General features: G+C 58.4%; 35 protein-coding genes and 1 tRNA gene (1 of these 36 running past the window's edge). 24 read left to right on the top strand and 12 right to left on the bottom strand.

Annotated features, from left to right (window positions below; all coding sequences use genetic code 11):
* Positions 1–290: hypothetical protein (locus ACED88_RS04280; RefSeq protein ID WP_449108823.1), on the bottom strand; the 290-nt coding region annotated here is incomplete at its 3' end.
* Positions 291–714: 424 nt separating this feature from the next.
* Between ACED88_RS04280 and ACED88_RS04275 the strand changes: the two genes are divergently transcribed.
* Positions 715–2,502 (top strand): ATP-binding protein, encoded by a 1,788-nt coding sequence (locus ACED88_RS04275; RefSeq protein WP_449106971.1) that lies wholly within the window; start codon positions 715–717, stop codon positions 2,500–2,502.
* On the opposite strand, the gene ACED88_RS04270 is transcribed toward ACED88_RS04275, so the two are convergent.
* From ACED88_RS04270 to ACED88_RS04250, 5 genes are all read right to left on the bottom strand, one after another.
* Complete coding sequence (locus tag ACED88_RS04270; RefSeq protein WP_449106970.1) at positions 2,499–5,648, bottom strand: type I restriction endonuclease subunit R; 3,150 nt, start codon at positions 5,646–5,648, stop codon at positions 2,499–2,501. The genes ACED88_RS04275 and ACED88_RS04270 overlap by 4 nt on opposite strands.
* A 277-nt stretch (positions 5,649–5,925) precedes the next feature.
* Positions 5,926–7,239, bottom strand: a complete 1,314-nt coding sequence (locus ACED88_RS04265; protein WP_449106969.1) for a hypothetical protein — start codon at positions 7,237–7,239, stop codon at positions 5,926–5,928.
* Between the two features lie 100 nt (positions 7,240–7,339).
* Positions 7,340–8,260, bottom strand: coding sequence for a hypothetical protein (locus ACED88_RS04260; RefSeq protein ID WP_431464285.1), 921 nt, complete (start codon positions 8,258–8,260; stop codon positions 7,340–7,342).
* Between the two features lie 5 nt (positions 8,261–8,265).
* Positions 8,266–9,477 carry a restriction endonuclease subunit S gene (locus tag ACED88_RS04255; RefSeq protein WP_431464286.1) on the bottom strand — a complete coding sequence of 404 codons (1,212 nt, stop codon included), beginning with the start codon at positions 9,475–9,477 and terminating at the stop codon, positions 8,266–8,268.
* Positions 9,477–11,468, bottom strand: a complete 1,992-nt coding sequence (locus tag ACED88_RS04250) for a type I restriction-modification system subunit M (protein ID WP_449106967.1) — start codon at positions 11,466–11,468, stop codon at positions 9,477–9,479. Before ACED88_RS04250 ends, ACED88_RS04255 begins: the two co-directional genes overlap by 1 nt.
* Positions 11,469–11,690: 222 nt before the next feature.
* Here ACED88_RS04250 and ACED88_RS04245 point away from each other — a divergent pair, with 222 nt between their 5' ends.
* Both ACED88_RS04245 and ACED88_RS04240 read left to right on the top strand, forming a co-directional pair.
* Positions 11,691–12,548, top strand: a complete 858-nt coding sequence (locus ACED88_RS04245) for a PhzF family phenazine biosynthesis protein (protein ID WP_449106966.1) — start codon at positions 11,691–11,693, stop codon at positions 12,546–12,548.
* Between the two features lie 321 nt (positions 12,549–12,869).
* Positions 12,870–13,361 (top strand): DUF2087 domain-containing protein, encoded by a 492-nt coding sequence (locus ACED88_RS04240; RefSeq protein ID WP_449106965.1) that lies wholly within the window; start codon positions 12,870–12,872, stop codon positions 13,359–13,361.
* Between the two features lie 110 nt (positions 13,362–13,471).
* Here the strand turns inward: ACED88_RS04240 and ACED88_RS04235 are convergent, their stop codons facing one another.
* On the bottom strand, positions 13,472–14,110 hold the full coding sequence (locus tag ACED88_RS04235; RefSeq protein ID WP_449106964.1) for a TIGR03085 family metal-binding protein: 639 nt from the start codon (positions 14,108–14,110) through the stop codon (positions 13,472–13,474).
* A gap of 129 nt (positions 14,111–14,239) precedes the next feature.
* Between ACED88_RS04235 and hisI the strand changes: the two genes are divergently transcribed.
* The 3 genes from hisI to ACED88_RS04220 are packed head-to-tail and all read left to right on the top strand — an operon-like array spanning position 14,240 to position 16,859.
* The gene (hisI, locus tag ACED88_RS04230) at positions 14,240–14,635 is read left to right on the top strand and encodes a phosphoribosyl-AMP cyclohydrolase (RefSeq protein WP_449106963.1); all 396 of its coding nucleotides are present in this window, start codon (positions 14,240–14,242) and stop codon (positions 14,633–14,635) included.
* A 31-nt stretch (positions 14,636–14,666) separates the two neighbouring features.
* Positions 14,667–16,235: an anthranilate synthase component I gene (locus tag ACED88_RS04225; RefSeq protein ID WP_449106962.1), complete on the top strand. Its 1,569-nt coding sequence runs from the start codon at positions 14,667–14,669 to the stop codon at positions 16,233–16,235.
* Positions 16,236–16,859, top strand: a complete 624-nt coding sequence (locus tag ACED88_RS04220) for a Trp biosynthesis-associated membrane protein (protein WP_449106961.1) — start codon at positions 16,236–16,238, stop codon at positions 16,857–16,859. It begins immediately after the preceding gene.
* Between the two features lie 72 nt (positions 16,860–16,931).
* Here the strand turns inward: ACED88_RS04220 and hutC are convergent, their stop codons facing one another.
* Positions 16,932–17,678 (bottom strand): histidine utilization repressor, encoded by a 747-nt coding sequence (gene hutC, locus ACED88_RS04215; protein WP_449106960.1) that lies wholly within the window; start codon positions 17,676–17,678, stop codon positions 16,932–16,934.
* Between the two features lie 147 nt (positions 17,679–17,825).
* On the opposite strand from hutC, the gene hutU reads away from it, so the two are divergent.
* The 12 genes from hutU to ACED88_RS04155 all read left to right on the top strand — a co-directional run bounded on the left by hutU (position 17,826) and on the right by ACED88_RS04155 (position 29,391).
* Positions 17,826–19,490: a urocanate hydratase gene (hutU, locus tag ACED88_RS04210; protein ID WP_449106959.1), complete on the top strand. Its 1,665-nt coding sequence runs from the start codon at positions 17,826–17,828 to the stop codon at positions 19,488–19,490.
* A gap of 2 nt (positions 19,491–19,492) precedes the next feature.
* On the top strand, positions 19,493–20,683 hold the full coding sequence (gene hutI / locus ACED88_RS04205) for an imidazolonepropionase (RefSeq protein WP_449106958.1): 1,191 nt from the start codon (positions 19,493–19,495) through the stop codon (positions 20,681–20,683).
* Entirely contained in the window at positions 20,683–21,690 is a 1,008-nt protein-coding gene (hutG, locus tag ACED88_RS04200; protein ID WP_449108822.1) for a formimidoylglutamase, read from the top strand. Before hutI ends, hutG begins: the two co-directional genes overlap by 1 nt.
* Positions 21,691–21,763: 73 nt before the next feature.
* Positions 21,764–23,305, top strand: coding sequence for a histidine ammonia-lyase (gene hutH / locus ACED88_RS04195; protein ID WP_449106956.1), 1,542 nt, complete (start codon positions 21,764–21,766; stop codon positions 23,303–23,305).
* 147 nt (positions 23,306–23,452) lie between these two features.
* Positions 23,453–23,701, top strand: a complete 249-nt coding sequence (locus ACED88_RS04190; protein ID WP_237185301.1) for an HGxxPAAW family protein — start codon at positions 23,453–23,455, stop codon at positions 23,699–23,701.
* A 188-nt stretch (positions 23,702–23,889) separates the two neighbouring features.
* Positions 23,890–24,717, top strand: a complete 828-nt coding sequence (gene trpC / locus ACED88_RS04185) for an indole-3-glycerol phosphate synthase TrpC (protein WP_449108821.1) — start codon at positions 23,890–23,892, stop codon at positions 24,715–24,717.
* Between the two features lie 95 nt (positions 24,718–24,812).
* Positions 24,813–26,165 carry a tryptophan synthase subunit beta gene (gene trpB, locus ACED88_RS04180; protein ID WP_449108820.1) on the top strand — a complete coding sequence of 451 codons (1,353 nt, stop codon included), beginning with the start codon at positions 24,813–24,815 and terminating at the stop codon, positions 26,163–26,165.
* The gene (gene trpA, locus ACED88_RS04175) at positions 26,165–27,013 is read left to right on the top strand and encodes a tryptophan synthase subunit alpha (protein WP_449108819.1); all 849 of its coding nucleotides are present in this window, start codon (positions 26,165–26,167) and stop codon (positions 27,011–27,013) included. The genes trpB and trpA overlap by 1 nt, the downstream gene beginning before the upstream one ends.
* A gap of 11 nt (positions 27,014–27,024) precedes the next feature.
* Positions 27,025–27,933 (top strand): prolipoprotein diacylglyceryl transferase, encoded by a 909-nt coding sequence (gene lgt, locus ACED88_RS04170; RefSeq protein WP_449108818.1) that lies wholly within the window; start codon positions 27,025–27,027, stop codon positions 27,931–27,933.
* Positions 27,934–28,100: 167 nt separating this feature from the next.
* Complete coding sequence (locus tag ACED88_RS04165) at positions 28,101–28,553, top strand: hypothetical protein (RefSeq protein ID WP_449108817.1); 453 nt, start codon at positions 28,101–28,103, stop codon at positions 28,551–28,553.
* A 276-nt stretch (positions 28,554–28,829) separates the two neighbouring features.
* Positions 28,830–28,958 carry a hypothetical protein gene (locus ACED88_RS04160; RefSeq protein ID WP_377126577.1) on the top strand — a complete coding sequence of 43 codons (129 nt, stop codon included), beginning with the start codon at positions 28,830–28,832 and terminating at the stop codon, positions 28,956–28,958.
* 16 nt (positions 28,959–28,974) lie between these two features.
* On the top strand, positions 28,975–29,391 hold the full coding sequence (locus ACED88_RS04155) for a hypothetical protein (protein ID WP_449108816.1): 417 nt from the start codon (positions 28,975–28,977) through the stop codon (positions 29,389–29,391).
* Between the two features lie 63 nt (positions 29,392–29,454).
* On the opposite strand, the gene ACED88_RS04150 is transcribed toward ACED88_RS04155, so the two are convergent.
* The gene (locus ACED88_RS04150; protein WP_449108815.1) at positions 29,455–30,492 is read right to left on the bottom strand and encodes a phosphotransferase; all 1,038 of its coding nucleotides are present in this window, start codon (positions 30,490–30,492) and stop codon (positions 29,455–29,457) included.
* A 182-nt stretch (positions 30,493–30,674) separates the two neighbouring features.
* On the opposite strand from ACED88_RS04150, the gene adhP reads away from it, so the two are divergent.
* The 3 genes from adhP (at position 30,675) to ACED88_RS04135 (ending at position 38,443) form a co-directional block, all read left to right on the top strand.
* Positions 30,675–31,718 carry an alcohol dehydrogenase AdhP gene (adhP, locus tag ACED88_RS04145; RefSeq protein ID WP_237185293.1) on the top strand — a complete coding sequence of 348 codons (1,044 nt, stop codon included), beginning with the start codon at positions 30,675–30,677 and terminating at the stop codon, positions 31,716–31,718.
* A gap of 568 nt (positions 31,719–32,286) precedes the next feature.
* Positions 32,287–36,987 carry a glutamate synthase large subunit gene (gene gltB, locus ACED88_RS04140; protein ID WP_449106950.1) on the top strand — a complete coding sequence of 1,567 codons (4,701 nt, stop codon included), beginning with the start codon at positions 32,287–32,289 and terminating at the stop codon, positions 36,985–36,987.
* On the top strand, positions 36,980–38,443 hold the full coding sequence (locus tag ACED88_RS04135; protein WP_449108814.1) for a glutamate synthase subunit beta: 1,464 nt from the start codon (positions 36,980–36,982) through the stop codon (positions 38,441–38,443). Before gltB ends, ACED88_RS04135 begins: the two co-directional genes overlap by 8 nt.
* A gap of 70 nt (positions 38,444–38,513) precedes the next feature.
* Here the strand turns inward: ACED88_RS04135 and ACED88_RS04130 are convergent, their stop codons facing one another.
* Both ACED88_RS04130 and ACED88_RS04125 read right to left on the bottom strand, forming a co-directional pair.
* Positions 38,514–39,071, bottom strand: a complete 558-nt coding sequence (locus tag ACED88_RS04130) for a flavodoxin domain-containing protein (protein WP_449108813.1) — start codon at positions 39,069–39,071, stop codon at positions 38,514–38,516.
* A 2-nt stretch (positions 39,072–39,073) separates the two neighbouring features.
* Positions 39,074–39,664 carry a flavodoxin domain-containing protein gene (locus ACED88_RS04125; protein WP_449108812.1) on the bottom strand — a complete coding sequence of 197 codons (591 nt, stop codon included), beginning with the start codon at positions 39,662–39,664 and terminating at the stop codon, positions 39,074–39,076.
* 330 nt (positions 39,665–39,994) lie between these two features.
* Here ACED88_RS04125 and pyk point away from each other — a divergent pair, with 330 nt between their 5' ends.
* Together pyk and ACED88_RS04115 are read left to right on the top strand one after the other, a co-directional pair.
* The gene (pyk, locus tag ACED88_RS04120; protein WP_449108811.1) at positions 39,995–41,464 is read left to right on the top strand and encodes a pyruvate kinase; all 1,470 of its coding nucleotides are present in this window, start codon (positions 39,995–39,997) and stop codon (positions 41,462–41,464) included.
* 89 nt (positions 41,465–41,553) lie between these two features.
* Entirely contained in the window at positions 41,554–42,009 is a 456-nt protein-coding gene (locus ACED88_RS04115) for an SRPBCC family protein (protein ID WP_449108810.1), read from the top strand.
* Between the two features lie 383 nt (positions 42,010–42,392).
* On the opposite strand, the gene ACED88_RS04110 is transcribed toward ACED88_RS04115, so the two are convergent.
* Positions 42,393–42,472 (bottom strand) — tRNA-Leu (locus ACED88_RS04110).
* A gap of 208 nt (positions 42,473–42,680) precedes the next feature.
* Here ACED88_RS04110 and ACED88_RS04105 point away from each other — a divergent pair.
* A protein-coding gene (locus tag ACED88_RS04105; RefSeq protein ID WP_135012073.1) for an ANTAR domain-containing response regulator crosses the window boundary here: on the top strand, positions 42,681–42,807 show its 5' portion. The gene runs 488 nt beyond the window's last position; 127 of the gene's 615 nt are visible here — the first part of the coding sequence; its start codon is at positions 42,681–42,683; its stop codon lies off the right edge, out of view.

Below are 42,807 nucleotides of genomic sequence, written 5' to 3'. Positions count from 1 at the left end.
GGGTTGTATGGGCGGGTGTTTGCGGTGGTGCGGGGGTTGGTGTTTTTGGCTGCGGGTGGGACTTTTGAATAAGCCTCTAAGCCTATGTTGAATTCTCGAGGTGAGTCTTCGAACTGGATATTGAAAACCAAAGCAGCAAGCTCTCCAGCCTGCTGTCTGAGTTGAGTTTCTTTTTCGTGCCTACGTTCTAGCCATCGACCTATAAACACTGCAATGACTGCGCCAATTAATCCAACTACTGAACCGGCAAATCCACTAAAGAGAATTTTTATCCACTCAGTCCAATACATTCATTTCTCCTCGTTCATTTATGTGTCGGGTAGGGCGGTTCCACTTTAGTAGGTGCACACTTTTCTAGCGTTTCTCTGAAGCTAGACGGCTAAATGTTTTTTCGAGGTCTTTGATGGGCAGGCTGTTGTGCAGAGACTTTGCCTGTAGAGCATAGATACTCCGTTCTGCGTCTGTTGGCCCATCTGTGCCACGCGTATGCTCGGTGCGTGAACGATAAGTTGTGGTTTTACTATTGGTCTTTAGTGCCTTTTTAGCTTTCCTGACTGCTCTATACATCGCAGAACTCACAGCGCTAATAGTCATTTCCTACCCTCCTATCCCTTGAAGATGACTACTGAGGTGAACTGCTTAATTCACCTAGTACTTTACCAACTTGTACATCGGATGTACAAAATTTTGTGCATTGAATGTACAATTTGACCTATGACGTTCTATCCCAGATTCCTTGAGCCCAAGATACTTGACCTGCTTGCTGTTGCGCCTGTCGTGATTATCGAAGGCGCTCGTGCAGTGGGGAAGACAAGCTTGGTGAACAAGCTGGCTCATGAGGGGTATCTTAAGGCAGTTTATTCGATGGCTGATACCGGCCTGCGAGCAGTGGTTGAGGCTGATACAGTGGGTTGGCTCCGTGGTCTAGAGTGGCCCTGCGCAATCGACGAAGCTCAGCTGGTTCCTGAGCTACCGGTTGCTGTGAAACAGGTTCTAGATGAGAACCAGGACTCAATTCGTCTAGTTCTTACCGGTTCTTCAAGCATCGGGCAAAGCGGCTTTGGCGGCACTGATCCTCTGGCACGCAGGGCTTTACGAGTATCATTAGAGCCTTTAAGCGAGGCAGAAATCAGCTCTCCCCATCAGCAGCCGTGGTCTGTGATAGATGCTCTATTTGATGCAAATCCGGTTACAGGGGAACAAACACAACCTCTGGATATTGAATCTGACGCGATTGTTTTAGGGGGTATGCCCCAGTATCGTCGGTTTGCTGGCAATTCAGTGACCTCAACGTTAGGCCTGGCTATTGACGAGGGGATAAGAAGCATCCTAACTCAGCGGGTAAAGCCAGGTGAGTCGTTTGATCAGGTACGTGCACACGAGATTTTGGCTTATGTTTTAAGGCACCCTGCTTCAGAGCTAAATATCTCTGAAATGGGCAGAGAACTCTCAATGGACCGCCGCACAGTTGATTCTTATCTCGACGCTCTCGAAAAACGTTTCTTGATATATGAGGTCCCCAACCTGCATCGGGCTTCAAAGAGGTCTTTGCGGTCTTCAGCAAAGTTTTTCCCCGCAGATGTGGCTTTATCCGCTCGGTCTTTGGTAAGTACGAGTGATGCACAGTTAGTTGATGCAGATGTACGAGGGCGTCTGATTGAGACGCTGGTGATGCAGCAGATACGTGCCCATGCTGGATGGGCTGAGCGTAGTGTGGATATATTCCATTGGCGACAGCGGATTAAGAATAAGGACGTTGAGGTCGATGTAGTCTTGCGTGATTCTGCGGGTTCTCTCATCGCACTGGAAGTGAAAGCTTCTGCGCGTGTAAAGCCTGAATTCTTGAAGGGGTTGAAGAGCTTTCAAGAATTGTATGGTGACAGGGTTACACGGGGCTTCGTCGTTTGTAACGTGGCTCGGCCTGTGCCTTTAGGCGAGAAAATTTGGGCTCTTCCCTTGGCCGCCTTGTGGGACGCTAGTTTGTGGCAGGGGTTGATGAACAGAGCGCGCGCAACTGCGATAGAGCCACGAGCAGAGCTTGAGCCCTCTAAGAAAACTGGCGATGTTGATGTGCGTGTCGTTGCTAGTTTCGCTGCGGCTGATGAGGGCTCTGCGTTAGCAGGGAATATTCGTGGCTTTGCTGAAGATGTTGCTGATGCTGTTGAGGGTCTGTCTGGTTTGAGCGTTGAGCTTGTTTTGGATGATGATCCGGCACATTTTACTCATACGCTGGGCGCGGACGCTGACGAGCAGGTACCCCTTGTTGGCTTGGCTTTGGTGACGCCTCGCTGGGTCAAGCAAATAGGTGACTTGTCTGTGTTAGACGGCAAGAATATTGTGCCGGTTCTGTGGATTGCTAACTCTAAGATTCCAGAGGAACAGAGTAGGGCTGTTCTTGATTTAACGGATGTGCGTCGTGCAGATCGTGATTCCGCACAGTACCGCCTGGGCGTGGAGCAGGTGGCGGAGAGCTTGCTCTCTAAGATGTCCCACAATATCTAGTGGCTCAGCTCCTCCACCTTCTCGCCGCGCAGCAGTTCGTACAGGCCCATGTCGAGCATGAACTCTACGAACTGCTCCGCGGGTAGCTTGCGCACGTGGTCAATCAGGTCAGCTGTATCTGAGCTGTAGTCCCAGAGCTTATTCGCCAGGCCAACGCGCACATTCTTCGAATGGTAGAAGTCCACCTTGGTGTTGGCCATGGCGCTTTGTTTGAGCCCGGCGTCCTTGGCCGCCTCAGCCACGAAGGTAGTAGCAAAGCCCACCTGGTGCTCGTCACTCAGGTCAAGGCCGTGGAAGTACTTATTAATCTTCTCAATCAGTTCAGAGCGGGCTTTGCGCTCGCGCTCCTGGATACTGGCGAGGCCGGCCTCCGTCATGCCCTGCAGCCCAGCCGCCTGGGAGGACGCGAGCTTCAAGTCTTCCTCTTCGCGCAGCTTTTCGAGGCGGTAGTGGGTGAGGACGATGTCGTCCACGTTCACGACCTCCGGGGATACTTCATCGAGGGTAAAGCGGCGTAGCTTGCGCGAGAGCAGGTCGGCAAAGGCTGAGAGCTTCTCGTAGTAGGGGTCACCGAAGTTGAAGATTTGTGAGAAGAAGGCGTAGGACTTCACATATTGGGCCAGGGTTGAGCGGAACTCCAGCAGTACTTCAAGGGCGGCTCGGTCTGCAGAACCGTCAATCCCTTCCTGCGCTGCCCGCCAGCGCGTCACAAACCGCTGCACGGGTATGGAGATGAGCGAGTCAAAGGACGCCTGCCGGGCACCGGGGCTAACCCATTTTTCCCAAAACTGTTCCACATCGGCCCGGTTGTAGATACTTGCTGCCTCTAGCTTGTCCACCTGCTTGGCAACCAGGTCGAGATCTGATTCAGTCTCAATGCGGGCGTCCTCGTAGTACTCGGCGAAGGCGGCGCGAATCTGCTCGGGGTCGTTGACGAAGTCCAGAATGTAGGTGTTCTCTTTGCCGTCAGCCCGGCGGTTGAGGCGGGAGAGGGTCTGCACGGCGGTGATTCCCGAGAGTTTCTTATCCACATACATAGCGACCAGAAGGGGCTGGTCGAAGCCGGTCTGGTACTTGTTGGCCACAATTAGAATGTGCTGGCCGTCCTGGTTGAAGACCTCAGCTAGGTTCCTGCCCTTGAGCTCTGGGTTCATGGACGCTTCGGTCACGGTGGGCGTATCAACCCCGGGCACTACCTCGACGTCTGGGTCGGGCAGTTCACCGGAGAAAGCAACTAGGGTCTTCAGGGGCAGGGCTCTCTCTGCGATAGCTTTTTCAAAAGCCCGCTGGTAGCGCACGGCAGCTGCCCGGGAGGACGTCACCACCATGGCTTTGGCTTTTCCGCCCAGCTCCTGCTTGACCCGGCCCTCAAAGTGTTCAAGAATCACCGCAACCTTGGAGGCAACATTGGTGGGGTGTAGCTCCACAAAGTTGATCAGGCTCTTGGTGCCCTTGCGGATGTCGATTTCTTCATCGGCTCCGCTGTCTTCATTTTTCTGGGCGATTTTGGCGGCCATTTGGTAGGTGGTGTAGTTTTTGAGCACATCAAGAATGAAGCCCTCTTCAATGGCCTGCTTCATGGGGTAGAGGTCGAAGGGCTGGTGGGGGCCGGTTCCATCGGCCCGGCGGCCAAAGACTTCCAGGGTTTTTGCCTTGGGGGTGGCGGTGAAGGCAAAGAAGGAGACCTGGTGGCCTTCACCGACTACCCGCTGGGCCATTTTGGTGAGGGCAACCTGGTCGGCTTCGGGGTCTGACTCTTCAATACCGGCGTCAATCTCGGTGTTGAGCATTTCCTTAATAGAGTCGGTTGCCTTGCCCGACTGGGAGGAGTGGGCTTCGTCAGCAATAATCGCAAAGTGCTTACCGGCCAGCTGGCCGCCTTCCTTGGTCATTTCTGCCAGGGCAAAGGGAAAAGTTTGTAGGGTCACGCCGATGATGGGCACGCCGGTGGTCAGGGCTTCAACCAGTTGCTTAGATTTGGAGTCGCCACTGCCTCGGGTAATGGGCTGGAAGGTTCCGGCGGTGGTGACGAGCTGGTCGATAGCGTCCTGGAGCTGCTGGTCGAGCACCTGCCGGTCGGCTATGACGATGACGGAGTCGAAGACGCGCTCGCCCTCTGGGGTGTGCAGGTTGGAGAGCCGGTGGGCCGTCCAGGCGATGGAGTCGGTTTTGCCGGAGCCCGCCGAGTGCTGCACCAGGTATTTTTGCCCGGCTCCTTCGGTGCGGGCTGCTTGGACGAGTTTGGTGACGGCCCGCCACTGGTGGTAGCGGGGGAATCTGATGTGGCTCTTATGGGTGGTTTTGCCGGTGAGGGGGTCGGTGATTTTTTGGTGGTTGGTGTAGATGAATTTGGTGAGGATGGTGATCCAGGTGTTGGGTTCGAGGATTTCTTCCCAGAAGTAGCTGGTGGCTAGTTTGCCGTCGATGATGGGGTTGCCTGCCCCGCCGTTGGCTCCGCGGTTGAAGGGGAGAAAGCTGGTGGCTTTGCCTGCCAGTTTGGTGGTCATGGCGATTTCGTCTTGGGTGAGGGCGAAGTGCACCAGGGCGCCACGGTGTTCTTGGAGCAGGGGTGAGGTTTTGGGGTCGCGGTCGGTGCGGTACTGCTTGATGGCCTCTTGCAGGGTTTGGGTGTATTCGCTTTTGAGTTCGATGGTGGCTACGGGTAGGCCGTTAATGAAGAGGACCAGGTCGATGCGGGCGGTTTCGTCTGCTGGGTTGTAGCGGACTTCTTCGACCACGCGCAGGATGTTCTTATGGTAGAGGGCGGTGAGGTCGGGGTTGCGGTTGTCTTGGGGCGGGTAGGCGATTAGCTGGAAGGGGCGGCGTGCCCCGGGCACGCTGAAGCCTTTGCGCAGGACGTTGAGGGTTCCGCCGCCTTGTTCTTCTGGGGCTGAGAGTTTGGTGACGAGCCGGTCGAGCAGGCGGTTTTCTTGGGCCTGCTGGGCGGCGGCGGGGTCTGCGCCGGGTTTAATGAGGGAGGCGTAGTTTTTGGGGTCGCTGGTTTTGAGCCAGGTGAGGACGTCTGCGGGGTAGAGGGCGCGCCTGGCGTCGTAGCCTGTGGAGTTGGGGGAGTGCACCCACCCGTGAGTAGCCAGGTAGGCGCAGATGTCTTGCTGGAGGGGACGTTCGAGGTGGGTGCGGGGCATGAACAATACTCCTATTCGGCGTGAAAACTAAAAATAAAATTATTAATTACATCAGACATAATTGGTATTTGGTGAAATATTCATTTTTTAAATCTAGGAATTTTCAAATTAATACAAAATGTGAAACAAGTGTTTGAAAATATATTAACTGTCCAGTTTTAAAGTAGAAATATTTTATATCTGAAAGATTGAGTAGAATAAACATTCAGGACAGTAATTAACATTGGGTGTTGTCAAACAAAAACTAGGATACATTACAAGTAATGGGTAGCTGATTCTAAGCACTGCGCTGCTTTTTAGCGTAAATAATACCCGCGTATTTTATTCTGTTTTTCATCTCCCTAAAGGTGACTATGCGAATATCATCTATCTTAAAATTAGATCGTTCCGTTCCATCAACTTTTAAGTCTTTAAATACAATGTCAGACCTTTTTTGACTCGTTTTCTTTGTCTCAAAGTAAGAATCCATTGCATTTATCGTTTTGATAATATTATCGGAATCCTTATTTTTTATATACTTTTCTAAACTTTCTGCATGATTCTTTTTAACAACTTTTGCAGCTACCTCCGCAGATATGGTTGGTTTCAGTACCTGGTTTGACGTAGGGCGCGCTAAGTACCTTTGCTCAGTCTCATCTTTATTGTCGGATATAAGGCCTGCAAGAGTAGAAAATGTTATGAACTCTAATGGATTTAATAGATTAATAATTAGCTCAATATTTGAAGAAGATGTGAAGTCATTTTTAATAATATGTGGACGTGATATGTGAATACAGTAGTCAGGTCCAGAAGGTTCATCTTCTTTTTCTGTAAAATGTATTTGAATTTTTTTCAGATACCGGATTAAATTTTCGTAAGGATCATGTCTATCCTGATTTTTTTCATTGAAACAACCAGCCAGTAAGCATATTAAGGGCGTAGAATATTCGTTAAATTTTTTAAAAAAATTACTTTCATCATATTTATCAGATTCGTTCATTAACACTTCAATTGAGCTTAAATTAATAATTCTCAATGTAGAGTTAAAATTTTTAGCGTGGTCCGCACAGGAAGCATTAAATTTGTTATCATGAGGACCCTGTGATTTAATATAAAATAGGTAGAATCCTGTACGCTCGTTGTCTGCACAAGCCTTCTTGATTGTGTTAAACTGCTTTTCATCTTTGTATTTTACACTTTTTAGAAATGATTTTTTTAAATTGTTTAAATCTTCAATTTTTTTAGCTTGGAATAAAATTTCAATTCGGCGGAAGTGGTCTGGATGCTTGTAAACCCAGAATCCCAAATCTGATCCAGTCTTTTGACTTTCAACATGTTTTGTAAATGTAAACACATTCCCGTAGGGATTTAGCGTGCCTTTATCGGAATCATGCCACTCACATCCTGGTTCGTCTCCATGATCTGGGCAAGCAGCTTCGATAGTATAGTGCCCCCCGGCTATTTGGCTTTTAAGAATATCAGTAATGGTTTCTTCACCCCAGGTGAATGAGGTTTTCTCTAAATGCAAAAGTTTATATACCGAGAAAGCGCCAAAATTTAACGGTTGCTGAACAAGAAGTTCTGTTTTCCATTTTTTTTCATTTGATTTCATCAAAAATCCTTGTTATATTGAGTAGTTTTTAATGTTTTTTGTTGTGCATTACATTATTTTGATGGTTTAGTCCCAAAAAGTGGTGATATATATTGTCTTATTATCGAATAAACACTTCAGTTTCGGTGAAAAATTCTTCTCCGTTTGGGGATTCCCACTTTACTTTACATACCGCAGAATTGGATGATGCTAATACCTGTAGGATATTAAATTCTGATTGTCCACCAGGCTTTAAGGAGCCAGCTGGTTGTGGCTCTCCATGGGAAATTACATCAAATAGTTCGTCTGGTTTTCCATTTGAATCTATGAACTGATATCTTACATTTTTTACAGGGACTCCAGTTAGGTTTTCAAGATTAAGTAAGTTTTTTGTCTTTGTTCTCAAACGACCTTTGCTATCGGTCTCCTGATATGATTCTTTTGTTATTGACGCCCAAACACCAATCGATGGGTTATCCATATCTAGTTTTTTAGAATCTGATATTTTTGATTCAGATGAAAATTTAGTTGAATGCGAGAAAGCAATTGATTGTAGAAATGCGTTAATGGCTTGAGTAAGTTCGTCAGTATCTGAATATTGCTTGTATAAACATTTAGTTTGAATTGATTCTAAATATTTTTCAAGTCTTAGCTTTTCTTCAGCTTCATGAACTCCGTTGGAGATAGATGGGACACGATTTACAAAAACTGCAACCTGTTTTCCCGCTTGTGCCAGGCGCTCAATTTCTTCCACCGTCCCAGATTCAAAGTTTTCAGTTTGAGTTCCAAGTTTTCCTGAAAATACTACGATTGCTAAATCAGAAGAGTCTACAATGGTTTCATTGATGATTTGCTGCGGATGCATGCCGAAAGTGGGGGAGACGCCTATTTTCCAATCAGTGGCTGCGAAATGTATCTTAGACATCCGTCCTGTCGTGGCATTCCACATGTGCATTGCATTAGTGATAATTTCACGGTGCTGAGGTGGTAGGTCAGAGGGTGAAGATAGGAGTACCTGTAAGATGTTGGCTTGATAAGGCATCGCTATTACCATTCCTTATTTATTTTTGCTTTTTTTAATTCAACGAGTAAATCGATAGAGGTTTGAATTTGTTGTTTTGTTTCTATTATTTCACCTAGTTTGTTAATGAGGGTTTGCGATGTTGCTATCTGATTTTGGTGGCTAAAATCAGGTATTTTAGCTTGAGCTAATTTTTCTGCAGTCAGGTGGGGGATTGTTGATTGGCTCGTCAGGTTCTCAAGCTCGCCAGAAAGCAACTTAGCTCGAATGCAAAAGTCAATAAAATGCGGATCAGCTAAACCTGGCTTAACTCGTACACGATTAATCGAATTCTGGAAACCCCATCCAGGTAAGTCTTCGGTCAGGACGGCGCTTCGGCCAAATCCAGCCCCACCCTCTACTACCAGAACATCACCCTTTTTCAAATCCAAATGCGCTAACTCGTCAGAAGAAAACCACATCTTCTTATAGTCCGACTGGTAAGTGAAAACACCGCCAGGCTGGATATTAGCTGCCCTGATATAGGGTGCCAATTCCATGCCACCTTTATTTGAAGGTGTAATCATCTTACCCAGCGTAATCTGAGCAAACCGTTTCAAAGGAACAGTTGGTGCATTGGTGGGAAACGTTAGCTGACGTAGTTCAGCATTGAACTTCTCAGTAGCCAGTTCAAGAAGACGTTGCTGGTCAGCGATGAACTCATCAATCTCCGCCAGCTCCCGGTCAAGCTTATCTGCGATTTTCTTTTGCTCTTCAAGCGGGGGTAGCGGTAGCCATGTCAGGTTGAACTCGTTAAATCGCATAGTCTGACCGTCTCTAAGCTGGTCAGTGACAGATGCGATTTGAGAAATATAGCTGGGAGATTTCAAAACATGCTTGAAAAATCCAGGATAAACGGCTTCAGACGGACGCAAAACGGTATATGCAGGACTAACTTTTCCTGGCATAGTTGCTAGTTCAAGACCGCCCTGAAAAGTGCGCAAATGGCTAATGAAATCGCCTGGTTCGACATGTTGCATCTGAGTTCCAGAAAGATTCTGAACAACCCTTGCACCAGTAATCTTCATGTATTCTTCTTGCGGCAGAACGCCATATCTCTGTGAGGGCGTTAGATGGATATCGCCAGGGCGTTCTGGTTCTTTGACCAGTTTGAAGATCCTACGGGGTTCAACAATCTTCCAATGGTTAGGGACCCCACCAGAAAGCCAACGAACCTTAAACGGTACTTTGTTACTCATTAACCCAGCACCTCTTCCAGCCTCTTCTTGATTCGGCCCAGTACCTCGTTGAGGTCGCGGTCAATCTCCTCCAGGGAGCGGGGCGGAACATACTCGTAGAAGTGACGGGTAAAAGGAATCTCCGCGCCCTCCTTGGTCTTAGACTCATCAATCCAGGCATCAGGCACAAAGGGTTTAACCTCACGCTCCAGGTACTCGTGAATATCCTCGCCCCAGTGCACATTCTCAGTATCGCGCAGGCTAGCGTCAGCCACCGGCTTCTTAGCCTTCAACACCACTTCGGCAGACTCATCGCGTTCAGCCAACTCATCCACCAACTTAGCCAAAGCCGCAGGCTTCACCAGGGCACCGGCGTCCGCAAACACCTGCAAAAGCTCAGCCTTCACACTAGCCACATCAGCACCAACGGCACCCGCTGTGCTCTCAACCAAGGCAGCAAGCGAAGCACGCACGGCGGCGTCCTCCCCCTCAGATAATTTGAGTTTGCCAAACTCCTTAGAAGCCAAGAGCCTCTCAACCCGCTCAGCAGAAAAACCCCAATTCAACCGCAAAGGGCGCTCCACCGTAATCGTGCGGTACATAAACTCCTCACGATCAAAAACCTTAGAACGCCTATCATCCGCTGAATCAAAAGCAGCGTACAGGCGGGTAATCTCAGCAATCTGCTCCTCACTCAACCGCTTACGCTTAGACCCCACCGACTTACGCATCTTCTCAAACATGTTGGTTGCGTCAATCAGCTGAACCTTACCCCTACGCTCAGCCTTCTTCTGCTTATTCAACACCCAGATATAGGTAGAAATACCGGTGTTATAGAACATGTCAGTAGGCAGACCAATAATCGCCTCAAGGTAGTCCTGGTCCAAAACCCACTTACGGATATTCGACTCACCAGAACCCGCGCCACCCGTAAAGAGGGGAGAGCCATTCAACACAATAGCCCCGCGGCCGCCCACCTGGGCAACACCATTGCTAGCAACCGTCGGCTCATTGAGCTTAGAAATCAGGTGCTGCAAGAAAAGGAGCGAACCATCAGACACACGGGGCAGTCCAGCACCAAACCGGCCCGCAAAACCCTGGTTCTTATGCTCAGCCTCAACCACAGCCTTAGCACCCTTCCAATCCACGCCAAAGGGCGGGTTGCTCAGCCCATAGTGGAAGGTGCGGTTCTCAAAAGCCGGGTCAGTCAGGGTATTACCCAGGGCGATGTTATCAACGTCCTGGCCCTTAACCACCATGTCCGCCTTACAAATCGCATACGACTCGGGGTTGAGCTCCTGGCCCAGCAAGCTCACATCGGCGGTGGGGTTCAGCTGATGAATCTTATCGTCAGCCACAGACAGCATACCGCCGGTGCCAGCGGTGGGATCATAGACCGACCGGGCAATATAATCAGTGCGCAAATCTTCATCATCAGCCAGCAGCAGGTTAACCATCAGCTCAATGACCTCGCGTGGGGTGAAGTGCTCACCGGCAGTCTCATTCGAAGCCTCAGCGAACTTGCGAATGAGCTCTTCGAAGATGTTGCCCATCTGCTCATTGCTCACATTCTCTGGGTGCAGATTCACCCGCGAGAAATGCTGAATCACCTGATAGAGCAGGTTCTGGGCGGCCAGGTCTGCGATAGTGTCTTCGAACTTATACTTCTCAAAAATATCGCGCACGTTCTCACTGAACTGGTTAATGTAAGAACGCAGATTCTGCTCAAGGGTATCGGGGTCATTAGTCACAGTCTTGAGGTTGTGCTGGGAGAGGTTATAGAAACTGTAATCGTGCCCCGCCCGGGCAGAGAGCATAGCCGGAGGAATCGTATCGAGCACATACCCCTCTGTTACCTCAAGAACAGCCTGCTTGGTCGGCTCAAGCACCGCGTCAAGACGTGCCAAGACCGTGAAAGGCAAAATAATCTGACCGTACTGATGCTGCTTATAGGTACCGCGCAACACATCAGCCACATTCCAAATGAACTGAGAATAGTTCAAAGAAGACACACAAGCCCCTCAAGATTGGCAAACTAATGGCTCAGCATAAAAGCCCTAGCCATCAGGCAGAGCTTTTACCCTGATGAAAACTAATCATACTCAAGGGGCAGGCTGGGAAGTTGAAGTGCAGCTCTTGTGTCTCACCTGCTCACCAGGGCAGGGAGGTGAGCTAGCCAGCTGCCGGTTAGGGTAGAAGTAAACCCCATAGAAGCGCAGGCGAAAGGACCCCACATGAAAACCCGCCCCTTCACCCAGGTCGATGTGTTCGGCTCGGTTCCGCTCAAGGGCAACCCTCTCGCCGTGGTGCTCGACGGCAGCGACCTCACCGACGAGCATATGCAGGACTTTGCCCGCTGGACCAATCTCTCAGAAACCACCTTCATCACCCAACCGACTGACGCTCGGGCCGACTACGCCGTCCGCATCTTCACCCCCGGCGGCGAACTGCCCTTCGCCGGGCACCCCACCCTGGGCAGCGCCCACGCCTGGCTAGAAGCAGGCGGCCAGCCGCAGCGCCCCGACGTCATCGTGCAAGAATGCGCCGCCGGGCTCATCGACATCACCCGCAGCGGCCAAGAGCTCTCCTTCGCCGCCCCGGCAACCGTCCGCACCGGTGCCCTTGATGAAGCAACCCTGGCAGACATCGCCACCACGCTAGGGCTAGAGCGCAGCCAGATTCTCTCCCACCAGTGGGTCGACAACGGGCCCGGCTGGTCAGCCGTCGAAATCGCAGACCCCGACCGTCTGCTCGCCCTCACCCCGGACTTCACCCGCGGCCCAGACCTCAAACTCGGCGTCTTCGCCATGCACCCGGAAGGTTCAGACATCGCCTACGATGTCCGCGCTTTCGTGCCAGGTATCAGCGTTTCTGAGGACCCTGTCACCGGCTCCCTCAACGCCTCCGTCGCCCAGTGGCTCGCCCGCGAAAACCGGGTTGCCGGAACCTACACCGTACGCCAGGGCACCTGCCTGCACCGCGACGGCAGACTCACCATCACGGTAGGGCAGGACGCCGGCCCCACCGGATCACCCGACATTTGGGTTGGCGGAAGAACCCACACCCTCATCAGGGGAGAGGTTAGTCTTTAGGTCTTTAATCCATCTGTTGGCTTGTGCTGCCCCGCCAGGCCGGGGCGGGCGTCCGTCCGCTCATTGAATGTAATCGAAAATGCCATCTGCGCGGTAAAAGAACGTGCAGATGGCATTTTCGGTTACATTCGGGAGCGACTGTGATATAAAGGTGTGAGGCGTCACCCACCGCCCAGCGCTTTGCCCCTGTGACTCTAGCAAGCAGGCCATCAGTGCGAAGGGAAGAGAATTCTCGGGTTGCACCGGCATTCCAAGACCGGGGTAGGCACCACCGAACCGTCGATTGATACCGCAGCTAGAGTGCGAAGAAAGTCGATACCCGTGACTGCCCAATCAAACTTCAAAAAGCTCGTGCGTGCCCGCATGGAAGAAACCGGTGAGAACTACACCACCGCCCGAGCAGCCCTCCTCGAGACCAAGCCTACGACCGACGTCCTGAACGATCCCCGTGAACAAGCCTACGCAGAGCACCGCACAGTCGTTGACCGTTTTCTGCAGGGCGGACGCCTGACCTCCTGGCCCTCCAAGCGCCGCACCCGCGCCCACCTGCTGTTGCACCTGGTGACCTATTTTGAGCCAGGGCGCACCTACACCGAGAAACAGGTCAACGAGATTCTGGCCGCCCTCTGGCAGGACTATGCCTTTATGCGTCGGGAGATGGTCGAGTACGGTTACCTGGTGCGAACTGCTGATGCATCCGCCTATTGCCTGGCGACCCGGGTGCCTGACCGGGCAGGTACCGTGCTGGCTGCCGAGGCTCCGGCCTGGGAAGCGATGTGGCTGCCGGGTTACCTGGCCGCAGAGGCTCTGTAGCAACTAGGGACCAGATTCCTCCCAAAATCCTTGTGGTGCACACATACTATTGAGAGTTTTCTGGTCCCTACTTGGGGCGGGGCGGAGCAGGCGTGCGCCACAACCGACCCTTAGCTCACCTCAACCCGGGCCGCAGCCTCGCGCCCGAAGAGGTAGAGCACCAGTTCGCCCGGCTCGCCGGTCAGCACAGTCGCAACCTGGCCAGCAGGCGGAGCAAGCACAGTATGAACAGCGGGGGAGTAGCCCGGAGCTTCCAACACCAGCCCGTGAGGGTACTTCTTCCCGGCCATCATGCGAGCGCGCGCCCGCAGCACCTTCCACATCTTCTCCTGCACACCCTCAGCCAGCTCGCGCGGGGCAGGCTGCTCGCCGTCAGTGAGTGAGGCGCGGCGGACGTCCTCGGTATGCACAAAGTACTCAATCAGGTTCATCGCCTCGTCCAGACCCGGGAAGCGCGTGCGCATGTGCAGGTAACCCGGCAGCGCCTCAAAATCGCGCAGGGCCTTCTCATAGCGGCGCTGGCCGGTCAGCTCATTGGCAAGCTGGTCGGTGTAGCGTTCGGTGCGCGCAGCCAGCGGGCCGCCCGGCATGCCCGCTGCAATCAGAGGCTTGCTTTCGCGCACCAGCAGGTGGGTGGCGAGATGGCGGGTTTCCCAGCCCTCGCAGAGGGTAGGTGCGGACGGCCCCGCGGCAGCGAGAGCATCAAGTAGGGCGGTGCGTTCTGAGGTAACAAGGGCAGAAGAAGTCATACGCCCAGTCTAAACCTGAACGATGGGTTGCCCAGCGCAGGCACCAGCCCTACAAACACCAGCCCCAGCCCGTAGCCAGATGCTGAGAGCTGCCCCAGCCCTGCTACCGCCATCAGCTAGGATGGAAAGGTGAGTACACCAGCACCCAGCGCCACCGAGGGCGTTTCACTGCCCGCCGATATTGCCGACCGCCTCAAGCGCGACGAGAACGGCCTTTTTGCCGCCATCATCCAGCAGTACGACACCCGCGATGTGCTCATGCTCGGCTGGATGAACGATGAAGCCCTGCGCCGCACCCTCACCGAAGGGCGGGTTACCTTTTGGTCCCGCTCCCGCCAGGAATACTGGCGCAAGGGAGACACCAGCGGCCACTACCAGTACGTCAAAAGCGTCAGCATTGACTGCGACGGCGACGCCCTGCTGATTGAGGCAGACCAGGTAGGGGCAGCCTGCCACACCGGCACCACCACCTGCTTCCACGCCGGGGGCGCCCTGCCAGCTGCCACCGGCGTCCGCCCCGAATAGCACCCCAGACACACCACAACCAGAGGACACCATGCACGACTTGGGAATCGTAGAACCGACCCTAGAAGAGTTCCGTGAACTAGCGACCAGCCGCCGCGTCATCCCCGTGCGCGTCAAAGTTCTCGCAGACGCCATGACCCCCATCGGCATCTACCGTGCCCTGGTCGCCGCCGACGGCGCACCCGCCCCCGGCACCTTCCTACTTGAATCAGCCAACGAGCAGAAGCAGTGGTCCCGCTACTCCTTCATCGGTGCCTCCAGCCGCTCAACCCTCACCACCAAGAACGGGCAGATTGTCTGGCAGGGGCTCACCCCCTCCGGCGCACCCACCGAGGGTGACCCTGTTGAGGCTATCCGCGAGACCCTGGAGATGCTGCACACCGAACCCCTCGATAACCTGCCCCCGCTCACCAGCGGCCTGGTCGGCTACATGGGCTGGGACGTCGTGCGCCACTGGGAGAAACTACCCGGCGGCCCGGCGGACGACGTCAACCTGCCCGAATTTGCCCTCAACATCGTCTCAGACATGGCAGTGCACGATAATGCCGACGGCACCGTCACTCTCATTGCCAATGCCATCAACTTTAACGGCACCGACGAAAACATCGACGCCGCCTACGCCGACGCTCTCTCCCGCGTTTACGCCATGATGGACAAGCTGGCCCAGCCCGCCCCCGACTCCGTCTCAACCCTCACCGGCACGGCAAACGTCGAAGCAAAAGTCGCCCAGGTCAAGCACACCTGGGCTGAGCAGGGCTTCTTGGATGCTATCGATAAGTCCAAGAAAAACATCCTGGACGGCGACGTCTTCCAGATCGTCATCTCCCGCCGCTTTGAAGCCGAGAACCGTGCCAGCGCCCTGGACGTCTACCGGGTACTGCGCCAGTCCAACCCCTCGCCCTACATGTACCTCTTCAACTTCGAGTCCACGGTCGATGGCGAGCCCTTCCAGATTGTCGGCTCCTCACCCGAAGCCCTGGTCACCCTCAAAAACGGCACCGCCACCACCCACCCCATCGCCGGGTCCCGTCCGCGCGGTGCCACCCGCGAAGAAGACCTAGCCCTGGCTGAAGAACTACTTGCGGACGAGAAGGAACGCTCCGAGCACCTCATGCTCATCGACCTGGCCCGCAACGACCTCTCCCGCATCGCGGTACCAGGTTCTGTCAACGTCACCCAGTTCATGGAAATCGAGCGCTTTAGCCACATCATGCACATCTCATCCGAGGTGCAGGCCCGGTTGGCTGAGGGTATGAATGCCTACGACGTGCTGCGCGTGGCCTTCCCCGCAGGCACCCTCTCAGGTGCGCCCAAGCCCCGCGCCATGCAGCTACTGGACGAGTACGAGGTCAGCGCTCGCGGCGTCTACGGTGGTGTGTGCGGCTACTTCGATTTTGCGGGCAACATGGATATGGCCATTGCCATCCGCACCGCCGTGCTCAAGAGCGGACGCGCCTACGTGCAGGCAGGAGCCGGTATTGTCATGGACTCCGTGCCAGCCTCCGAAGCTCAGGAAACCGTGAACAAGGCGGCAGCGCCCCTGCGCGCTGTGCTCACCGCGTCGGGTCTGGCGCCCCTGTCGACCGAGGTGATTGACTAGATGAGCGAGTCACAGGCCCAGCCTGCTGAGGTTGCTACCGCGCGCCCGGTGCCGGGCTGGGCTAAACCTGCCCGCGTGATGCTGGGGGCCATGGCGGTTTCTGCTGCCGCCTTCCTCACCACTTTGCCGACCTGGATTCGCGCTGAGGTCAGCACGGTCGTTTCGACCTCCACCCTGGATATTTCGGGGGCGGACGCCGGCTCCACCGTCTCTGCCCTGGCCCTGGTTGCCCTGGTGGCGTCGGTTGCCCTGCGTATTGCCGGGCCTAAGCTCCGCAAGGTGCTGGCTCTCTTGCTGGTGGGCGTGGGGCTGGGCCTGGCGGTAGCCGCCTTCGGCGTGAACGCCGATCCGCAGGCTGCCTCTATGGCCCAGGTCAGCGCGATGACAGGCACTAACGCCCCGGCCAACTCCTACGCTGTGACCGTCATGCCCCTGCTGGCGACCGTGTGCGGTGTGCTGGTTGCCCTGGCCGGTGTGTGGGCCTTTGTTGCTACCTCCCACTGGAAGACCGGGCGCAAGTACGACCGGTCAGCTGCCCGGGCAGCCCGCGTGGCTTCTGCCGAAGAAACGGACGAAATCGACGCCTGGGACTCCCTGAGCGAGGGCAAGGACCCCACCCTGTAAGAGGGGCAAAACCTCTAAAGCCGCAGACCCGCTGCGATAGCGGGCTGCGGCTTTGCTGTATCTAGAGGGGGTTTATAGGCCGAAGGATCCCTCTAGGCGGCTGCGGGAACCTGGGTGCAGCAGTACTACCTGGCTGATGAGCTCATCGCCTGACCAGGTGCTGCGCAGCAGGCGCAGACAGGGCTCGGTGGGGTTGATCTGCAGGTCGGACGCCTGTGAGCTGGTGGGTAGCACCGCTTCGACGGTGTGCGTGCCCCGGGTGATAGGGGAGCACTGCCCCAGGTAAAAGTTGGGGGTAATGCTGGTGAAGTCCTGCTCTAGATAGTCGGGTATGGCTACGGCGTTGACATAGCGTTCTTCGCGCTGGATGGGCAGCCCGTCATCGTAGTGGACCAGCACGCTGTGAAAGACCCTCTCGCCCAGCTCAGGGGCTAGGCGGCGCTGGGCCTGGGCTGCCGGTATCTCTTCGAGGGTGAGCACCTTGCTGCTGTGGGTGTGGCCGCGTTCGGTGATTTCATCGGCAATGTTGCGCACCTCAAGCAGGGCAGAGGGGTTCTTGTGCTCGGCCACAAAGGTGCCGACCCCGCGGGTACGCACGAGCAGGCCCTCAAGCGTCATCTCGCGGATAGCTCGGTTGACGGTCATGCGGGAGAGGCCCAGGGCGCTAGCGAGCTCGTTTTCTGAGGGGATGCTTTCGCCTGCTGCCCAGTGGCCGCTGTTGATTTGCTCGGTGATGATGGTTTTGAGCAGCTGGTAGGCGGGGGCCTTACTGTCTTTGTGGTCAGCGAACTGCTGGGACAAGTCGGTAATTTTTTCCACGCCTACTCCATTGACAACCAGTTGTATATACAAGAAGATAGGTGTGTGACCCTCTTCATCTTTCAACTGTACCGCCCCGGCGCGGTCAGGCAAAAGTAAAGAACCAGAAGCTGGGCAAAGCAGACCATCATGCACAAAGGAGTAGACATGACCACCAGCGGCCCCCGCCCCGTCCGCGCCCCTCGCGGCCCTGAACTCAATACCCTCGGCTGGCAGCAGGAAGGTGCCCTGCGCATGCTCATGAACAACCTCGACCCCGAGGTTGCCGAGCACCCCGATAATCTGGTGGTCTACGGCGGCACCGGCCGCGCCGCCCGCTCCTGGGAAGCCTTCGACGCCATCGTCGCCACCCTCAAGACCCTTAAAGATGATGAAACCATGCTGGTGCAGTCCGGCAAGCCCGTAGGTGTCTTCCGCACCAACGAGTGGGCCCCGCGTGTGCTGCTGGCCAACTCTAACCTGGTGGGCGACTGGGCCAACTGGGAGCACTTCCGCAAGCTCGAAGCCGAAGGTCTGATGATGTACGGCCAGATGACCGCTGGTTCCTGGATCTACATCGGCACCCAGGGCATTCTGCAGGGCACCTACGAGACCTTCGGCGCGGTCGCCCGCAAGCGCTTCAACGGCACCTTGGCAGGTACCATTACCCTCACCGCAGGTCTGGGTGGCATGGGCGGTGCCCAGCCCCTGGCCGTGACCATGAACGAGGGCGTAGCAATCTGTGTGGACGTTGATGAGTCCCGCGTTGACCGCCGCATCGACCACAAGTACCTGGACGTTAAGGCCCGCGATCTCGACCACGCCCTAGAGCTCGCCGTCGAGGCCCGCGACGCCAAGAAGCCCCTGTCCATCGGTGTCGTCGGCAATGCCGCTGAGATTTTCCCCGAGCTGCTGCGCCGCAAGGCCCCCATCGACATCGTCACCGACCAGACCAGTGCCCACGATCCGCTGAGCTACCTGCCCACCGAGGTCACCTTCGAGGACTGGAAGGCAGAAGCCGCCCGCGACCCCGAACTCTTCACCAAGCGCTCCCGCGAGGCCATGGCAGCCCACGTTGAGGCAATGGTCGGCTTTATGGACGCCGGTGCCGAGGTCTTCGACTACGGCAACTCCATCCGCGATGAGGCTCGCAAAGCAGGCTACCAGCGCGCCTTTGACTTCCCCGGCTTTGTGCCCGCCTACATCCGCCCCCTCTTCGAAGAGGGCCTGGGCCCCTTCCGCTGGTGCGCTCTCTCCGGCGACCCCGAGGACATCAAGAAGACCGACCAGGCGATTCTCGAACTCTTCCCCGAGAACGAGCACCTGAAGCGCTGGATCACCATGGCCGGTGAGAAGGTCGCCTACGAGGGTCTGCCCGCCCGTATCTGCTGGCTAGGCTACGGCGAGCGCCACAAGGCAGGGCTCAAGTTCAACGAGATGGTAGCTAGCGGTGAACTCTCTGCCCCCATCGCCATTGGCCGTGACCACCTGGATTCCGGTTCGGTGGCTTCCCCCTACCGCGAGACCGAGGGTATGAAGGACGGCACCGACGCCGTTGCCGACTGGCCCCTGCTCAACGCCCTGGTGAACACCTCATCGGGTGCGTCCTGGGTATCCATCCACCACGGCGGCGGCGTGGGCATGGGCCGCTCCATCCACGCGGGCCAGGTCTGCATCGCTGACGGTTCGGAGCTGGCCGCTGCCAAGCTGGAGCGCGTACTGACCAACGACCCCGGCATGGGCGTAATTCGCCACGCGGACGCCGGCTACGAGTACGCCCAGCAGGTTGCGGCTGAGCGCGGGGTCCGTATTCCCATGCAGGAAAACCGCTAGCCATGACCAGCCGTCTCTTTACCAACATCGGGTCGCTGGTCACCAACGACCCCACCCTGGACCGCGGGCCCCTGGGCGTTCTCGAAAACGCCGCCTTCGTGGTGGAGCAGGGCAGAATTACCTGGGTTGGCACAGCCAGCCAGGCACCGGCGTCCGACCGCTGCCTAGATCTGGGCGGGCGCGCCGTGCTGCCGGGCTTCGTGGAATCCCACTCTCACCTGGTCTTTGCCGGGGACCGCTCGCACGAGTTTGCCGCCCGCATGGAGGGCAAACCGTACGAAGCCGGTGGCATCCGCACCACCATCGAGGCTACCCGGGCAGCGAGTGCAGCTGAGCTGGAACTCAACACCCGCTCGCTCATGCAGGAGTACGCCCGGGCCGGGGCGACCACGATTGAGGTGAAGACCGGCTACGGCCAGTCGGCTGAATCTGAACTGAAATCGGTGCAGGTCGCTGCGGCCTGCACCGACGAGGTCACCCTGCTGGCTGCCCATGTGGCTCCGCCGGAGTACCGGGATAAGCACGATGAGTACGTGCAGATGGTGGTTGACACCATGATCCCGGAGTGCGCCCCCTACGCCTCATGGATTGACGTGTTCTGCGAGCGCGGTGCCTTTAGTGAGGACGAGTCGCGGGCCGTATTACAGGTCGGTATCGCTGCCGGTTTGAAGGCGCGCGTGCACGGGAACCAGCTGACCTACGGGGCCGGTGTGCAGCTGGCGGTTGAACTGGGTGCTGCCAGCGTGGATCACGTGGTCTACCTGACGGACGCGGACGTCGACGCCCTGGCCAACAGCTCTACGGTGGCTACGGTTCTCCCCGGCGCCGACTTTTCTACCCGGGGCGACTACCCCAACGCCCGCCGTCTGCTGGATGCCGGGGCTACCGTAGCCCTGGGAGCAGACTGCAACCCCGGCACCTCCTTCACCACCTCCATTCCCTTCTGCATCGCCCTGGCCGTGCGCGATTTGCACATGAGCCCCGACGAAGCCGTCTGGGCAGCAACCGCCGGGGGAGCAGCAGCCCTGGGGCGCACCGACATCGGTGCCCTGACCGTGGGAGCCCGTGCCGACGTCCTTGCTCTGGACGCCCCCAACCACCTGCACCTGGCCTACCGCCCCGGCGTGCCCCTGATCGCCGGCGTTTGGAAGGACGGCCAGAGCGTCGTGCCCCTGCACGAGGAGGACATCTAGTGATACAGGCTTTTACCGACCGGCAGGCCCCGACCTGGAGCGGACGCGACGACGGCCCCGGTGCCGAACACCGCAGGCTCTTCCAGGTAGTGCAGCCGCTTGCCCAGCTCACCCAGAAACCGGACGCGGTCTTCGTCGGCTTTGCCTCCGACGAGGGGGTTCGCCGCAACCAGGGGCGCACCGGCGCAGCAGAAGGGCCCACCGCCCTGCGCTCAGCCCTGGGAACCCTTGCCCTGGCTCAGGGAACCACCGGTAGCCGCCGCACCGACCTCGTCCTGGGAGACGCCGGTGATGTTGTTGTGACTAACCGCGACCTGGTCGGCGGCCACCGCAGGCTCTCAGAAGCCGTCACCGCCACCATCGACGAAGGCTCCCTGCCCGTGGTACTCGGTGGCGGGCACGAAGTCGCCTACGGCACCTACCTGGGGCTGGCGGCGTCCGCCCGCAGAAAAAACTACCGGGGGCAGGGCAGAGCTGCGCGCATCGGCATCCTCAACCTCGACGCCCACTTCGACCTACGCGAAGCGGACGAACCCACCAGCGGAACCCCCTTCAGCCAGGCACTCTCCGACGAAGAATGGGCAGGCACCGAACTGACCTACGCGGTCGTGGGCATCTCTGAGGCAGCCAACACCCAGGTACTCTTCGACGCCGCAGACCGCGCCCGCGTGCACTACCTACTTGATGAAGAAACCCACTGGGGCAACCTTCAAGCCATCGACAAGTTCGTTGAGGTCTTCACCGCACACGTCGACCTGATCTACCTGACCTTAGATCTGGACGTCCTGCCAGCGGCCGTTGCCCCCGGCGTCAGCGCCCCTGCCGCACTTGGCGTTGACCCTGCCATCATCAACCGCATCATGAGCAGGGTTGCTGCCTCTGGCAAGCTCGCCGCCTTCGACGTGGCCGAACTCAACCCCTCCCTCGACATCGACGGACGCACCGCCAAAACAGCAGCCCGCCTGATCCACACCGTCCTGACCCGGCATACGCCTCTGCCGGAGTAAAACTCTATAGGTTCTGCAGGCTCGCGCTCGCTGCGAGCCTGCTTCACCTCATACACTTTCAAAGGAGAAAACCATGACCACCACCGTCACCGTCGGCATCGGGCCCGTGAGCTTCGCCGACCTGATCGCAGTTGCCCGCCACGGCGCGGCCGTCACCATCAGCGACGAAGCCCTGGCTGAAATCGAAAAATCCAGCCAGCGCATCCGCGACCTCGCCAACTCAGACACCCCCGTCTACGGCGTCTCCACCGGCTTCGGTGCCCTGGCCAACAAGCACATTCCCCTGGAGATGCGCAAGGCCCTGCAGCGCGGCCTGATTCGCTCCCACGCAGCAGGCTCTGGCCCCGAAGTTGAAACCGAGGTCATCCGCGCCCTTATGCTCCTGCGTCTTTCAACCCTGGCAACCGGCCGCACCGGCGTCCGCCCCGTCGTCGCCCAGGCCTACGCCGATATGCTGTCAGCTGGGCTGACCCCGGTAGTGCGCGAGTACGGTTCGCTGGGCTGCTCCGGCGACCTGGCACCCCTGTCCCACTGCGCCCTGGCCATCATTGGTGAGGGCCAGGTGCGGGACGCCGACGGCCAGCTCTACGAGACTGCCGAGGCTTTCGAGAAGTTCGGGCTGACCGCGGTCGAACTTGCTGAAAAGGAGGGGCTGGCCCTCATCAACGGCACCGACGGCATGCTGGGTATGCTGGTCATGGCTCTGACCGACCTGGACGCCCTGGTCAAGCTCGCCGACGTCGCTGCGGCTATGAGTGTTGAGGGGCTTGCCGGTACCGACCGCGTCTTTGCCCCCGAGCTGCACGAGCTGCGCCCCCACCCCGGCCAGGGGGCCGCTGCCGCCAATATGAAGAAGGTGCTGGAGGGTTCCGGCATTATCCAGCACCACGCCGAGAACGTCACCACCTACGTGCAGGACGCCTACTCCCTGCGCTGCGCACCCCAGGTCGCTGGCGCAGTGCGCGACACCATCGAACACGCCCGCACCGTTGCCCTGCGCGAGCTGGCCTCAGCCGTCGATAACCCCGTGGTGACCCTGGACGGACGGGTGGAATCCAACGGTAACTTCCACGGCGCCCCGGTGGCCTATGTGCTGGACTTCCTGGCGATCGCTGTTGCCGATGCCGCCTCAATCTCAGAGCGCCGCACCGACCGCTTCCTCGATGTTGCCCGCAACCGCGGCCTGCCGCCCTTCCTAGCCGACGACCCCGGAGTGGACTCAGGCCACATGATCGCTCAGTACACCCAGGCTGCTATCGTTTCTGAGCTCAAGCGCCTGGCCGTACCTGCCTCGGCAGATTCCATTCCCTCGTCTGCCATGCAGGAGGATCACGTCTCCATGGGCTGGTCGGCTGCCCGCAAGCTGCGCAAGGCGGTGGACGGGCTCACCCGCGTCCTTGCTATTGAAATCCTCACAGCCGCCCGCGGTATCGACCTGCGCGCCCCGCAGACCCCCTCACCGGCAACCGCCGCTGTGATTGAGCGCCTGCGCAAGGACGTTGCTGGCCCCGGCCCCGACCGCTTCCTCTCACCCGAAATCGAACAAACCGTTCAGCTGGTCGCCAGCGGCGAACTGCTGGCGGCGGCTGAAAGCGTTACCGGCCGCCTCGCCTAGTTCTTCCGTCTTTGCGGAAATAAAAAGGCACACGGGTGCCTAAACTGGGCCAAAGAGCCCGCTATCTTCTAAGATAGAGATAAGCACCCGTGTGCTCAGCGCCCATACACCTGCGAGCGCACGCCCACACACTACAAGGAGACTCACATGGCACAGCAGACCGTTGAGATGGTCCCCGACCTGCCCTACAACAACCACGGCAACACCACCGCCTCATGGGCCATGGTCATCATCATGATTGTCGGCTCAATCATCGGCGCAGTCGGTTTCTGCATCTCAAGCACCCCCATCTTCGTGGTCGGCGTCGCCATCATCGCCATCGGCGTTGTCGCCGGTATCGTGCTCCGCTCAGCAGGCTACGGCCAGGGTGGTAAGCACACCAAGTACCACCACTAAAACCCGAACCCACCCGGGTGAGGCGAGACAAGGGGCACCCCGCACAGACGCGAGGTGCCCCTTACCTTTTCTTCACACGTGTTCTCACCCGGTGAACCCGTCTGGCAAACGTTCAGGCACCTGAGCGATACTAGAGGGGCACGACCAACCCAACCTGCGCCGTCCGCGCACCAGCACCAAGGGGCACCATGACCGTACTTGATGACATCATCGTAGGCGTCCGCGAAGATCTCGAAACCCGCCGCGCCGCCCTGCCACTTGAAGAGATCAAGAAGCAGGCAGCTGCTCAGGCTCCCGCGCTTGATGCCCTGGCAGCCCTGCGCGGGGCTGAGGAGGGAAGCGTCGAAATCATTTCCGAGGTGAAGCGCTCTTCCCCCTCAAAGGGTGCCCTCTCAGACATTCCCGACCCTGCCGAACTGGCCGCCGCCTACCAGGCCGGGGGAGCGGCCGCTATTTCGGTACTGACCGAAGAGCGCCGCTTCAAGGGAACCCTGGCTGACCTGGATGCCGTCCGCGCAGCTGTCAGTATCCCGGTTCTCCGCAAGGACTTCACCGTGGACGAGTACCAGATTTGGGAGGCCCGCGCCCACGGGGCTGACCTGGTTCTCCTCATCGTCGCCGCCCTGGACGACGCCACCCTGCGTCGCTTCCTGGACCTCACACATGAGCTGGGCATGAACGCCCTGGTCGAAACCCACACCCCCGAAGAAATCGAACGGGCTGTTGCTGTGGGTGCCCGCATCGTGGGCGTAAACGTGCGTAACCTCAAGACCCTTGACGTCGATAACGCCAACTTCAGCAAGCTAGCCCCCCTGCTGCCTGAGGACGCCGTCATCGTGGCTGAGTCGGGCGTTGCCAGCCCCCAGGACGTCGCCGACTACGCCTCGCACGGCGCCAAGGCTGTGCTGGTGGGCGAGGCCCTCGTAAAATCTGGCACCCCCACCGAGACCCTGCGCGACTTCCGCGCCGCCGGTAGCCAGGCCCGTCAAGCCTGGCTGGGTTCTACGTCTTCCTAACCCCGACCGTCCTCACCTCTTGTGAGCTAAAGCGGGCACAGCCGTCCGCACCTCACCCCAAAACGTTACGACCAGCCCACCGAAGGGAAACTCCCATGACCGAAACCCTGGCAGAACAATTCCTGGCAGCAGGCCAGAGCCTCAAAAACGCCCCCGGCCCCTACTTCGGGCAGTACGGCGGACGCTACATGGCAGAATCCCTGATTGCCGCCATGGACGAGCTCGAAGAAACCTTTGAAAAGGCCAAACTCGACCCCGACTTCATCGATGAATTCCGCCGCCTTTCAGCCGAATACTCCAACCGCCCCTCCCTGCTGACCGAGGTGCCCCGCCTCTCGGCAGAAGCCGGGGGAGTGCGCTTCTTCCTCAAGCGTGAAGATCTCAACCACACCGGATCCCACAAGATCAACAATGTCATCGGCCAGGCCCTGCTGGCCAAGCGCATGGGCAAGACCCGCCTGATTGCCGAAACCGGCGCAGGCCAGCACGGCGTTGCTACCGCCACCACAGCTGCCCTCTTTGGCATGGAATGTGTGGTCTACATGGGCGAAGAGGACACCGAACGTCAGGCCCTCAACGTCGCCCGTATGCAGCTGCTGGGCGCCACCGTCATCGCCGTGCAGACCGGCTCCCGCACCCTCAAGGACGCTATCAATGAGGCCCTGCGCGACTGGGTCTCCAACGTAGACACCACCCACTACCTGCTGGGTACCGCAGCCGGTGCCCACCCCTTCCCCGCTATGGTGCGTTACTTCCACGACGCCATCGGCACCGAAGCCCGCGAACAGTTCCTTGAAGCAACAGGTACCCTGCCCACCGGCATCGCAGCCTGCGTCGGCGGTGGCTCCAACGCCATCGGTCTCTTCCACGCCTTCCTGGACGACGCCGACGTTAAGATTTTCGGCTTCGAAGCAGGCGGCGACGGAATCGACACCGACCGCCACGCCGCCACCATCTCCCTGGGTCGCCCTGGCATGCTCCACGGCGCCATTACCTACCTCATGCAGGACGAGGACGGCCAAACCATCGAGTCCCACTCCATCTCAGCGGGTCTTGACTACCCCGGCGTCGGCCCCGAACACGCCTACCTCTCAGACATCGGCCGCGTTGACTACCAGGCTGTCACCGACACCGAAGCCATGGATGCCCTGCGCCTGCTCTGCCGCACCGAAGGCATCATCCCCGCCATTGAGTCCTCCCACGCCCTGGCAGGTGCCCTGCGGGTAGCCCGTCAGTGGGCGGCAGAAGACCCCGCCACCGCGCACGAAAAGTCCATGATTGTCTGCCTCTCCGGCCGAGGGGATAAGGACATGGAAACCGCGCTCAAGTGGTTCGGCCTGGGCAAGGCCATTCCCTCCACCAGCCTGAACGTGGGCAACAAGGAAGCGGCGGCAGAGACCACCGCACAGAACGACAAGGCTATGCAGAACGAAAGCAAGGGTGCCTAATGAGCCACATCGATTTTCAGGACGAAACCCGCTACTCGGTACGCAAGGGCACCTTCCCTGCCCCCAACCCCAACTCCAAGCTGGCAGCCCGCCTCGCCGAGTGTAAGGCTGAGGGCCGCGCTGCCCTGATTGGCTACCTGCCGGTGGGCTACCCCAGCGTGGACGAGTCGATTGAGGCTGCCATCGAGATGGGTAAGAATGGGGTCGATATTATCGAACTCGGCCTGCCCTACTCAGACCCGGTCATGGACGGCCCCGTGATTCAGCGCGCCACCGTTGAGGCGATTGACAAGGGCTTCCGCACCGACGACCTCTTCCGGGCTGTGCGCGAGATTACCGCCGCCACCGATGCTGTGGTGCTGGTGATGACCTACTGGAACCCCGTGCTGCGCCGCGGTGTCGACCGGTTCGCTGGGGAGCTGGCTGCAGCCGGTGGTGCGGGTCTGATTACCCCCGACCTGGTTCCCGATGAGGCCGCTGACTGGTTTGAAGCGTCCGAAAAACACAGCCTGGACCGCATCTTCCTGGCAGCTATTTCATCTAGCCCTGAGCGTTTAGCCCTGATTTCGAAGGCTTCGAGCGGCTTTGTCTACGCTGTCTCGGTCATGGGCGTGACCGGTGCCCGCTCGTCGGTGAACACCGCCGCAGAGACCCTGGTGTCTGACCTGCGTGCCGCCGGTGCCCCCGCTGCCTGTGTGGGCCTGGGGGTGTCTAAGCGCGAGCACGTTGAAGAAATCGGTGCCTACGCAGACGGCGTCATCGTGGGTACTGCCCTGGTGAAGGCTCTGGCTGAGGGCGGCCCGTCCGCTGTGGGCGCCCTGACCCGCCAACTAGCTGGCCGCGAGTAGGGGAGACGCCCATGACAGCTACCGTCCTTGCCTCTATTCCTTCGCCGTCCATCTCCACTCTTGAGCTGGGCCCCCTGACTATCCACTTCTATGCCCTCTGCATACTGGCGGGCATCGCGGTCTGCATGTGGCTGACCGGTCGCCGCTGGGCTGCCTGGGGTGAAGACCCCGAACGCGTCTGGGACGTTGCCATGTGGGCCATTCCCTCGGGCATTATCGGTGCCCGCCTCTACCACGTGCTCATTACCGACCCCGGCTCCTACTTCGGTGCTGGCGCTGACCCCCTTGATGTCTTCAAGATTTGGGAAGGCGGCATCGGTATTATGGGCGCGATCTCGGTCGGTGGCCTGGGCGCCTGGTACGCCTGCCGCCGCTACGGGATTTCGCTGGCTAAGTTCGCGGACGCCGCAGCCCCCGGCATCATGATCGCCCAGGCTATGGGCCGCTGGGGCAACTGGTTTAACCAGGAGCTCTTCGGCAAGCCCACCACCCTGCCCTGGGGTCTGGAAATTTCGGCCACCTCGCCCAACTTCCCCGACCAGTACCCGGCGGGCACGCTCTTTCACCCGACTTTTCTCTATGAGTCCCTGTGGAATCTACTGGGTGCGGCCCTGCTGATTGCCCTGGGCCGCCGCGGTATCTTCCAGCTGGGCCAGACCTTCTGGGCCTACGTTGTTTGGTACGGTTTTGGCCGTCTCATGATTGAGACTTTCCTACGGATCGATACCGCTGAGATGCTGCTGGGGGTTCGTATTCACGTGTGGACTTCTGGTGCTATCTTCTTGCTGGGTATCGTCATGTTTGCCCTAATGGGGCTACGAGCGCGCAGACGCGGCGAGCTCCCGGGTGCCTATAGGCAGGGCGGTGTCGTGCCCAGCGCGGACGAGCCCACCCCGGCGTCCGTCCGCTCCGGCGACTAGCGCACAAGTATAGAAACTAATCCGCACTTATTCTGAAAAGTCCGCAACTAGTTGCGGGTACATCAGAATAAGTGCGGATTACTTTTTGCCCTGGGTCGGTAACAAATTGATATGCCTGCTTATTAAAAGGTAGGGTAGAGGTAGTCAGCTTCAAAGAGGAGGTAAACATGAGGTATTCATCTTTCCCAAATCTCACAACGGTTCCGGCGTATCTGCTGTCTTCTGCCCTGTACGCACTGGCAAGTTACGGGCTGCTTGTCTCGCTAGGAACAGTTTTTTCTTCGCGATTTTTCCAGCCTGGGCTAACGGTTTTATTTGGAACCTGGTGTGGTGTCGCACTGGCGTTTTTGGCTCTACACCACCGGGTAAAAGCTGAGCATGAGCAAGCAGGTGGTGCAAAGCGTCGTGGAATGTTTGACTCCTGGCTGCCGGGTAACCCTGTTGAAGCTGTGCTGGCACTTCTTGTATATGGTTGTGCTGTCAATGGTGCTGTATATGTAATTGGGTTAGTAACTGGCGCAGATTTCACCTGGGTCACGGCGCTCATGGGGTTCGTGGCAGCGCTTCCGCTCGCCGCTGCTGGTTTTAACCGAAACCTAGCTCGCGGTCATAACGTCTAACTCGGGCGCCTGATCCGCACTTATTCTGTAAAGTCCGCAACTAGTTGCGGGTACATCAGAATAAGTGCGGATTACTTTTCGCCCTGGGCCAGCCTGGCGTGGCTCTCGGGCTTACCATCTGCGACGGCTGGCTTAGACCCTACTCTTTTTCTCTTGACCCTGCGGATTATCTCGGGGCGAAGAGAGGAGGAGTAGGGTCTTGTTGTATCACTTAACAAATTGATATGTTTGCTTATTACAAGGTAGAGTGAAGGTGCGTATTATGTGAGTGCGTCAATGACTGGTGCAGATTTCACCTGGGTCACGGCGCTCATGGGGCTAGTGGCGGCGCTTCCGTTCGCCGCTGCTGGTTTTAACCGAAACCTGGCTAGGCAGGAGCGTGACGAATACCAGCAGGTGCGATAAGAGGTGGTGTGGAGATATGAAGCGACAGCGTTTACAAGTGCTTCTGTTAGCGGGGGCGATGCTCCTGTCTGGTTGCTCCGCAACTAAACCAAGCATAGATTCAGTGAGCCTGGAACCACCGGCGGATGCTTATGTGTGGACTCCAATTACTGAAGGTTTTGACCGTTCTGAAATAACTCTCTCCCTTGTGCAGGGCAGAGCGTATGTCATTAATGCTCAATGTGGCGGTGAAGAGGGTACCGGCTTTGCTATCGATGTTTTACACGAAGATGGTACGTCTATCGCTAGTTATCAGCTTCAGTGCCCACAGCAAATTAATGAATCTTTAGGTGTGACTAGAGATGAGCAAGTAACTATGGCAGTTTCTTCACTAGATGGAAAAGACCTACCCACACATAACTCGTATGCGAGTATTCTGGGCGAGGGCGAATAGCACCTACACATTAGAATCTGATCCGCACTTATTCTGAAAAGTCCGCAACTAGTTGCGGGTACATCAGAATAAATGCGGATTACTTTCGCCCTGGTCCAGTCTGGTCAGCAGGGCGGACGCGCGGTGGGCCCGCATACTCACCAACGACGAGTTCGTAGAGTCACTGGGCTTCTGCGTCGAAGCGTAGAGATAGTAGCCCGCCAAAGCGATAACAGTAGCCTGCAAGAACTCGAGCGCAGGACGCCCGGACGCCGGCATCAGCTCGTATACCTCAGTAAGAGTCAGCTCGGGGTTGGCAATCAGGGCGTCAGTTGCCACCGAGGTAGTGTCATATTGGGCGTTACCCACCGTTGCCCAGGGCCAGTCAATCAAAACAGCCTCGCCGGTGGGGCGAATCAGAATGTTGTCGCCCCGCAAATCGGTATGCACATAGGAGCACCCTGCCAGATGGGCAACCAGATGCTCGTCTACAAAGGCGGCAAACTCGGCGGCCTTATGGTTGATAAAGGGCAGTAGCTGCACCAGCTGCTGGTAGGAATCAGTGGCCTGAACATAGACCAGGTGCTCCAGAGTCACACCCCGAGCGAGTTTGTGCCAGAAAATGAGTTCCTCTGTCAGGTCAGCTTCGGTGGCCGGTAGGTTGAGGCTTGGGTCAACCGGAACCCGGCTCATGCTCTCTAAGGCCCGAAAAACGGCGGCCAGTTCTTCTTTCTGCCAGGGGTATTCTGGGTGCCGCCCCTCGATATCTTCCAGAAGCAGGGCGACCCAGGCTGTGCCGTCCGCCCCTGAAAAATCACGGGCAGCGAGGACGGCCGGGGTTGGGGTGTTGCTGGGGAAGGACGCGGTGATGCGGCCCTCCTGCCGGTGCAAGTCAGCTGTTTGTGGGTGAAGGTTGGCGTCAACAGCCTTAAGGAAAGCCCTGCGACCTTTGCGGGTGACCAGGCGGTCTGCGGTGCCCAGGCTGAACCCACCGCTTTGCGACTCGGCCCCGACTACGGTGTCACCTAGCTCTTCTTCTACCCAGGCCTGCACGGAATGAGGGAGATCCGCCCAGGTGGCACGCTGGGTAAGGGGCACTGGGGAGGGTATCTGATCACTCATGGCTCTAGCTTAGCTACCTTGCTTTTGGGGGTAATAAATTATTGCCGAACTAGAGCCCTTAGGGGTAAAAGCGCCGTAACAGAGTAGAAAAAATATCCAACCCCTGGCGCCTGGGTGCACCCAGAATCTAGGCTTTAAGTGAGCCACAACACTCATCTGCTGTATTTCTAAGGAGCTCTCACATGGCCACCATGAAAGCTGTTGTTGTTTCTGACCGTCTTGATGGAACCGTAGATATCAAAGATGTGCCCGTACCCGAGGTGGGCCACGGTCAGGTGCTTGCCAAGATTGAATACTCAGGTATCTGCCATACCGACCTGCACGTAGCAGCCAGTGACTTTGGCGAAAAGCCCGGTCGTATTCTGGGTCATGAGGGTGTAGGTGTCATCACTGAAGTCGGCCCCGGCGTAGAACACCTCAAGGTGGGCGATCGCGTCTGTGTTCCCTGGTTCTTTAAGGGCTGCGGCCACTGCGAATACTGCACGGACGGCCGCGAAACCTTCTGCCGCTCCGTCATCAATGCGGGCTACACCGCAGACGGTGGCATGAGTGAATACACCCTGCTCTATGCTGACTACACCGTCAAGGTTCCCGATGCTCTCGACCCGGTTGAGGCAACCTCCATCACCTGTGCCGGTGTGACCACATATAAGGCCGTGAAGGAATCAGGTGTCCGCCCGGGTCAATGGATTGTCTGCTTTGGCGCAGGCGGCCTGGGCAACCTCTCCGTCCAGTACGCCAAGAACGTCTTTGGGGCCCAGGTTATTGCCGTTGACCTTAATGAAGACAAGCTGCTGCTGGCTAAGGACAGCGGGGCAGATGTGGTCATCAATGCTAAGAATGTCGAAGATGTCGTGGAAGAAATCAAGAACACCACCGGCGGGGCTGGTGCCCACGTTGCGGTGGTCACCGCGGTAGCTAAGGCTGCCTTTAATCAGGCTGTTGATTCCGTCCGCGCCGGTGGCACCGTAGTTGCTGTTGGTCTGCCCACCGAGTCTATGGATCTCAACATCCCCCGCCTGGTGCTAGATGGCATCAAGGTCCAGGGCTCTTTGGTGGGAACCCGTCAAGACCTGGCAGAAGCTTTTGAATTCGGTGCCCAGGGTCGTGTTAAGCCCGTGGTTCAGCTCCGCCCGGTCGAAGATGCCCAGGCTATCTTTGATGAAATGCATGCCGGTTTGATTAACGGACGCATGGTGCTCGACTTTACCGGCGCCACCCGCTAACTTACCCATCTGATCAGTGGGGTTCTGGAATATTCCAGGGCCCCACTTTTCTATCCTCTATGTGAAATACCTGTCTCATTTTGCGAGATTTAAAGTTTCAAGCCTGTTTCAATTAGCCACCCCCCACGTAACAATGAACCCTGCATAATTACGAAAAATATTCATGTTCTAATTCGGTTTTCCCTAGGTTGCACAGGGTAAGAATCAAGCAAAAGAAGCTATCTAGTAGGGGAGTAGCTCCCATCTTGCTCATGCAACCTACAGGTGCCTGTTGAATCTTTACACGCAGGGGCGTATAAATTTACACATACGTAACGAAGCCTCTACAGACTGATGGAAACATTCTCCCGCACCTACCGGAAGCGGGGGAGAACCCCAGGTTCAGGCCCCACAACCGGGCAACCTAGAGCCGCTACACGCGCCATCGTCACAGCGAGGCGACCACCGACATCTCGTGCTGCAAGGGAGCGGCTAAACCACAGGCGTCCTGTGACCACCAGCTCCCGTACGTCCGCCGTTTAGCTTCCTCCGCTGGCACCAGAGCCCAACGTAAGTAGGAACGGCCCACATGAGTCACACCACGCTCGGCAGTGCAGACCACGCCGATAAGACCTTCACCCAGGACCCCCACACCCTCGGGCACGCCCCTTCACCCTTCACCACTTTCGCCTCCATTCCCGAGGCCACCGGTCTCTATAGCCCGGAGAACGAAAAGGACGCCTGTGGCCTGGCCATGATTGCCACCCTGCGCGGCACCCCCGGCCACGACATCGTTGATCACGCCCTAACCGCCCTACGCCGTCTGGAACACCGCGGTGCGGTCGGCGCGGACGAAGGCACCGGCGACGGCGCCGGTATTCTCCTACAGATTCCCGATGCCTTCTTCCGCGAGGTCGTTGATTTTGACCTGCCCGAACTGGGTAAATACGCCGTAGGTACCGCCTACCTGCCCACAGGTGGCGAGAATGCAGATGAACTCAAGGAGGGGCTAACCCAGATTGCCCAGCGCGAGGGCCTGCGGGTGCTCGGCTGGCGTGAGGTGCCCGTCAATGCGGATATCGTGGGTAAGGCTGCCCGCGAGGTCATGCCCTACTTCGTGCAAATGTTCATTGCAGAAGCCTCAGGTGAGGATCTGGACACCGTCAACGCCCCCTTTACAGGCCACATCCCCGTGGTCAACCTGGACGAAGATTCAGAGCGCCGCCAGCTGGACCAGAAGGCATTCCGCGTGCGCAAGCGGGCCCAGCACAAGCTTGGCGTCTACTTCCCCTCCTTCTCCTCGCGCACCATCGTCTATAAGGGTATGCTGACCACAGCCCAGCTGGAACCCTTCTACCCGGATCTCTCCGACCCGCGTTTTGCCACCAAGCTGGCGATCGTCCACTCGCGTTTCTCGACCAACACCTTCCCCTCCTGGCCCCTGGCCCAGCCCTTCCGCACCATCGCCCACAACGGCGAAATCAACACGGTCAAGGGCAACCGCAACTGGATGCGCGCTCGCCAGTCCCAGCTCAAGTCCCCGGTTCTGGGCCGCAACCCCGAAGAGCTCTTCCCCATTTGCTCGGTGGGTGCCTCTGACTCCCAGAGCTTCGATGAAGTTGCAGAACTGCTGATGCTCTCGGGGCGTTCGGCTGCCCAGGTGCTCATGATGATGGTTCCTGAGGCCTGGGAAAACCACGAAACCATGGACGAGGACCGCCGCGCCTTCTACCGCTACCACTCCTCCCTCATGGAGCCCTGGGACGGCCCCGCCGCGATTGCTTTTACGGACGGCGACAACGTCGGCTCCGTCCTGGACCGCAATGGTCTGCGCCCCGGCCGCTACTGGGTCACCGACGAGGGCCTGGTCATTCTGGCCTCTGAGGTCGGCGTGGTCGACATGCCCGAAGAGAAGATTGTTGAGAAGGGCCGAGTTTCGCCCGGCAAGATGTTCTTCGTTGATACCAAGGCAGGACGCCTGGTGCCCGACGAAGAGGTTAAGGCAACTGTTGCTGCCGAGCAGCCCTGGAAGCAGTGGGCTGATGAGAACATCGTTGACCTGGCTGATCTGCCCGAGCGCGAGCACATCCGTGCCTCCCGCAAGTCCATCCTCAAGCGCCAGCAGACCTTCGGTTACACCGAGGAAGAGCTGCGCAAGATCTTGGCTCCTATGGCTAAGACCGGGGCTGAACCCATCTACGCCATGGGCACTGACACCCCCATCGCGGTGCTTTCAACCCGCCACCGCCTGCTCTTTGACTACTTCGTGCAGTCCTTTGCCCAGGTGACCAACCCGCCGCTGGACTCCATCCGTGAAGAGCTGGTAACCAGCCTCAAGACCTCTATCGGTGCCGACGGCAACCTGCTGCGCAACGGCCGCGTCAAGGTCCAGCACGTGGGGCTCAACTTCCCGGTTATCAATAACGACGAGCTCGATAAGATTGCCCATATCGAGGACGAGGACGGCATGCCTGCCGCTCTCAAGGTCAGCGGCCTCTACCCGGCTCACGGGGGAGAAGAAGCCCTGCGCGCCCGTATCGCTGAAATCTGTGAAAAGGTTTCTGCCGCTGTAGAACGTGGCGTGCAGTTCCTGATTCTTTCAGACCGTAACTCTAACGGCGCCTGGGCGCCCATCCCGTCCCTGCTGCTGACCAGCGCCGTCCACCACCACCTGCTACGCTCAGCCACCCGCACCAAGGTCGCCCTGATTGTTGAGGCCGGCGATGTGCGCGAGGTACACCACGTTGCCACCCTGATTGGCTACGGCGCATCGGCAGTCAACCCCTACCTGGCCATGGAATCAGTAGAAGAGCTGGTAGCCCAGGGCGAAATCACCGGTGTGACCGAATCCGAAGCGGTCTACAACCTCATCAAGGCTCTGGGTAAGGGCCTGCAGAAGATTATGTCCAAGATGGGTATCTCCACCGTCTCCTCCTACTGCGGTGCGCAGACCTTCGAGGCTCTGGGCCTCTCCCAGCAGGTCGTTGACCAGTTCTTCACCGGCACCCACTCCCAGATGGACGGCGTGGGCCTGGACGTCATTGAAGCCGAAACCCGCAAGCGCCACCACGATGCCTACCCCGACGACGGCGTCTCCGTGCCCCACCGCGCCCTGGAAACCGGCGGTGAGTACGACTGGCGCCGCGAGGGCCCGCCCCACCTCTTCAACCCCCAGACCATCTTCCGTCTGCAGCACTCGACCAAGACCCGTCGCTACGATATCTTCAAGTCCTACACCAAGCTGGTTGACGACCAGGCCAAGGACCTGATGACCCTGCGCGGCCTCTTCACTTTCACCGAAGACCGCACCCCCATCTCCATTGACGAGGTGGAACCCGTCAGCGAAATCGTCAAGCGCTTCTCCACCGGTGCTATGAGCTACGGCTCTATCTCCAAGGAGGCCCACGAGACCCTGGCCATTGCCATGAACCGCCTGGGCGCTAAGTCCAACACCGGTGAGGGCGGTGAGGACGTTGATCGTCTGCTGGACCCCGAACGTCGTTCTGCCATCAAGCAGGTCGCCTCCGGCCGTTTCGGCGTGACCTCCCTCTACCTGACCAACGCCGACGACATCCAGATCAAGATGGCCCAGGGCGCTAAGCCCGGTGAGGGTGGCCAGCTCATGGCTGCCAAGGTCTACCCCTGGGTAGCCAAGACCCGCCACTCCACCCCCGGCGTCTCCCTGATTTCGCCCCCGCCCCACCACGATATCTACTCCATCGAGGACCTCGCCCAGCTCATCTACGACTGCAAGCGGGCTAACCCGTCCGCCCGCGTCCACGTCAAGCTGGTGTCTGAAATCGGTATCGGCACCGTGGCCGCAGGCGTCACCAAGGCTAAGGCGGACGTCGTGCTCATCTCGGGCCACGACGGCGGCACCGGCGCAGCCCCGCTCAACTCCCTCAAGCACGCAGGTGCCCCCTGGGAGCTCGGCCTGGCTGAAACCCAGCAGACCCTCATGATTAACGGCCTGCGCGACCGCGTCGTCGTCCAGGCGGACGGCCAGCTCAAGACCGGCCGCGACGTCATCATCGCCGCCCTGCTGGGCGCCGAAGAATACGGCTTCGCCACCGCACCCCTGGTCGTCGAAGGCTGCATCATGATGCGCAAGTGCCACCTGGACACCTGCCCCGTGGGCGTCGCTACCCAGAACCCCGACCTGCGCGCCCGCTTCACCGGCCAGGCAGACCACGTGGTCAACTTCTTCGAGTTCATCGCCGAAGAGGTACGCGAATACCTGGCTCAGCTGGGCTTCCGCACCCTGGACGAAGCTATCGGCCACGCCGAGGTACTCGACATGTCCCAGGCCATCGACCACTGGAAGGCCGACGGGCTCGACCTGACCAAGGTGCTCACCTCCACCGCCGTCGAATACGAGGGTCAGGGTATCCGCCACCTCAAGGACCAGGACCACGAACTCGAGGCGCACATCGATAACACCTTCATCGCAGCCGCCCAGGCAACCCTGAGCGACCGCACCCCGGTTGCTATCGACTCACCGGTGGTCAACACCGACCGCTCCGTGGGCACCATGCTGGGCCACACCGTCACCAAAACCTTCGGCATTGAGGTGCTGGACCACGACTCCATCACCCTCAACCTGACCGGCCACGCGGGCCAGTCCCTGGGCGCCTTCCTGCCGCAGGGTATCACCATCCGCCTGACCGGCGACTCCAACGACTACGTGGGCAAGGGTCTCTCCGGCGGCCGCATTATCGTGGCTCCGGACGCCGCAGCCCCCCTGGTTGCCGAAGAGAACGTGGTAGCCGGTAACGTCATCGGCTACGGTGCCACCAGCGGTGAAATGTTCATCCGCGGTATCGTCGGTGAGCGATTCCTGGTACGTAACTCCGGTGCCACTGCCGTTGTTGAAGGCATCGGCGATCACGGCTGCGAATACATGACCGGTGGTAAAGCCCTGATTCTGGGCTCAACCGGCCGTAACTTCGGTGCGGGCATGAGCGGCGGTACCGCCTACGTGCTCGACCTGGACATGGCTAAGGTCAACAAGCAGTCCCGTGAATCCGGCGAACTTGGCTTCCTGGAACTAACCGAGGACGACCGCGCCGAGGTTGCCCAGCTGCTGACCCGCCACCGTACCGAGACCGGCTCAACCCTGGCGTCCGCCCTGCTGGAGGACCTGGAGGGCACCTACGCCCGCATCACCAAGGTACTCCCGCGCGACTTCGCCGCCGTACAAGCTATCCGTGCCGAGGCCGAAGCCGCCGGCGAAGACACCGAATCCATGCAGGTTTGGAACAAGATTTTGGAGGTGACCGCTCGTGGCTGATCCCCGCGGTTTTCTGAAAGTAACCACCCGTCAAGACCGACCCAAGCGCCCCGTCCCCGTGCGCATCCTTGACTGGAACGAGGTGCAGGTCGCCCAGAACTCAGCGGTTCTCAAGACCCAGGCCTCCCGCTGTATGGACTGCGGCGTTCCCTTCTGCCACGTCGGCTGCCCCCTGGGCAACCTGATTCCCGAATGGAACGACCTGACCTGGCGCGAGCAGACCGAAAAGGCTGTGGAACGCCTGCACGCGACCAACAACTTCCCGGAGTTCACCGGACGCGTATGCCCGGCTCCCTGCGAAACCTCCTGCGTGCTGGGCATCAACCAGCCCGCAGTGACCATCAAACAGATCGAGTACTCGATCGCCGAGCAGGCTTTCGAGGGCGGCTACATCGAGCCGATCATGCCCGACCGCATGCTCGATAAGACCGTCGCCGTAGTCGGTTCAGGCCCCGCCGGTCTGGCAGCTGCCCAGCAGCTGACCCAGGCAGGCTTCACCGTCGCCGTCTTCGAACGCGACGACAAGGTGGGCGGTCTGCTGCGCTACGGTATTCCCGATTTCAAGCTAGAAAAAGATATCGTTGACCGCCGTATCGAGGTCATGAAGGCCGAAGGTACCCGCTTCCGCACCGGTGTTGAAATCGGTAAAGACATCACCTGGGATAACCTCAAGCGCCGCTACGACGCCGTCATCGTTGCCACCGGCGCAACCGCCCCCCGCGCCCTGCCCATCCCCGGGGCCGACCTGGACGGCGTCCACTACGCCATGCCCTACCTGACCGAAGCCAACCGCGTGGTAGCCGGCGACCTCGCCGCCCCCACCATCGACGCAGCGGGTAAGCACGTCATCGTGCTGGGCGGTGGCGACACCGGCTCCGACTGCATCGGCACCGCCGTGCGTCAGGGGGCAGCCTCCATCACCACCCTGGCCATCGGCGCCCAGCCCCCGGCAGACCGCGCCGACCACGAGCCCTGGCCCATGTTCCCCAAGGTCTTCGAGGTATCCTCATCCCACGAAGAAGGTGGCGAACGCAAGTACCTGGCCTCCACCGTCGAATTCGTGGGCGAAAACGGTAAACTCACCGGCCTCAAGGTCGCTGAAACCGAATACCTACCCGACGGCCGCCGCGTGCCCAAGGCAGGTACCGAACACGTGATCTCCGCTGACCTGGTCTTCCTGGCCCTGGGCTTCACCGGCCAGGAAAACGACGCCATCACCACCCAGGTCGGCGCAGAACTCGACCGCCGCACCAACGTAGCCCGCGACGAGAACTACATGACCAACGTACCCGGAGTCTTCTCCTGCGGCGATGCCGGCCGCGGCCAGTCCCTAGTCGTCTGGGCAATTGCCGAAGGACGCGCCTGCGCCGCAGCCGTCGAAAAGCACCTGACCGGCTCCACCCTGCTGCCGGCCCCTGTCGCCCCCAGCGACCGGGCTATTGATTTGGCGCTCTAATAAAGAAACTGGCCCCGCCTCAGAATCTCTGGGGCGGGGCCGGTTTTTCTGTGGGTGCCTTGGTCTTTCCTTAGGCTAGGGCGGCTACTGCCTCGACCAGCGGTTCAACCTGCTCTTCGCTGGAGTAATCCACTGTCTTGTGCGTGAAACTGTCGAGCATCTGCTGGTTGGCCTCAGATTTCCTGGGCAGAGCAGCAATGGCTGAGCGGATGCCCACCATCACGGTCTTGTGCTTGAAAGAAAGCCGGGTGTGGTCGAGGCCGCCGCGCAGGTGAAAGGTGCCGAGGGCGTCCTGAACCAGGGTCTCACCCAGGTTCTTGGCCAGCAGGGCATCGAGCTTCTGCTGGCTTGCCCCCGCCAAGCCACTGAACGAGACGGTGAAGAGGGCAAAGGGCTTGACCCTCAGCTCCTGCTCGTACTTTTTGAGCTCCTGGGCGCCGGTGAGGAACCCGCCGTAGTCGCTCAGGCCCGCCACCAGGACGTCCGCGTCGGCTACGGCGCGTTCGGTTAGCTGGTCTAGGGGGAGTAGCTGGGTGGTAAAGCGCCCCTCTAGCTGCTGGCTGATCCAGCGGGCGTACTGCTCGGTGTAGCCGTACTGGCTACCGTAGGCAATCAGTAGTGTTTTCATTGCTAGGCGGCTGCGATATCGGTCAGGTAGGTTTCAACCTCGGCGACCAGGGGCTTGGTCCATTCGCGGTTGGTGTGGTCGGCGCCGCCGTTTTCGAAGGCCTCGATGAGCTGCTTGTCGTACTCGTTCTGCTTGGGCTTGAGCTTGTAGGCGGTCTTGACGCCGGTCAGGGCGGTCTTGTGGAGCTTGGACATTTCGTCCATCTTGAGGCCCCCACGGAAGTGGAAGGCGGGGCGGTCACCGGCGACGTCTGCCTTGTAGCTCTTCAGGACGCGCTCGTCCAGGTAGGAGCGGGGGTAAACCTCGGTGCCGTTGAAGGAGACGGTGTAGAAGACGCGGTTGGGTACCTTGAGCATGGCTTCGCGGCGCTTGCGCAGGGTGGGGGCACCGGTGAGGAAGCCACCTAGATAGCTGGCACCGACGATGAGAACGTCGGCTGCTTCGATCATCTCGTCGGTTGCTTCGGCAACGGGGGAGAGGGAGACCTGGGGGGCGGACGCGTGGGCGCGCAGGTCTTCGGCAATCCAGTGGGCGTAGCGTTCGGTGTGGCCGTAGGTTGAACCGAAGAGGATCAGGACGTTGGGGGTAGGCATGGGCACTCTTTCGTTTGTTGGCGGGCCGGTGGCTTACCGGGGCTTCTGCATACAGAATACCGCGCTACCGGTGTGTGTTCTCAAAGCTGACAAGCTAGATGACATATTTTGTTTGTTTATGACTGTTTATGTGTGTTTTGGTGGGGTTTGTGTCGAATATTTACACAAAAAGTGCCCAATGCCTCCACCAAAACCTCACGAAACAACGTATAATGGGGTGTGGACATGTTGGTTTCATGCTGACTATCTGTGAATATGTTGGTTGTTGATTCCCTATCGACAGAAACCGCACCAAAGGTTCTCAGACCCCTACAAACCTAAGGTTGATTGATGAGACGCGCAAAGATTGTTTGTACTATTGGCCCCGCAATTTCTGCTCCCGAGAAGATTGCAGCGGCTATCGAAGCGGGCATGAACGTCGCCCGCCTGAACATGAGCCACGGTGACCACGAGGTTCACACCAACTCATATGCAACCATCCGCGAGCAGGCCGAAAAGCTTGGTCACAACGTCGCGATTCTCGCCGACCTTCAGGGCCCCAAGATTCGCCTCGAAACCTTCAAGAACGGCGCTGAGGTTCTCGAACCCGGCGACACCTTCAAGATCACCATCGAAGATGTTGAAGGCACCAAGGAAATCTGCGGTACCACCTTCAAGGGCCTGCCCGGCGACGTCAAGCCCGGCGACACCCTGCTGATCGACGACGGTAAGATCCGCCTCGAAGCTATCGAGGTTGACGAGACCACCGTGACCACCCGCGTCATCGTCGGTGGCCCCATCTCCAACAACAAGGGCATCAACCTGCCCGGCGTTGCTGTCTCCATTCCCGCCCTGACCGAAAAGGACGAACGCGACCTGCGTTTCGCCCTGAACCTGGGCGTTGACATCATCGCTCTCTCCTTCGTCCGCTCCGGCGACGACATCCAGCGCGTTCACGAAATCATGGCAGAAGAGGGCCGCAAGATCGCCGTCATCGCCAAGATTGAAAAGCCCCAGGCTGTTGAAAACCTGCAGGACATCGTCGATAAGTTCGACGGCATCATGGTAGCCCGTGGCGACCTGGGCGTGGAGTTCCCCCTCGAAGAGGTTCCCCTGGTGCAGAAGCGCGCCATTGAGCTGGCTCGCCGCTGGGCAAAGCCCGTTATCGTGGCAACCCAGGTGCTGGAAACCATGATCCAGAACCCCACCCCCACCCGTGCAGAGGCATCTGACTGCGCTAACGCTATCCTCGACGGTGCCGACGCTGTCATGCTCTCCGGTGAAACCTCAGTGGGTAAGTACCCCATCATCACCATCCAGACCATGGCTCGCATCATCAAGTCCACCGAAGAGCGCGGCCTCTTCCGCGTTCCCGAACTGGGCACCTCACCCAAGACCCGCGGTGGCGCTATCACCCGCGCAGCGGTCAACATCGCTGACCAGCTGGATGTTAAGTACATCGCCACCTTCACCCAGTCTGGCGACACCGCCCGCCGTCTGGCCCGCCTGCGTCCGGCCAAGCCTGTGCTTGCCCTGACCCCCGAGCCCTCCGTGCGTGCCTTCCTCTCCCTGCTATGGGGCGTTGAGGCAGCGGTTTCACCCACCGCTAAGGACACCGACGAGATGACCGCCGTGGTTGACCGCTACATGCTGGCCAACGGCCTGGCTCAGGCTAACGACATGATCGTCATGGCTGCCGGTTCACCTCCCGGTGTTGCTGGCTCCACCAACACCGTCAAGGTCCACCGCGTTGGTGACCTTGATGACGCCGGTGCTGTGCTGCCTGAAGCTCGCGAAACCGTCGGTCCCTTCACTGACTAAGGGATAAGCGGCTCCGCGAAGCCAGGCTAAGGGCCCCGCCACTTCAAGACCTGAAGTGGCGGGGCCCTTGTCTCTGTAGACTAGTTGATATGACAAATACTTTTCTCACTCGCTCCACCGTTATCGACGCGCCCCTTGAGCGCGTCCGCTCCCTGCTTGAGGACCTGCACGCCTGGGAAAACTGGTCGCCCTGGCAGGAACTTGACCCCGCCATGCAGCAGGCCTACTCGGGTGCCGAGAGAGGCGTCGGCGCAAAGATGGCCTGGGCTGGTAACAAGAAGGCCGGTGAGGGCCGCATGACCGTAGTGACGGTAGAGGACAACCTGGTTGAGGTTGATATTGAATTCATCAAGCCCTGGGCCGCTAAGAACCGTAGCCACTTCAAGCTACAGCCTACCGAGGGCGGTACCGCAGTTGCCTGGTCGATGAGCGGTGAGCAGAACCTGATCATGAAAGTAATGTTCAAGGTCTTTAATATGCAAAAGCGTATCGGTGCTGATTTTGAGCGCGGGCTGGCCCGCCTCAAAGCGGCAGCAGAGGGTTAGGACGCCTGCTGGCACCGCTTGCCTGTGGGAAAGTCCTTCGTCATATAGGGGTCACAGTTGCCTATTGTGATTGATGAATGAACTTTAACCTGACTGACAGGTGTAGACTTGTTGTGGTGATTCAGGACCGGAGATTTGGTTTTGAATCGAACCGCCGTAGGAACCACAAGATCAAAGCCTGGCTTCGGTCTTGTATCCTCACCAGCCCGCCCGCCCCCCCTTCGGGGCGGGCGGGTTTTTTCAGTGTAGATTATTTCGCTTGATGAGCGGCGCGAGCTGGCCTAAAAATGAAATGGGGTTCAAAAAGGGGTTCACGCCGTTTTTGAGAGGGCAAAGAAAAGCCCCCGACCTGGAATGTTTTACCAGGTCAGGGGCTTATTTTGTGCCCAAGGTGGGACTCGAACCCACACTCCGAAGAACCGCATTTTGAGTGCGGCGCGTCTGCCAATTCCGCCACTTGGGCAAGTGCGAAAGCTCTTCTACAATACACGTTTTTGCCCGCTAAAAGCCAATCGGCCCTCACCCTGGAAGAAAGAACCCGCCCCCGACTAAGATAGGAATCGATGAGGGTACGCACCGTCACCCGTTGCATGCACGCCCACAGGGTTGTGCGCGTGCGAAAATAGATAGCGAACCTCAACTAAACGCTGAAATGACCTAAGGAGCAGGGTATGTCAGAGCAGACCACCCAGGAGCCCGAGAACCACGATCAGCAGCCCGCACGCACCGTCGTCGTCGCTGAAGACGAGGCGCTGATTCGCCTCGACATCGTCGAAATCCTCAAAGACCAGGGCTTTA

This window comes from Rothia sp. 11273D007AR, from assembly GCF_053547255.1.
This window is presented reverse-complemented; position numbering and strand designations above follow the sequence as displayed.

What these genes read in the sequence shown, in the direction of transcription:
- ACED88_RS04275 (WP_449106971.1), top strand. Translation starts at nt 715, where the DNA reads ATGACGTTCTATCCCAGATTCCTTGAGCCCAAGATACTTGACCTGCTT.
- ACED88_RS04270 (WP_449106970.1), bottom strand. Translation starts at nt 5,648, where the DNA reads ATGCCCCGCACCCACCTCGAACGTCCCCTCCAGCAAGACATCTGCGCC.
- ACED88_RS04265 (WP_449106969.1), bottom strand. Translation starts at nt 7,239, where the DNA reads ATGAAATCAAATGAAAAAAAATGGAAAACAGAACTTCTTGTTCAGCAA.
- ACED88_RS04260 (WP_431464285.1), bottom strand. Translation starts at nt 8,260, where the DNA reads ATGCCTTATCAAGCCAACATCTTACAGGTACTCCTATCTTCACCCTCT.
- ACED88_RS04255 (WP_431464286.1), bottom strand. Translation starts at nt 9,477, where the DNA reads ATGAGTAACAAAGTACCGTTTAAGGTTCGTTGGCTTTCTGGTGGGGTC.
- ACED88_RS04245 (WP_449106966.1), top strand. Translation starts at nt 11,691, where the DNA reads ATGAAAACCCGCCCCTTCACCCAGGTCGATGTGTTCGGCTCGGTTCCG.
- ACED88_RS04235 (WP_449106964.1), bottom strand. Translation starts at nt 14,110, where the DNA reads ATGACTTCTTCTGCCCTTGTTACCTCAGAACGCACCGCCCTACTTGAT.
- ACED88_RS04225 (WP_449106962.1), top strand. Translation starts at nt 14,667, where the DNA reads ATGCACGACTTGGGAATCGTAGAACCGACCCTAGAAGAGTTCCGTGAA.
- ACED88_RS04220 (WP_449106961.1), top strand. Translation starts at nt 16,236, where the DNA reads ATGAGCGAGTCACAGGCCCAGCCTGCTGAGGTTGCTACCGCGCGCCCG.
- hutU (WP_449106959.1), top strand. Translation starts at nt 17,826, where the DNA reads ATGACCACCAGCGGCCCCCGCCCCGTCCGCGCCCCTCGCGGCCCTGAA.
- hutI (WP_449106958.1), top strand. Translation starts at nt 19,493, where the DNA reads ATGACCAGCCGTCTCTTTACCAACATCGGGTCGCTGGTCACCAACGAC.
- hutH (WP_449106956.1), top strand. Translation starts at nt 21,764, where the DNA reads ATGACCACCACCGTCACCGTCGGCATCGGGCCCGTGAGCTTCGCCGAC.
- ACED88_RS04190 (WP_237185301.1), top strand. Translation starts at nt 23,453, where the DNA reads ATGGCACAGCAGACCGTTGAGATGGTCCCCGACCTGCCCTACAACAAC.
- trpC (WP_449108821.1), top strand. Translation starts at nt 23,890, where the DNA reads ATGACCGTACTTGATGACATCATCGTAGGCGTCCGCGAAGATCTCGAA.
- trpB (WP_449108820.1), top strand. Translation starts at nt 24,813, where the DNA reads ATGACCGAAACCCTGGCAGAACAATTCCTGGCAGCAGGCCAGAGCCTC.
- trpA (WP_449108819.1), top strand. Translation starts at nt 26,165, where the DNA reads ATGAGCCACATCGATTTTCAGGACGAAACCCGCTACTCGGTACGCAAG.
- lgt (WP_449108818.1), top strand. Translation starts at nt 27,025, where the DNA reads ATGACAGCTACCGTCCTTGCCTCTATTCCTTCGCCGTCCATCTCCACT.
- ACED88_RS04165 (WP_449108817.1), top strand. Translation starts at nt 28,101, where the DNA reads ATGAGGTATTCATCTTTCCCAAATCTCACAACGGTTCCGGCGTATCTG.
- ACED88_RS04160 (WP_377126577.1), top strand. Translation starts at nt 28,830, where the DNA reads ATGACTGGTGCAGATTTCACCTGGGTCACGGCGCTCATGGGGCTAGTG.
- ACED88_RS04155 (WP_449108816.1), top strand. Translation starts at nt 28,975, where the DNA reads ATGAAGCGACAGCGTTTACAAGTGCTTCTGTTAGCGGGGGCGATGCTC.
- ACED88_RS04150 (WP_449108815.1), bottom strand. Translation starts at nt 30,492, where the DNA reads ATGAGTGATCAGATACCCTCCCCAGTGCCCCTTACCCAGCGTGCCACC.
- adhP (WP_237185293.1), top strand. Translation starts at nt 30,675, where the DNA reads ATGGCCACCATGAAAGCTGTTGTTGTTTCTGACCGTCTTGATGGAACC.
- gltB (WP_449106950.1), top strand. Translation starts at nt 32,287, where the DNA reads ATGAGTCACACCACGCTCGGCAGTGCAGACCACGCCGATAAGACCTTC.
- ACED88_RS04130 (WP_449108813.1), bottom strand. Translation starts at nt 39,071, where the DNA reads ATGAAAACACTACTGATTGCCTACGGTAGCCAGTACGGCTACACCGAG.
- ACED88_RS04125 (WP_449108812.1), bottom strand. Translation starts at nt 39,664, where the DNA reads ATGCCTACCCCCAACGTCCTGATCCTCTTCGGTTCAACCTACGGCCAC.
- pyk (WP_449108811.1), top strand. Translation starts at nt 39,995, where the DNA reads ATGAGACGCGCAAAGATTGTTTGTACTATTGGCCCCGCAATTTCTGCT.
- ACED88_RS04115 (WP_449108810.1), top strand. Translation starts at nt 41,554, where the DNA reads ATGACAAATACTTTTCTCACTCGCTCCACCGTTATCGACGCGCCCCTT.